Origin of the sequence: Verrucosispora sp. TAA-831 (assembly GCF_050780145.1) — a bacterium.
Classification (GTDB): Bacteria; Actinomycetota; Actinomycetes; order Mycobacteriales; family Micromonosporaceae; genus Micromonospora.
The window spans coordinates 6,584,351-6,642,021 of sequence record NZ_CP192240.1 but is presented as its reverse complement, the minus strand read 5'-3'; the positions used below and the strand labels follow the sequence as shown (position 1 = coordinate 6,642,021).

The window sequence follows — 57,671 nt, the reverse complement described above, 5'->3', positions numbered from 1 at the left end:
CATCAGACCTGACCAGTCCGTGCTCGAAGTCGGTGCAGGCCCCGGGGAGATCACCGCCCACCTGGCACACCTCGTCGGCGACCACGGGATCGTCACCGCCGTCGACACCGACACCAGCCGACTCACCCCGACCAACGTCATCGACGTACAACAGCGTGACCTCGACCGGCACGTCCTGCCCGAGAAATACGACAGATACCACCACGTCGTCGCCCGTCGCAGCACCAAACCGCTACGCGACCCGGTGGACGTGTTGGAACAGATGATCGCCCGACTACGCCCCGGCGGCTGGCTGCTCCTCGCCGACATCCTGCCCTCCACGCCGAGGGTCTACCGGGCACCCGACGCCACCGACGACCACCTGATCGCCGCCGTCATGAACCGGATCCGACACACCATCGCCGGCAGCGACGAGGCAGGCACGTGGACGAGCAACACCGAGACCCTGCTGGTCAACCGCGGCATGACACGGCACTGCGTCCACATCGGCACCGAGACCTGGACCGGTAACCAGCCCGGTTGCCGACTCCTCGCCGACATCGCCACCCACCTACACCCCGAACTGGCCACCGAGTTCACCGACGACGACCTCGACCGCTTCCGTGCCCTCATGGCCGATCCGCGCGTGCTCCTGGCCTCCTACACGCACCGGGTCATCCACGCCCGCAAGACCGACTGACACCAACGCCATGACGAACCGAACCCGCCTGCCCTGCCCCCTGGCCGCGATCGTCAGCGGCGGCGCCGTCCTGCTGGCCACCGCACACCAACCCACACCCGCCGACCACCGACCGGCCGCCAGCGGCGTCCCGGCCACCACCCCACCACCGGCTACTCCGCCCGCCAGAGCCACCGACAACGGCGTCACCTCGACGCAGCGACTGAACAGGCTCGCCGACACCATCGGCAACACCGCCAGCGACACCAGCGCCGACCTGCCCTACACCTACCTGCACCTGCACACCTGGGCACGCGCGACGAACAGGATCATCCGCACCGACGTCCGACGCTGGCGACACGCGGACGGCTCCGGCCGCGAAACCACCCGTCGGGCGCCGGACCTGACCGGTGTGGAACACCAGCCCCTGCCCGACGAGCGGCTCCTGTTCGACCGCGCCGCCGCGACCACACACCGATACCCGCCGGACGGCCTACACCCGTACCTCGCCGAGCCGGTCCCGGCCGACCCGGCACAACTGGCCAAGCTGCTGGTACCCACGGAACTGGTCGACGAGCCCGCCTACCCGAGGCTGCTCGCAGGCGGTGTCATCGGCCTGGCCACCAGCCAACACCTCCACCACGCCCAGCGGGCCACGGCACTACGCGTGTTGGCGCGGATCCCCGGCATCACCTACGGCGGCCCGACCACCGACCTCGCCGGACGCACCGGTCTGGCGTTCCGCGTCACCGCCGAGGGATCCACCACCGTGCTGATCATCGACCCGACCACGGGGGAGTTGCTCGCCGCACACGAACGCGTCAGCGGCATCAGGCCCGGCCTGTTCTCCTACGTCCTCATCCTGGCCCGAGGCCACACCACCGACACGTCGCACCCACCCCACGGCCGGTGACCGGGTGATGACGACCTGGCCAGCCGCCGAACCCTGGACCCGAAAAGGCAGGAGACGGCTGGTCTCCCGGCCGGCGGCAGGGGACCTTCCCCCTTCCTCTGCCGCCGGCCATCCCACCGCTACGCACACCTCTCTGCCTGAAAGGGATCCACCTTCCGTGCTCCAGCACTTCGCGGTCATCGGGATGATCGCGCTGCACCTGCATCTCGTCGGCCCACCCACCACCATCACCGACACCGCTACCGGTGTCGGTGACGTCGTGGCCACAGCCCGGACGGTGGACGTGGTCTGTGTGCGCTGCATCCTGCGGGGCCTTGCACCACCGGTTTCGACGCGCCCGTGACCGTCCCCGTCTGTTCCACGTACCTACTACCCGTTGAGGACCACCGCACGATGCCCACGCCCATGCCGCCAGCCGGAACGCCCTACCACCGGTTGACCAGGCGGATTCCCTGGTGGCGGACGCTGCTGGCGCTGGCTGCCGTGCTGATCGCCACCCAGGTCGCGCCGATCCCCGCCACCCTGCTCAGCCTGCGGCTGCCGCCCGAGGGGCTACCGATCCTCGGCGACCTCACACCACTGGTCCTCTCGCTCGTGGCGATCGCCTGCATCCTGCCGATGACCCTGCTGATCGTCCGGGTGGGGGAAGGCCGACGTATCGGCACACTGGCCGGCGTCACCGGCCGCCTGCCCCGGCGGCTGCTGGCCCTGTACGGCGCACTCGCGGCGATGTGTCTGGCCATGGTGTTGGTCATCGGCACCACCGTCATGATCGCGGTGGCCCTCACCACGGCCGGCCCACCCGAACAGTCAGGGACCCTGACGCTGGACGGCATCGGTGAGCGCCTCACCGTGTTACCGATCCTGCTGTGCCTCATCGTGGTCCAGACCGGCGCGGAGGAGGTCGTCACCCGCGGCGTGATCCTCCAGGCCGCAGGTCGTCTCACCCGCTCCCCGTGGCCGGCCATCGTCGTCCAAGCCGCCGTCTTCACTGCCCTGCACGGCGTCGGTGAGGTGTGGGGAATGGTGGGCGTGCTGGTGGTCGGGGTCGCGCTCGGCTGGATCACCGTCCGCACCGGCGGCCTGGCAGCCGCCCTGGCGTTCCACATCGTTGTCAACAGCCTGGCCGCACTCGTAGCGGTGGTCTACGGGGCTACGAGCCCCACCGACAACGCCGCCACCGGCTCTTGGCCCCAAGCCCTCATCCTCGCCGGGGCTGCCACCGGCTACGCCCTACTCGTCAACCTGCTGATCCGACCATTGGACGTCACCACCACCGTCCCGAACCCGCAGACCACCCTCACCCGCGATCCCGCCCCACGGCAGACCGGCGACACCGCCCAGAGCGTGGCCCTGCCGCATGCCGATCACAGCCATCCCTCTGCTAGCCCCTCGTCCGAGTCCCTCCACGATCAGGAAGCGCACACCCCCTCATGATCGAGTACCTGCGCCTGTCCGGCGCTGCGGTCCAAACCCCGATCTACCGATACCGGCACCCTGACACCGGCCGTCGGGTCACGCTGGTCGCCGCCATGCACGTCGGTATGCCCGCCTACTTCACCGGCCTCCTCGACACGATCGGCGACGCCGAAGAGCGTGGGGCGGTGGTGCACTCCGAGTTCATCCGGTCGCAGCCCATCCCGCCGGACGTGACCGAGGAGGAGAGGCGGGTGTTGGAGACGTTGAAGAGTGGCGGTCCGTGTGAGGATCGCGCCATCGCCACGTTGGGGTGAATGCATCAGCGTGAGGCGTTCGGTGACATCCCGCCGTCCTGGCAGGAACACGACCTCGACCCGCTGCAGATCATCCGCCTCGCAGGACCGACCGTGATCGGCGCCCACGCGCGCCGGGATCATCCTTCAAGAACAGCCGGATGAGGACACCGCTGGCGGCTTCGCTTCCTGGACGTTGTGTCCCGTCGGCGGGCGTCTCTAGGCTGCCACCGTCGGGTGGTAGGCACGAGGCGTTCGAGCGGGGTGATGAGGCGATGTCACTGACCGACACCATCGGCGCCGACTTGCAGGCGATGACCGCGGGTGTAGACCGGTCCCAGCAGGAGACCGCGGCGGTCGACCGCGCCATTGAGCAGATCGCCGCTCGCGCGGTGGCCTCTGGCTTTATCGGTATCACGGCCGGCCTCGGGCGAGTACGACAGGTGCTCGGGCAGGCCCAATCCCGGTTGAACGAGGCATCGGGTGTCCTGAGTGAGGCATCGCGGTCCGTAGGTTCCGTGGCGCAACAACCGTCGCCACAGGAGACCATCGCCGCGCTCACCCCAGTGGTCGCGGCGCTCAATACGGTGGATGGCAGCGTGGCCGCCGCAGCGTCCGCTGTCGACGAGGCGCGGCGGCTCACCATGGCGGCGCTGCAGGGCGGCCAGCCCGGTCCGACGCTGGCGCGTCTGCAGCAGGTGATGCAGATCCTGGCTGCCGTCCGTACTCGCAGGACTGAGGCCCAAGGCCGGGTCGACGCGGCGCTGGCGCAGGCTCGGCAGGTCGGTGAGCTGGGAAACTGACCACGGGCGTTGGTAGCGACCTCAGCCCACCGCCCACCCCACGCGACACCGCCACGAGTGCGACCGAAGACGCCCCATCCGCGCGGCTGCCCGAGTGGCTGACGGACGCCGCCCGGGACCTGCCTCGGCGGCAGGCGAAGGATCCGACCTCCGGTGTGGCCCTGATCAACGGGCAGCGGATACCTATGAAGTCTGGCCGTGACCCGGCTGCCGCCGTCGACCTCAAACCGGCGTATCAGCTCATCGCTACCACGACCGATCATCTGGAGGCCAAGCTCGCGGCCCGGATGCGCCGCGACCACGTCACCCAGGCGGCCGTGGTCACGAACAACCCGCCCTGCGACTACACCCCCTACGGCTGCGAGAAGATCCTCTCCCGGCTACTGCCAGCCGGCGCGCAGATGGACGTGTACGTACGCGACGATGACGGGCAGGTACGCCACTGGCGCACCTACACCGGCAACGGAAAGGCGATCGCATGAAGGTGACCTGGACCTACGACCGGGGCGACCACCGCGACAACCACGAAACCGACCTGACCGACGCCGATGCCCTGGAAGCCCTCCTACGCGAGATCGACCAGGCCGGCGAGCCTGTCGTCGTCACGATCTTCAGCGACATCACCGACGGCCCCGACGACCTGCCCCCCGGCCTGCAGATCGGCCTCGGCCACCGCACCCACGCCTTCGCGGTCTACATCGCCGACGACGGCGGCTACCTCAACGACCCCACCGTGCCACCACCGGACCAGCAACTCCACTTCGACCTCGGAGGTGTACCCACCGAGTACCCCACAGAGCATCTCCGGCTGCGACCAGGCACCGCCATACAGGTAGCAGGCACCTTCCTCAAGACCGGCGGAACACCACCACACCTGCCCTGTCCTGAGTAGCCGCGGCGAGATCGGGTGGGTGGCTCGCGGCAGGGGAACTGCGGGCAGGCCGCTGACGCCGGCCGGGAGATCGACCGTCTCCTGTCTTTCGGATCCAGGGATCTGGTGCCCTTCGGGCACCTTCACGCCTCCGTTCTTCGGAATTCGCGAACTCCTGCGAATGTGGTTGCCGCTCCTGCAAGGAACTGTAGCGAGCCGGAGATCAGCGAATACCAGTCGTCGCCACGAGTGAGAGCCAAAGCCGATCCTGTAAACCAGAGGAGCGCGAGAATCAGAAAGCCGCAGCCGATCAGTCTTCGTCGGTTCCGCATCAGAAGACCACCCTCGCTGTCTGTGAAGTGGACGGCCACGTCCCCCGCGATCGGTGGCGGCCGAACCTCGTCGAGGCCGTCGAGTCACGTCTGCAAGATCCGCGATCTTGTGGAGGCGAAGGCTCCCAGCGTGGTCGACAGTCACCGCTCTCGCTCCACGAGTGCGCGCGCGACCAGAGCAAAGACTCCGGGCAGGACGGCAGGGATGAGCCCCATCAAGCCGGTGGCCAGCAGGATCCACTGGGTCACTCGGTATCGCCCGTGGCTGTAAGCGACCGCCGCCCCTGCGGCTAGCACACTGACCATCAACAACCACACCAGCAAGACTTCGTCGAAACGATGGGGCAGTGCCTGCCCCCGCACCTCGCTGAACTCTTCCAGCGCTCCGATGGTCGCTAATGCTGACAAGCCGGATAAACCAGTCAACGCAATCGTCAATAGCCGACGCGAGGTGTTGACCGCCATTCTCGCCCTCCTCGGCGACGGCTTGAACTCGGCGCTGCCAGTACACCAGCCGGGGCCCGCGTGGATCATCCACCGTCCGCACGAGGATGTCGGCAGATGCCACGCGGACTCTGTCTAACCCGTCACGTGCACCGCCCACAAGCGGCGAGCGCGCTATCCGTCGGGGATCTCGGTGAGTGAGTTTCAGCAGCGGACGGCGCTGCCAATGACCGCGTCACGCGGCGGAACGGCGTCCGCCCGCCGCCTCAAGGTCCCCGCCGCGTGGGCGTCGGCGGGGGATGAGTTTGGTGGTGGCTTCGGCGGTGGAGTGTTTGAGTTCCTGGAGCACGCTGGTGTAGGTGTCGGCGGTCAGTTTGTAGCTGGCGTGTCCGAGCGTGTCTTGGATCTCCTTGATGCCGGCCCCGGCGGCGAGCATCAGGGTGGCGGCGGTGTGCCGCAGGTCGTGGAACCGGATGGGTGGGAGTCCGGCGCGGGTGACGTGCCGGTCGAAGCGGGTCGTGATCAGTTCCGGGTGCCAAGGCCGTCCATCACGGCGGACGAAGAAGACGTCGCTGTGATGCCACCGATCTCCGGCGGAGAGTTTCCACGCGGCGCGCCGGGCGAGGTACTCGCGTAGCCCCGCCACCGTCTCCTTGGCCAGCGGCACCACCCGGTCACCCGCGGCGGATTTCACCGCCTTCTCAATGACCTTGTAGCCGACGCTGGTGCGTTGGTCGACGATGGTCAACTCGTTGGCGGTCAGGTCGACGTCGTAGTCGTGGAGTCCGGCGAGTTCACCGCGGCGGGGTCCGCGGTGCACGGCGAGGTCGAACAGAGCGGACAGTTCCAGGTCGTGGGCGTCGACGTAGTCGAGGAACTCGCCGACCTGCTGCGGGGTCCACACCATCACCGGGCTGGGACGTCGGCCGGTGTGACGCCACCGGTTGACCGCGGAGGCGGTCCAGAGTCTCGGCTTGGGTGGGGCCCCGGAACGCAGGATCACCGACTCCGCCGGGTTGTGGTCGACGAGCCTGTGCCGGTAGAGGCGACGGGCGTCGTTGAGTGCCTTGCGAAGGGTGGCCAGGATGCGGTGCATGCTCGCCGGTCCGACCGTCCGCACTCCCTTGACGCTGTCCCGCACGGACTGCAGCGTGCTTTGGCGGGCGGTGAGGATCTCGGCGTTGCGGGCCTCGATGCCGGCGAACACCGACTGGATGTGTCCGGCGGTGAGGGTGTGCAGCGGTACGTCGCCGAGCTTGGGGACCCAGTACTTGTTGATGTGGTCGCGGTAGCTGCGCAGGGTGGCCGGTGCGAGGCCGGTGACGTCGGTGATCCAGGTGGTGAGGTAGACGCCGAGGGTCAACGGCGTACCGGCACCGGCCGTGGGCGTACCGGCGTGGCCGCTTGCTGGGGTGGTGTGGAGGTCGCGGGCGAGGGTGTCGCGGTCGGGAAGCGGTTCACCGTGCCGGAGACGGTGCAGCAGATCGGCGACGTGACGGCGCAGGAGTCTGTCGGTGCCGCCGAGGTCGAGCAACGCCTGCGCGCGGTCGCGTTCGGTGGCGGCGGCGTCGCGGCTGTCGAACCCGGCCCGCCGTAACTGCCGTCTGGCCCCGGTGGCGTCGGGTGGGAGTTCGAGTTGGTACGCCCACATGCCGTGGTGGGGGTTCCATCCATTGCCGCGGCGCAGCTTGGGGCACTTCACGCCGAGGCGTTTGCCGTTGTGGCGGCAGCCGCAGCGTTTGGTGATGGATCCATCGGCCATCGGAACAAGGTCTCCTTCGTGCCGACGCCGGGCGGGCATCGGATTGTCGGGTGTCGTTGGATGGTGATCAATGCTCGGTCGCGGGGGCGGGTCAAGTCACCTGCGGTGGGCGGTCGAGGTCGGTGGCGGTGAGGACGGCGATGATGGCCGGCACGGACACCCGGTAGCGGGAGCCGATCCTCATGACCGGTATCGGCAGCCTGTTGGACCGGGCCAGCTCGTAGGCGCTGGACCGCGACAGACCGAAGATGGCGCCCGCGGTGGCGACGTCGGTGGTCGTGCCGAGCGCGCGGACCTTGTCGAGGCTCCACGCGCCACTGCCCGACGCCGATGTAGAGGTCGAGGGTCGGTCGGATGACATGACGTACTCCTTGAATGGCGGTGGGGATCGGATCGGGGAACTGGCGCGCCCAGCACGGGGCCAGCCCCGAGGATCGGTAGGTATGCCGGAATCGACGTCGTCGGCGCCGGCCGTGCGCCGCCTCCCGCACGGATGAGTGGAGGCGGGTGGCTAGTCAGGGGCGTGCCACCGTTGGCGGCCGATGTGGGCGGTGCCGTGATCGGTGCGAGGTCGGCTCGGTCGGGACTAGCCCGGTGCCGGTGGGCGGGTGGCGAGGATGCGCCATCCGGCTGCCCGCAGGCTGGCTCCGGACTCGCCGTTAGCGCACCTTGCACGGCGCGAGCCCAACGCATGCGGTCCAGCCGACAATCCCCAGCGTGGCACCCTGGACTGTTCAGCCGGAGCTGAGGTCAGGGGCCAACGTGAATCGTCGACGTCCATAGCAGCGGTGCCTCTGGAAAGCGTGCACGCACCTCCCGGATCGCCGCGTGCAACGCCCAGGCCGGATCCTCAACGCCCCTGACCAGCTCATGGTAGAACCGATCGGATATTGCCCAGGCGATCTTGTCGGGGATCCTCCATGGGTTGGCGATCACGTGTGCGTAGCCGGCGACTTGGAACGCGGTGGCGAGGTTTACTGCCTCGTCGGCGAGAAGGGTGCTGGAAGCGGCGGTTTGGCAGGCGGAGAGGAAGGCGAGTCGCGCGTTCTGAACGTGCACATCCACCAGATCGCGGACGGTGAGCATTCTGTCGTTCAGGCGCAGGCCGCTAGAGGCCGGGTCAGTCGGGTTCGCATAGCCGTGGCAGGCGAAATGCACCACATTGGTATCGGGAAGAGCCGCTAGCACGGCCTCGGTCGTCGCGGCCGAGTCGGTGAGAACCGTGCTTGCCGGGAAGCGATGCGACATTGCGTTCGCCTCTCGTACGGCTAAGGCCAATGGCACCTCGTCCGCTGCCTGCGTGACCCCGATGGCCAAAACGCGGGGGGGGTCGGAAAGTACAGACACTGACCGTGCGCGCGCATTGATCAGGGCACCGACTGTCGGGGTGTAGGAGGATACGACGAGTCCGAAGACGGTTTGCTTTGGATCGTCGTGACGGCCAGCCAGGTGCAGCGGCAGGAAGGCGAGCGGACCCGCTGGGCACCACCACAGGCGAGGTAGCTGTGATTCGACGCCATGCTCGAACCCGAGGTGGTGCAGGACCGGTCCGGCCGTGGTGTCCCATAGCCACGCGAGAAGGTCGCTGATCTGCCCCGCAGATTCGATCACCTGCGCGAACCTGAAGTACCGCTCCTGGACTTCGTCTGGGTCGAGCCCCGGCAGCCGGATCACCTCGATGCCGTTCGTGGTCAGCACGATGGCATCCGAGCGGTAACGGCTCACGTTCAGTAGGACGATCGGACCCGCCGAGGCAGCGGCCAGCAAGGACTCGGCTGACGCGGGACGCAGGAAGTCTTCGAACCCCTGCAGTGCACGGATCTGTTCGATTGTCCGGAGCCATTCGCCGTGCACGCTGCCCCGTCCGGATGCGCGGAGCGCGGCGAAGCGTGCCGCCAAACTCGGCGCGACCATAGCGAGGTTGGCTTGCTCCTTGCTCTCGAGCTCGAGTGAATGCCGGAGCAGGACGCCATGCCCGTACTCCCACAGCTCGGCCGCGCGGGCGATATCACCGGTCTGCAGTGCGCACGCGGCCGCGTCGGAGGCTAGTCCGGCGAAGCGGGCGAGTTGGAACTCGCTGCCATGCCGGACTATCTGGTCGACCGCGCGGAGTGCGGTCGCCAGGGAGTCAGTGGCTAGATTCCAGTCGCCGTGCTGGGCCGCGGCTCGGCCGAGGTGGGTGGCGATGAGTGCACGCTGAGCAGGTGCCTCCTCCGTGAGTCGTAGGGCTTCGCGGAGGACGTGGACGGCTTCCGTAAGCATGGCCCGGTCGTCCAGCGCGTTGGCGCCGGCCAGCAATGACCCGCCAAGGTTGAGGAGTGCGCCGGCTCGCCCCGGATGGCTGGCCGGCAGGATCGCCACGGCCTCACGACCCGTTTCGATGGCCCCGTCGAGGTCGTCGTGGGTACTGTCGCGTTCGTAACGTTCGCGCAGGAGCAGCCCTAAGTTGCCTAGGTGACGGAATAGTTCAGGATGGTCGGATGCGGTGATCATCACCGCTGACCGCGCGATCTCGACGGCCTCGTCGAGATCCGCTGGATTGGCGGTTGACTCGTAACGAAGACGAAGCGCAAGTCCGAGGTTAGACAGGTGCTGGCCGAAGGCCGGGTCTGTCGCCGAGGCGAATGCAATGGCTTGGCGGTGTAGCCCAACGGCCTGATCAAGATCGTTCCTACGGCCGGCGCTCTCGTAACGTGCCTGCAGTGCAAGGCCCAGGTTGGAAAGCCGGGCGGCGCGATCGTGAGCCTTCTCCTCGGATATGGCATCCCGGCCGTAATCGATAGCATGGTCGAGGTCGATGGATCGCCCGGTGACCCGATACCGAACGAGGTACAGTCCGGAGAGCATCGTCGCCCCCACGGCTCGGGGCGTGCCGACCGTGGGATTGGACACCGCCGCCTCGGCGGCGTCGATTCCGTCGTCAAGGTCGCTGAGCGCACCGGTAGAGGCGTAGCGCCGGTACGACGCGAGGGCGCGCCCCAGCAATGCCGACGAACGGTAATCAGCAAAGGCTGCGGTCGATCCTCGCAATCCCTCTGCGGTGTGTAGCTCGTCCTCCGGCCTCAGATAGGCAAGGACGGCGTCTGGCACCAGATCGGGCCGCAATGACACCAATTCGCGGAAGACGGCGACTGCCGTCACCAAGTCCTCCCGGTCCTCCGGATCAGGCAGCAGGAGATAGCGCTGTAGGTGCGCTAGGCCAAGAACGGAGGCGGCCTCGGGGTGGGCGAGCAGTCGCCCGTTCAGCTCCTCGGCGAGGGCGAGCAGATCCGCGAGCGCGGCCGGATGTAGGAGGGTCGCCGGATCATGATCCACCGCGAACTGTTCCAGCCGCGCACGCAATGCGCTCAGCAACCCGTCGACCGTCATTTACATACCGCAGGAGCGCGCCGGTTCAGCCAGGGCGGGCCGCTGCCCGTCGAGCCCAGCCACGACCTCATCGGCCAGTGTGTCAATATCGTGGATCCGCGGCGTCGGAGCTTCCGGGCGCAGCATGGCCTCGAGCTTCAGATCGGTGAGCCGTCGCTTTGCCGTGACGATTGCCTGGACTACAGGGTCGTCATCGTGGTCTGATGCCATCAGTTGTCCTCCCGACCCGGTTCGAGGAGCGGCCGAAGTTGGTCCAGCGACTTTCTGATTTCGGAGTCGACGGTGCGCAGAGATACGCCCAGCTTGTCGGCGATCCACTGGCGCGGCTGCCCTTCGACGAACCGGTAGATGATGATCTGCCGCTGCCGGTTCGTCAGGGTCCGGCGTAACAGGTCGTCCAACAGCGTCCAGTCGTAAGGTTGGCCGGGTGGTGTTGGGCGGGCTGCCAACGTCCGCAGGCGCTCTTCTTCCATGCGCTGCCGCCTGAAGACTTTCCACGCCGCCCGACTGGCCACTCTGTAGAGCCAGGCTTCGTGGTCATCCACCTCGGGCAGCTGGTCTCGGACGCGGTAGGCGATGAACAGGGTCCCCTGCGTGATCTCCTCCGCTCGATGCTTGTCTTGGTCGCAGAGCTTCAGCATCTTACGGAGTAGCGCCGGCCGGTGTCGGAGGTAGAAGGAGTCGAAGTCGGTCGCCGGTACAGGCGCTGCCGGAAGGACCTGTTCAATTGTCGCGCCGTCGCCGTCCCACGCCGCTCGCAATGGTGGCGGAATGTCGACCCGCTCCACGACGGCAGCGGCATCCCGCAGGACGATCGCGGGGTCGGCGAGGGTATCCTCCCCGGGTTGCCCGGTCGCTTCGATTTCGTCGGGGTCTCCGGCATTCCTATCCCGCACTGCCTCACCTCCTGGTCGAGGCCCGCCGCAGCCGACCGGACGACCGGCCACGCTTGTAACAGCAAGCGTGCCGCAAACTGCGGCGGTGCGCCCGCTCGAAACTTAGGAGTGCCGGGCGGGCCGGAACGCGCAATGCCGCCCGGCACTCTTCTACGACGTCCTGTGGCGCCCGGTCAGGTATAGGCCGACCAGAGCGATCTCCAAGGTCAGACACGCCCCGAACGTGGTACCAGCCACCGTGAAGATCTCCATCGCGTCGCCGCTCAACACCACCGTGGTCAGGGCTGCGACCGCCGCGATCAACCCCGCAGCGACGACTCCGCACAGCGTCACGATCAGCCAGACCACCAGTGCTTGAAGCCGATCCTCGCTCATCTCCGCCATCTCCGGTCCTCCTCGCTGCCTTCTCACAGGGAAGGAGCACTCAGGATTTAGGAACGCGAAGCACTACGACAAGGAGGACCGGTAGAGCGACGACCCGGATAACTCGAGCCGGCGTCCTGGACCTGTCCTGACGGCCGCCGGCCCTTCCTCGCGGGCGGGGGATACAACCGGTGCCGCTACCGCGTTCGAGGAGCTGCTCGCCGACCGGTTGCGGGCTCTCGGCCCCGACCACCCCCACACTCTGGCCCCCGCCACGACCTCGCCTACTCGCGAGAACAGGCTGGTAAGGCTGGTCGCCTTCCGTAGCCGTCGCGGCTAGACGGGGGTTGAGCTTGCGCCAGACGAATAGGCGTTTCCATCAGTCCGCGTCGCGGCCTGTGGTGCCGGTGCCAGTCCTGCACGAACGCGCACGCCCGGGCGAACGTGACGGGTGCTGGTAGCGGGTGTTGGCAGGCGGGGTCATCGCCGTGCCGCCTGCCGGTGCCGTAGTCGCGCAGCGACCAGAACGGCGGGCTGGTGACGATGTTGTTGACGCTGGAGTCGGGCATCGCGGCGAGTACTTGGCGGGCATCGCCGAGATACAGCTCGACCGGGCCGAGCCGCCGGTACCGGTCGTGCTCCAAGGGGGGTGGGATCGGTCATGCCGGCACCGCCCACCGGTGTGGGCACAGCAGCAGCCGCAACGCGACGGCCGCCTGTTGAGGGACGACGCCGTTACCGAGGACCCGCAGCGCCGCGGTACGCGGCACCGCGAGCGTCGGGTCGGTCACGTGGCCCGCGTCCAGGCCCATCAGCCATTCCACGAACGACGGCGCGAGGACCGGTTTGCCGTGCCGCCCCAATTGGGTCGGCGCCGGCGCCGGACGGCCGAGCAGCAGCTCCCAGCGGGCCACCGCCGTGGCGTATACACCCCACCGGTCGGCGTCGGGCCGGCCCAGTCCGGCCACGGTGGTGCGCAGGTCCGCTCCACCGTCACCGTGCCTGCCGGGCCCGTGCGCGTCGGAGGCGCGTGGAGTGGGGAGCGTCCGGACCGGAACCCGCACGGCTGCCGAGGGCAGGGTGAGGTCGCCGTGGGACCCGCGTTGCCCGGGGCAGCCCTTGATGCCGTCGGTCGCCCTGGGGGTGGGCAGCAGGACCTGCGACAACGGTGGCCGCCACCCGGTGCCGGCCCGCCGGCCGGGGGTGCCGGTGTCGCTGGCTCTCGGCGTCGGCAGCAGCTTCGAGGCGACGCCGGACAGAGACGGCCGGCGGGTCGCCCCCGCCGAGGGGGACATGTTCGACCCGTAGGCCACCGCGGTCGGGGTTGGTAGCAGGCCGTGGCGTGTGCCGGTCGGCTCCACGAGGTCCGGCAGACCGTAGGGGTGGCCGGGGCCCTTGCCGTCACGGGCGCAGGGTGTCGGCAACGTCGGCACCTCCTCCCCGCGGTGGGGCGGGAGCGGCCAGCAGGAACAGCCGGTCGCGTCGGTGAGCGGCGCCGACGTCGGATGCGCGTAGGCATAGCCAGCTCGTGTCGTACCCGATCGTGGCCAGGTCACGGTGGACGACGTCGAGGCCTCGCCGCAGGAGGGCGGCGACGTTCTCCACGAACAGCAGCCGGGGTCGAAGGACGCGAACGGCGTCGGCGACGTGGTTCCAGACGCTGGAGTGTGCGCCGGTGATGCCGGCTCGGCGGCCGGCGTTGCTGATGTCCTGTCGCTCCAATGTCATTGTGGTGGTGCCGTCTTCGTTGACGGTGGCCGGTGAGGCGGCGGTGGGCTGACTCGTTTCCGTGCTGTCACCGCGACGACAACCGATGACAGGGAGCGACCCGTGTGTTCTTCGAGAATGGGAGGCGCGGTGGCGGGTTGGCTCCTTCCCTCAGGTCGCTTTCGTGGTTGACGTGGTCTTGTCATGTCGCCCGTCGCCGCTTCGCTGAGGGCCGGTGTGACTTCATTGGAGCGTGACCCCGCACTGGGGTTCTTGATTGAGGCATGTCCGCCGGTCGACCCCTGATTCGAGAGGAGAACGGAGATGGATGCGAAGGTCGTGATCGGGCTCGATCCACACAAGGATGTTCTGGTCGCTGTCGCCGTGGATGGCAACGGCCGGCAGCTCGACGTGAAGGATGCGATTGCGAGGCCGCGCGGATACCGGGCGCTGCTGGTCTGGTCGAGGAAGCTAGGACCTCACCGCTGGGCGGTGGAGGACGTGCGTCATGTCGCCGGCGGGCTGGTGCGGTTCTTACTCGCCGAAGACGAGCATGTCGTGTGGGTGCCGACGCATATGAGCGCCGACCACCGGCGTCGGGTGCGTGCGGTTGGGAAGTCCGACCCGATCGACGCCCTCGCCTGCGCCCGCGCCGCGTTGGCTGAGGACCTACCGGTTGCGGTGCCCGAGACGGATGTGCGGGAGATCAAGATGCTCCTTGATCACCGCGAGGACCTGGTGGGTGAGATGGTGCGGATGTGCTGCCGGCTGCGGTGGCATCTGCACGACATCGACCCGGACTTCGCCGCGACGATCCCGGCCCGCAAACTGCACCGGCCGAAGTGGAACGCGCTCGTGACCGCGTTCCTGCGGGAGCGCGAGGGTAGTGTCGCGGTCTCGATCTGTCTGGACCTGATAGAGCGGATCAAGGATCTCGGCGACCGCGCCGGACGCCTGGAACGTGAACTGGAAGAACGGGTCAAGGTTGAGGCCCCGCAACTGCTGGAGCTGCCGGGTTGCGGGCCGATGTCGGCGGCGCGGATCGTTGCTGAGACGGGTGACCCCGCGAGGTTCAAGTCAGCGGCAGCGTTCGCGATGTTCACCGGCTGCGCTCCGATACCGGCGTCCTCGGGAAACAGCCAACGCGTCAGGCTCAACAGAGGTGGCAACCGGCGAATGAACGCCGCGATCCACCGGATCGCGATCACTCAGAAGCGCATGCACCCACCCGCGCAGGACTACCTCGCCGCCCGTCGAACGCTCGGTAACCCGAACACCGAGGCGATCCGCGCACTCAAGCGCCACCTTGCCAGGCGAGTGTTCACCCTGCTACGGAATCGTGACGCAGCCACAACAGCGATCAGGCCAGTCGCTGGCCTTGCTGCCTGAATCATCTGGACGTCCCGACGCGGGCTTGGCCGCAGCTCGGTGGACGGCAGCGTCTCTAGACGACGTCGAACATCAGCGACTCGATCCGTCCGTCACCGGGCGTCGGGCGGAAACTGATCACCTCGAGTAGCTTGTCGAGGTCCGAAGCGACAACTCTGGTCTGCTCGAACTCAGGCTCTTCGCCGTGCACGATTGCGCCATCTCGTCGGACGGCAAGATAGCCGTAGTGCCCTCGGGCCGACAGCAGGATCGGGAAATGTTCGGTCCAGAAGTCGGCGACCGCGGCTCGCTCTTCATCGGTCGACGCTGCATCCAGACTGATCGTCTCGAACTCATTCCACGCGAATTCGTCTGTCGTCGTGCCTGCGTAGTCGTCTGTGGAGAGAAACCACGTTGCTTCGTCAGCGCTCGACAGCCGAGAGAAGGACGAGACCCATGAAGCGACGGAGCTGTGTGCTCGTCCGAGTGCGGCAGGGGCGAGCCATGCTCCCGCAGGCGCCGGGGAGAACAGCCAGCCTGCGGATTGTAGGCTACCGATCGCCGACGCACGCAAATCCATAGCCACCAGGCTAACGAAGTGCATCGAGACACGAACGTGCCGAGCACCCTTGATGTCGGAAGGCGCCCTCGGCCGACATCGCGGCGCTCGAACTTGACATTGAGGCGCTCGAACTTGACATTGAGGCACGGGAACCCGGCGGTGAGGATGTCGACCGCCTCGACCCGGGGCCAGTCGACGGTGCGGATGTCTCCGAGGTTGGGGATGCCGGGCCAGTGGTGGGCGAGGACGGTGCTGGCGTGCCGGTCGGTCTCGGCGTACCAGGTGAGTCGGCCGCCGAGCACCAGCTCGACGGCCAAGTCGAGACCGCCGTACCCGCTGCACAGGGATCCGATTCGTGGGGAGGTGGTCTGCGCACCGCTCACGCCACCTCCCCGAGCCCGTGGCCGGTCGTCGTCGCGTCGTGGGGGCAGGTCCACGGCCCGCAGCCCGGCGTGTCCCCTGGCCGGGTGCGTGGGCGCAGGATTACCTGGTCGAGCGGCACCCGCTGCCGGTGCAGGAAGAACTGCCCGCGCAGCGGATGCCCGTCCGCGTTGGCCCGGGCGGAGCCGTCGCGGATGGCGTGGTCGAAGGCGACCGCGTCGGCCCACTCCTGCGGGCTGTGCTCACGCAGCGCGAACCAGAAGGCGTCGTCGTGAAACGGGCACCCCACACACGACGACTTCGGGGTGTCGGCGAGACCGTGCCGGGCCAGGAAACGCAGGCAGTCGGTTCGTCGCCAGCCCAGGTCGAGCAGCGGGAAGACGTTACGCATGTAGCCGACGTCGGCGTCGCGGGCGCGGTGGACCTCGTCGACCGAGATACCGATGGCCATCTCGGCGACGACTCCGGCGGGCACCCGTCGGGGATGGGGATGACCGAGACGGCGCCGCACTTCTGCCTTGATCGGTTTGATCTTGTATTCGGAGGTGCACTGCCGTCGGGCCATTCCCCGCTCGCCGTTGCGGCCGAGCGTGAACAGGGGCATGCTCGCGAACCGGTGTGCGGGGTCGAGGGCGTCGGCGCGGATGTCGCCGGTGCCGACGCGTACGACGTCGATGCCTGCCTGGGCGGCGATGCTGCTCAGGCGGTGCAGGTGCCGGTAGACCGATCGTGGTTCCCACCGGGTGTCGGCGAAGATCGCCGCGTCGAATCGGGGAATCGTCCCGTGGACGGCCAGCAGCAGGAGCGTGGTGCTCTGCACCCCGGCGCCGAGGGACAGGAAACGGTAGGCGGGTGCGGTCACTGCACCACCCCGGTCCCGTCCTCGGCGGCCTTGGTGAAGATCAGGACGTCTTCGTGGGCGATGAGGTGCATCGGTGTTCCGCCGGCCCTGGCCCTGCGGACCTGTTGGAGTTGGAAGAACGACGGTCGGGCGACGAGGTGCCCGTCGCGGACGGCGGCGAGCAGGGCGACGCACCGTTCGGTCGGGACGAGCCCGGCGCGGATACCGGCGGCGATGACGGCGCTGGGCAGGTCGACCAGCTCGCCGCGTTTACGCCAGGGTCGGGCGGTCACCACGACGACCCCGCCGGGGCGGAGCAGGGTGTGGCAGCCGGCCAGGATGCGGGTGAATCCGTCGGCGAGGCCGGTCAGGTCGCGGTAGGCGAGGTTGCCGCGGTCGTGGCCGTCGTTGTACCGGTCGTCGTACTTGACGACCCCGTGCTCGCCGGGCCGCACGAGGCCGTGCACGGTCGGTCCGTAGGGCGGGGAGGTGACCACGAGCGCCACCTGCCCGGTCAGCGCGGCCGGGACGAGGGCGGTGAGGCGGGTGGCGTCGCCGCGGATGACCGAGGCCCGTCCGGTGGCGCCGTGGTCGTGGGCGTGACGGATGTTGGCGTCGGCGATGTTCGACCAGCGCGGCTCGTACTCGATGCCGAAGGCGTCGCGGCCGGCGTGGACGGCCTCGACGAGGGTGGTGCCGATGCCGCACATGGGGTCCAGGACCAGGTCGCCGGGTCGGGTGTAGGCGTCGACGGCGTGGGCGGCGATCGCGGGCAGCATCCGGGCCGGGTGCTTGACCGACTCCGGCACGTACCGGCCGCGTCGTTGAACGGGGCCGGTGGCCTGGGCGGTGACCCAGACCGACAGGCCGTCCGGGTCGGCGCGGTGGCGTCCCTCGTACTCGCGGTGCCCGCCGTAGTCGTTCCCGCCCACGACGGGGTCGTGCTGGCTGGAGGGCGGCGTGGTGGTGTCAGGCACGGCCGTCACCTCCAACGCGGGCTCGCCGGGATCGCGGTTCGGCGGCACGGTCGGGGTGGGGGGTGAAGACGAGCAGGTCGGCGTGGACCCGCAGGTGCGCGACCTGCCACCGCGCGGTGTCGTGGGCGAGGGTGAGCAGTTCCTCGTCGGTGACGTGGTAGACGAACTGGTCGCCGTCGGTGTCGGCCTCGACCGCGACGATGTGCTGCAGGTAGCCGAGGCCGGCGGCGGCCGCGGCGGCCACCAGCGGACCGAAGTCCTCCGGCGTGGGCTGCGTCCCGGCGGGCACACCGACGACGAGGACGAGGCAGCCCCCGGGGCGCAGCAGCCGCGCGCAGGCCGCGAGGAGCCAGGCGAGGCGGACCCGCGCGGTGGTGTCCGCTGTGTGGAGCGGCCAGCACGCGACCACCAGGCTGGTCGCCGCGTCCCGCCGACCGTCGTCCGGCGGCGTGAGGGAGTCGGTGCCGGGGCGGTCGAGGTCGGTGAGGTCGTCGCCGAACCACGCGCCGAGCTCAGGCGGGTCCTCGCCTCCGTCGGTGTCCGGCATCGGCGTGCCGGTGACCGGGGTGGTCCCCGATGCCGGGGGCGGCTCGGTGGTGGTGGGGCCGATGATCAGGCTGGAGCTGTCGGTGAACCAGGCCCGGTGGTGGCGGCGACCGCCTGTGGCGCAGATCGCGGTGAGGGCGTGGTCGTTGGTGAGGTCGACGACCGCCTCGCCGGGCCGGCTGTAGGCGGCGACGAGGCGGTACGCGAGACGGGTGGGCAGGCTGGTGTGGGCGTCGGCGTCGGTTCGGGCCGTGCGCCAGACCGTGATCGGGACCGGCGGGTCGCCGGCGATCAGGTCGATGAGGGTGGGGTCGACCGGCGGCTGGTGGCCGGTCTGAGGGTGCGGCGGGTGCTGGCTCATGTGGATGTCGGCTCCGCGCCGCGCCGTGAAGCGCTGACACCCCCGAACCGCGCCTTGTGAGCCGTGACGAACACTTGCTCCGCTCGCAGGCACTCACAGCCGCCGACCGGACGTCGGGCATGCCCCGGGTGGGGTTGGCGCCCGTCGTCGACGCCACGCCGAACGCCCGCCCGATGCATACCGTCGGGCACCGCGAGGTCGTGACCGCATGCGGGGACCAGCCGGCCCGCTCACAGCGCCGCCACGGTGAGACCGCTCGTGGGCGACGTGGCCGACGGGGGCTCACGGCGGTGGCCAGCGCGGTGAGACACCTCGTGCTGTCAGAGGGCGGTCCGCAGTAACTTGATCTGATCTATGCGTTGCGTCCGGTTGGTGGCCTTTTGGCAGGTGTGCTATGGATAGCGACAGGTCGATCTGTGGGATGTGAGTCTTGGTCGTGACTGCGGGGCGGCTACGGCGTTAGCCCGGTCATGGGTGATCGAAAGCCGTATCCCAGTGATGTCAGCGACGAGCAGTGGGAGCTGATCGGGCCGTTTCTGCGGGCGTGGAAGGCCAAGCGGGTCGCGGTGTCGGTGTCGGGCCAGCCAGGCGGCTACGACCTGCGGGAGATCGTGAACGCGATCTTCTACCAGAACCGGACGGGTTGTCAGTGGGCGTACCTGCCGCATGATCTGCCGCCGAAGTCGGCCACCTACTACTACTTCGCACTGTGGCGTGACGACGGCACTGACCAGGTGATCCACGATCTGCTGCGCTGCCAGGCGAGGGAGAAGGTGGGTCGTCGGGAGGATCCGAGCGCGGTGGTGTTGGACACCCAGTCGATCCGGGCGGCGAACCACGTCCCGGCCGCGACGACCGGCAAAGACGTCGCGAAGAAGGTATCGGGGCGTAAGCGGGGTCTGGCGGTGGACGCGTTGGGGCTGGTCATCGCGGTCGTGGTGGCCGCGGCGTCGGTCACCGACAACGCCATTGGTATCCGGCTGCTCGACAAGGTCGTCGCACACACCCCGACGGTGAGCCGCGCGTGGGTCGACGCCGGGTTCAAACAGGACCTCGCGCTGCACGGCGCCGTCCTCGGGGTCGACGTGGAGGTCGTCAAACGCACCGACACCCGGCCCGGATTCGTGCCGATTCGTAAGCGGTGGATCGTCGAACAGGTCAACGGCACGTTGATGCTGCACCGCCGCCTCGTGCGCGAGTACGAGAGCCGACCCGAATCGGCGGTGTCACGAACCCTTTGGGCCTCGACGGCGAACATCGTGCGCCGGCTGACCGGAACCAGCACACCCACCTGGCGGCACCGGTGAACCTCCCCACCGTCCTCGACCTGATCACCGACCGGGAGACCACCGCACGCCGGCACGCCGACCAACTCCGCGAGCAGATCACCGCCCTGACCAGCGAACTCGCCCGCCTCGATGGTGAACTGGCCGACCTGGCGACGACCCGCACCACTCTGCGCACCCTCGCCGCCGCCGAGTTCACCGCCGACGATCCGACGATTGCCAGCGGGCCCTACCAGCAGATCCTGCATGTCCTCGGCGCCGCGCCCGCCGGCATGCGCGCCAAAGGCATCTGCCTCGCACTCGGCGTCGAGCCCTCACCGAAGAACGTCGAAGGCACCCGCGCGAAGCTGAAACGCATGGTCAACCGCCAAGTCCTCACCGAAGACGAACCCGGCGTATTCACCCTCGCCCCGAAACGGACCTAACACTCCGAACTGCCCTCTCAGATCCATGCCCAAGGACGGATCGCTTTCCGCACGCGTCCGCGCCAGCGTGCACGTTGCGGGTGGAGGAAGACCTCTATGTCCTCTAGGGCGTTGGCGGCGGTAGCGCTGATGTGTGGAACCGACCGGGCTCGGTGTAGCGCGGCGACTACTCGGCCTTCGTCCAGCTGACGATAGACCCTCGCCAGATGTCCTAGACATGTTGCGGCAAGGGCGCTGACTTGGCGGTCGTCGTGCCTGAGCAACTGGAGATGCAGTTCCTGCAACTCTTCCCAGTCTCCGTCGCTGTACAGCGCGGTGCCGACCATGGCATCCAGGGCGCCAGAGAGGTCACCGCGATCGAGCGCTATGCGTACCTCGGCCGGCGTCGCTGACGGCGGGTTGTGGAAGACATGATGCTCGTGGCGCACAGTTACATCCTTGCTCACGCACGGAACGGTCAGGTACCCCTGGTCGAGGCAGATCCGGATGCTGTGAGGTGGCCGGGCTCCCGTCGTTCGCGGCTGTGGCGAGGCAGAATCGTAGGGTTATTCCCACGTACCCGAATCCGGCTGTCCTCTATCAATAGGGCGTGTGTGCCGCCGACATAGATGGTTCACCGCTCACGATGGTGGGCGATCACCAGTCGCGCCACTCGCCGGCCGCTTCATCGACGCCACGGCGCTCCAGCAACGCCTCGACGTCGATGCCTGCCTCGGCGAGTACTTCCTCGATGTACTCGCTCAACTCCTCTCGGGTGATGGTCTCGATGTGCTGGCCGAGATCCAGGTCGACGCCGTTGAGGGTGCGCACGACCCGTTCCACCGCAACCCACACGGCCTTGTCTGTCGGGGAGTCCAGACTTGCGATCTCCTGCTCGTACGCCTTCAGGGCCGCGTCTACCGCGTCGACGAAAGCCGGCGGGAATGCCTTCAGCGCGTACGCCTCGTCCGGCGACAGCGTTCCTGCGGCGATCGCCGCCCCCTGCTCCGCCATCTCTCGCTGCCACCGATAGGTCAGCCGTTCGATCACGGCTACAGCGTAGGCGGTTCCGGAAGGGGTACGGACGCCTGAAGCCGCGCCGTGGTGATACTCAGGGCGGTTGGGCCGCTCCTCGACTTGCAGCAGACGCGGACGGAGCCCGGCAGAAGAGGGTGGCCACAGGGCCCAGCTACGGCTGGCGTACAAGTAGACGGTCACCGCGTCGGTGGGCATCAAGGTTGAACAGGACAGCTCGGCGCACCCTGGGGGCATCACTCTCCATGCAGCGCGGTGCGCGGCATGTCAATGAAATGCGATCGAGCTCAGAGCGTCACGTGGATCCCGACCGGCGTCCTCGCACCGGCACCGCTATTCATCCTCAGGCAACGATGGCGGTGGTCACCGCAGTGATCCCGACGGGAGGTAGCGGCGACGGCCAGGGCATCGAGCCACCTCCGATAGTGGCCGGGGCGGCTGTGCCGATCGCGCCGGCTGTGCAGGTCTGATGTCCGGACGAGGCGTTCGAGTTCGATGGTCGAGGTCATGGGTGTCAAGCTATGAACCGGCCGCCGCCGGCCGCCTGAGCCGCCGTACTCAAGCGCACTTGAGCATCCTGCGCCAGGTCTACAGTGTTGTGGTGAGCGGACAGAGGGTACGGGATGCCTATTCGTCGAGGTCAGAGCAGTACATCGCTCTGTTCGACGGCGGCTGGCAGGCCCACGTGGATGACACGGCCCTCGTCGGGGGCCACCTCGCCGGCCTGGAAGGCGCGGTGCTCGATCTCGGTTGCGGCCCCGGCCACTGGACCGCCTACCTGCATTCGCTCGGCGCCGACGTGACCGGCATCGACCTGGTCCGTGAGTTCATCGACCACGCCCGAGCGAACTTTCCCGGGCCGGAGTTCCGGCTCGGCTCGATGACCGAACTGGACGTCCCCGACCACTCGGTGGCCGGCATCCTCTCCTGGTATTCGACAATTCATCTGCCGCCCCAGGAACTGGACCACGTGCTCACCGAGTTCCGCCGAATGCTGACCCCCTACGGGAGGTTGGTGATCGGGTTCTTCGACAGCGACGACGAGGTGGCCGAGTTCGACCACAAGGTCCTCACTGCGTACCGCTGGCCGGTGGACGAGTTCTCCGCACGCCTGACGAAGGCCGGCTTCACCGAACTTCAGCGCCTGCGGCAGCAGTTACCGGACCGCCCGGACCGCAGGTAGCGCGGCCATCGCCGCAAGCGCCGCCTGAGCCCGCTGCGCAGAATCCACCATCCGAAGGACACATTCGGCCTGACCGGTCTCGATCATGGTTAAGGCCGAGACACGAGTCGAACCGACGGGATAACCGGCAGTCACGGGCGACAGGCCAACGCGAGATTCGCGACCGGCATCACGTGCACTCAACTCGGCACGGCTGAGCGTTCGATCTACCCAGCCGCCGATCACGTAGCGTGACGATCGGTTTGCGGCAACGAGGACGCCGTGGCGCTACAAGTCAGAGATCGACACGCCGCTCGATCGCCGCAGGATCATCCACTTCGCCGAAGCGGAGAACGGCATGGGCTGGCCTCGCGGGAAAAGCTCGCAGATACGGCTCCATCGCGGCGAAAAGTGCAGTCGCGTCAGGACCGTATGTGTAGAGCACCGCTTCGCCGCCGCCGAACTCGTCGCCATCGACTTCCCCGAGGCCGGCGGATTCGATGACAGCGGCCAGACGCTTCTTGAGCGCGCGCACCGCTTCGCGGTCCTGCTCCTCCCCGAAGCCGCCGCCGGACAGGGAGTAGCACACGATGACCGCGTCCTCTGGTGAATCCATGGATACTCCCTGCCCAGTCATTCGGGGCAGCATGCTCGCTGCTTGCACGGCGACGTCGCCGCCGCATTCCCGTCTGCCTATCCCGCAGGGATGCTAGCGCGCCCGCGCGGCGCGGGGTCTGGGCATGACGGGACGCCAGCGAACAACGACTGCCGTCACCCTAGGTGACGACCGAATCGCGGCAGATTAGTGAGCGAGGTCGAACCCGTTGCTGACCGTTGGCGTACCGGCATCACGATGTGCCTACCTGTGGAAGCGCCGGGCGGCGGTCCCGATTCCTGAGGTTCTCCGTGGCCGTTGAGCTACCAGCCTCTACAACAGACGCCGAGCATCCGACCACGTGCCCAGTCACGAGCAGATCCGGGCGGTCCGCGAGGTGGTCGGCGGACTGGTATCCGGGCCGGACGAGTTCGGGAGACATGTGCAGGCAGTAGCAGCGAGGTTTCGATCTCCCCGGCGTGCATGTCGTCGTGGCGGGTGCTGCACGGCTCGGCGTGCTGGCGGGCCGTCTCCCAGTCCTGTTGTCTCGGATACAGGGCCATGCGGCGTCCGGCGACGTTGGCTTCCTGTGCACAACATTGGATTTACCACTCAACAACGCCATCGAAGTGCCCTGAACTGCGCCAGCAGCGTTTCCAATCTAAACGCTGCGCGGCAAGGCCAGGAGGCAGCCCGGAATATGCGCTTATACTTCCATGCCCCCAGGAACGCGGCGCTTGACATCTTCAACAGAATCTGACGAAAGCACTCGTGAAAGCACGTGTCCGCGGATACGTCACAGACATATCGGAGGGCTCGGAGACAGCTCCGGCTCGAGCTGCTACCAGAGGGGCATGGGCGACTTTTCGACCAAAGCAGACAAGCGACAGTACGCTCTGTTGTCACGCAAACACGCTGTGGTAGCCTCGTCGCAAGATCCAACCAGAGGGTGTTGGGCGACTGCTGGATGGGGAGATGATGTCGAGCAAAACACGCGGCGTGGGTAGAATTCGTGCACTCGCGTCCGGGATCTTCGCGGGCGCAGCACTGGCCCTTATGGCATTCCCGGCACCAGCAATCGCCGCATATCGGGTGTCGGTCAGCGGCGACACCTGGAGCGATTCGAGCGTTTGGTATACGTCGGCGACCTGGCGAACCGTGTCACACGCAGACGGACCGTACATCAGCATCAACATTAGCTCAGCGCCAAAGCTGGGTAACAACACCGCCGACTACATTAAGTGGCGAATCAGGACCGATGCCGACGGCCCCACCTACGCCATCAATCAAACGCCGTCAACGTTCACGGACCTTGGCTACTACGGCCCTCCGGGGACTCAGTTCAGAAACAAATTCGCCCGAGGGACCACATGCCCCAACTGCAATCACTCCTTCTCCGGCAGGATGACCTACTAGGATCCTGATCCTCCCGCGCGGGTCGCATATCCCCTTGGGCTCACATGCGACCCGCGCGGGTTGGCGCGGACGACACGAGACATGATTGGCCAAGGCATGTTCTGGTTCCTTCGATTGGAGTGGCCCGCGCGGGCGGCAGTGGCCTGTTCGCTTCTGGCCGCTTTACTGGCAAGCGGCGCGTGTGGCGCCTCCCCGGCGGCGTCACAGTACGGAAGTGCGCAGGACGCCGCCAATGAGTATCGGGATGAGGCCAGGCGTCTGCAGTTGGCGCCAGGTTGGACGTGGCCTGCGGGCCCCGAGTATGCAGAGCGAGCAGAGGATGGTGCCTTGCAGATGTATCAAACGAACCTAGGGAGGGTAGATGCCGCGTGGTATTGGCATTGCTCCTGGGGTCGAACCTTCCTCTCCGCCTCGGATACGATGGAACGGCAGTCCGCAATGAAGGAAGTGTTGGCGTTACGTGAGTCAGCGTTCTACAGATGGGGTCTCGATGACCTGGAGCGAAGCCGGAGGAACGATATTCTAAATAGTGTCACTGAGGGGAAGAATGATGAGTTCCGGCAGATTATCGAGCTCAACTGCCCGACGACTAACCAATGACTACCTCCATATCGCCGAAATTCCGGGCATCTGATCGTCTAGCTTTTGCGCCCTTGGCATTGGGTATCGGGATAGGCGTGGCAGCATTTGTGCCGGACACGCTGGAGGGCTCGACTTCCGAACTCCTGCTTCCCGTTGTTAGCTCAGGGTTTGCTTGGGGGCTGGTTGCACTTTTGTCCGCGATGTTCGCCGACAAGCGATCAACGGCCATCCTCTTCGGGGTTGGCACCCTCTGGCTTGCGACCATTACATACTACTCGCTAATATTATTTGTCAGTCGTCGCTGGTATCATGCAGCGGATTCCTTTGAAGGCAGCCGGTTTGGCCAATGGGCCGGGCTCATGTCGGTGGCCAGGTCGGCAGGCGTATGGCTTGCAGCGTCGGTCTGCGCGGGCGCGCTGATGGGAGTCCTGGCGCACGTCATGAGGCACGGAACCGCGCGAAGTAGCACAATCTCGATGGGAATTTCTTTTGGGTTACTGGCTGGACGAGGAGTTTTTCACCTCTTCCACATAACCGTACTTTGGGTTGGCCCGTACGATTCTTTCGCATTGAGCAAGCTTCATTCGGCGCTAATTGAGGTTCTGCTGGTTGTCGCATCGCTCGCTATCGCGGTCTGGATTCGGCGAAGAACAGTACACTTGCCCGTTCTTGCGCTAACCTTGGTGCCCGCCATTGTTGCGAGCGCCGCTCTTTGGTATGCGATAGAGATGATCAGACCCGCACTGTGACCGGCGCATCGGGCCTGAGCGGCGTCAGCGGACTGCCCTCGCTTCCCATGCCGCCAACCACCCCACCCCATCTTGCGACTGCCGCAATGCGATCTTCGAGCCGGGGAGTGTGAAGAGCTTCTTGCGGTCCGTGAGCCGAGCTCAGACACGCTGACATCTGCAGTTCGGAGGTCGGCCGGACCGAAGTCCAGCCACACAGCTAGAGGCAGCGGCCGGCAGGTAGCGCGTCCGCTCGGCGGCCGCGTGAGAGTGTGCGGGCGAGTATGAGCGCGCCTCTGCGGGCCGAGCGCGTACCGGCCAGAGGGCCGGGCAGCGCGATCCTGGCCGGGGCTGCGGGGGCAGGACTGTTCAGACGATGCGGATCTGAATCCGTGGTGTCGCTATGCGATCAACAACGGCGACGGTGAGGCCCTGGCGGTGTGGCGGGCGCTGACCTGGGAGCTGACCGCGGGCCGGAGCCGGTTCGCCATTCCCGCCTACTACCGCGACGAGGCAGCTCAGCTGCGGAGTGTGGGCCGGGAGGCGGTGCGGCTGGTCCGCTGGGAGTACGAGGTCGACGTCGAGCAGTCCGAGTGGCTCAGCGCGGATGTCGGGTTCGTCCCGGCCCGCGCCTGCGTTCCGCTGCGGCCGGCGCCGGGCTTGTGGCAACGAGAACACGCCGGCTTCGCCGGCCTGTTTACCTTGGCCAGCTTCCGGCACCTCACCGACCTTGCCCTGGCCGTGGGAGGCGACGCTACCTCGGAGATTACGCTGTTCGCCCTCCACGATCCGGGCCGGACCCGCCTGCTGGCCTCGACGCTGAATCAGGCGCACCGTCCTGACCTGGCCGAGATTCTGCAGCCCGGTGACATCTTCGTCGGCCTGTCCGTGGTCCAGGATCTGGGTGCCGGCGCTGCCAGCTATCTCACCGTTAAGACACCCGAAGCCACCGACAAGGTCGAACATCTGGCCTGGCACTTCAGTGAGGCATTTCGCCGTTACGCGAACGCGGCCAGCCAGATCCGTACCTTCGACGAGTTCCGCAGCGCGATCGATGATCTGCTCGCCCAACCCGCAGCATCGGAACCATCTGACGTCGCCCCCTCAACCGCACGCTGCCACGCTCACCCAGCGGCAGGTCCGTGCCTCGGATCAACGTCCCGCCGGCTCACTCGCTCGCCAGCCTCAAGGTCGTGCTCGATCCGGGATCAAGTGGTTACGGAAGCCCTGGGATGCCACTCGATCCCGGATCGAGCGTGACCTTGGCACGGAGAGCACGACGCACGCTCATCGGCAGATCCGGACGCTACATGGGGCAGTGCTGTCATTACGTGAAGTGATCATTGGGTCTTCTGCAACCGATGTCGGGTGGCCCGGCAGGTCAGGCCGGAAACACCCTTAGATCCACAGGCCCGTCGACCGGCCTGGGCTCGGCCGTCGTCGAGTCTGTCGCCGTGTTGGATCGACGTCTACTTATCGGGTATGCGCTACGTGGGCGAAGCTGCGCTGGGCCAGGTCAGGCGTGTTTGTCCGGCGTGGTGCTGAGTGGAAGGTCGGGTGTGAGGTCGGCGGTGGTGAGTCGGCGCATGTAGCGGTCGGACAGATCGGCGGCAGCCGCATGCTCGCCCAGGTGGCTGAGGATGTCCACGGCTCGTTGGTGTAGGTCGGCGTTGTATGGGTCGACACGGATGCCGGCCTGTAGATGGGCGAGCGCCGTGCGGGGGTCGGGTGCGGTATCGGCGAGAGCGGCGTAGGCGTCGAGCACTCTGCGTCGGGCGGCCTCTCGGTGGGGTTCGAGCCAGGGCCATGTGTGTCCGGTGGCGAGGTCGCCGGTGTAGGCGGTGATGACCGCCTGCCAGGCCGTGGTGGTGCCGGTGAGGGCGGCCGACGCGTGGTCGGCGGTGGTGTGCAGGTGCCACAGGTCGACGTCGACGTGGTGGGGGTGGAGGCGGTAGCGGTCGCCGGTGCGGTCGAGAACTGTCACGCCGGTGGCGGTGCGGGCGGTGGTGCGGAGTTCGCTGAGGGTGGTGTAGAGGCGTCCGGTGAGCCGGTGTGCGGGTAGGCCGGGCCAGAGCGCTTCGGCCATGAGGTGGCTGTCGGCTCCGTCGGCGTGCACGGCGAGGAAGACCAGTGCCTGCCACGCCGCGGACCGTCGCAGGACCACTCGGGAGCCGTCGATGAGCAGCTCCGGTTCGCCCAGCACGCGTAACCGCATACCCGGCGGCGGGTTGCCGCGTCGTGGGCGGGCCTGGCGGGGTATTCGCGTTGCCGGTGTGGTGGAGGTGTCTGGGGTTGGTGGGTTGAGGTGGCCGGTGACGGTGAGCAGATCCGCTGCGGCCACCTCGTCGAGCACACACATCCGGTGTGCCGCCGTGGCGTCGGAGGTGCGGCCGTCGGCGTCGATGTGCCATGCCGGCGCGTCCGGCCACGACCCGAGCACGACAGGCGTGGCCGCGCCGGTGACGAGCGTGTCGGTAGGGGGAGCATCGAGGATCAGCACCGCCGGCAGCCGCCCACCCGATCCCCGCGCTCCTGTCGCCGGCTTCGACGGGGCCAGCAGGGTGGTGGAGTGCGCGACGGTGTCGACGATCGTCAGTCCCGACCCGGGCCGTAGCCGCTCGGCCGCGGGCCCGAGCAACATTTCGCCCGCGCGGCGGGTGATCACCACCTGCGCGTCCGGTTGTCGCATCGCGGTGAGGAGGACGCTGACCAGCAGGCCCCGCGCGGCGTCGAATGCGCCGGGTCCGACCAACCCCACTCCCGTAGGCGGCAACCCCACCGGCAGCACCGCCGCCGGTACGGATACAGGGCGGTCGGCGGTGGCGGCGGTGATGGCCGCCACGGTGGCCGGCAGAGGCGTCAGATCCGCCCCGTCGTTGTCGGCGGGGCGTGAGTGGGGGCGGTAGCCGCGGCGGCGGCGTAGCCACATCAGCCCGACCGCGACCGTCACCTGGTCGGCGACCTCGCGGGGCAGCCACCCACCGGCCACAGCGACACCGCCATCAAGCCCGGCCCGCTCACCCTCCACCGGCGTGGGAAGACCTGTGCTTCCCGTCGGTGGCACCGCGTCGACGCCGACAGCTGGTGTGGCGGGGGTGGGGATGGTGAGCGCGGCGGCGCCGGCGATCCCGGTCGCGGTGGCCTGCCACGGAGTGGGTAACGGCAGGCGACGCAGCCACCGCACGCCCGCCCACATCCGCACCGCGACGCGGACGGTGATGATGTAGGCGACGAACGCCCACAGCAGCCACGCCAGCACGACCGCCATCAGCATCAGGTTCTGGCCGGTCAGCGGGTCACGGATCCACTGCCACACCACCAGCCGCACCCCACCGCCCGGCGACGGCCACCCCACCACCATGACGAGCAGCAGCGGCGGACCGGCCAGCACCACCACGAGCACGACGAGCGACACGACCTGCCGCGGCCAACGCATCGTCACCCACCTCCTACCGGACCGCGTCCCAGCACGGCGACGGTGGCGGGGACACCCTCGTCACCGGGCGACCGCCACCGGAGCGGGGTGGATGATGCGGGTCCACAGACGACCCAGCCACCACACCCCGACCGCGACCGCGTAGATGACCGCCAAGATCCCCGTCGTGCCCGGACCCGCCAGCGCCGCGATCAGGATCGCCGCCGGCGCGCCGAGGACCAGCCGCAGGACCAGCCGCGACACCAACGCCGTGACCACCCCGACCCCGATGAGCAGACCACCGAACCGGCCGCCGAAGTCGATCCACACCAACATGTGCGGCCACCGCTCCGCCGTTACCGACCACTGCAGCACCAGCATCCCCACCGTCGCCGTCACCACCGACGACACCGGAAACGCCAGGAACCGCGACCACCCACCCACCGGCGTACGCCACCCGCGCACGGCGATCACCGCGAGAACCGCCGCCACCACCACGATCGGCACGATCGGCACCACCGACCAGCGCAGGAACGGACCCAGCTCCATACCGATGTACTGGCTACCCACCACCGCGTACATACACGCCACGGCGACACCGAGCCAGGAAGCGGTGAGGATGCCGGTGGCGACCTGCGCCCCCGGCGACAACGGCAACCCAGTGTCGGTACGCGACGCCAACGCCGCACCCAGAACCGTGCCCACGCCGAGACAGGCGAGCATCGCGAAGACGGACGCCATCGCGAGCTCGCCCCAGTTCAGCGTCGCCCATTTCCCCATCGCCGCGCTGTTCCACACCGGGGTGAACAGCATGTGCGACACCAACGCCAACGACGCGAACCCCGACACCGCCACCGCCAGCGCCCGCCCCACCGACGGCAACGGCTCCACCACCACCTCCGGGCCCTCGCCCGGACTCCGCGCGCCGGCGTCCGCAGCCCCATGCGCGGCCGCGAGCGGCGGATCCCGCACCAGGAACGGCGTGAGACCTGTGTCGGTGGCCAGCACCTCCGCGACCAGTCGCATCTGCGCCGTTCCACCCGCACACCACAACCCCGCCACCGTCGCCGGGTCGACCTCCGCCGCGTCCACCGCATCACGGACCAGACCGGCCGCACGTTCCAGGACCGGACGTGCCGCCTGCGTCAACACCAGGTCGTTGACCACCACCGCCGGACCCGACGGCACCGCAACCGTCACCGCCGCATGCGCGAACAGGGCATGCTTCGCCGTCCGCACACTCGCCGTCAACGCCACCCCCTCACCGGTCCCCGCAGCGACCGGGACGGGAGAGAGGGCGACAGCCATCGCCGCGTCGACGGCGTCACCACCGGCATCCGGGTCGGCGAGGGTGGAGAGGATCTCGAAGCCGACCGCAGTACGGCGGACCACGCTCACCTCGGCGCCGCCACCCAGGTCACACACCACGATGACCGAACCCACCGGCAGAGGCACACCCCCGGCGCGCAGATGCGAGGCCACCGCCACCGGCGCCTCCACCAGACGCGGCTGCGGCAACCCTGCCCGATGCGCCACGTGACGAAGCCAGGTCCGGCGCCGCGGTCCCCACCCCGCCGGCACCACCAACCGCACATCCTCAACGTCTCCGCCGACGATCCGTCGGGCCTCGTCAGCGGCACGCCGCAACGTTGCCGCCACCAGATCTGCCGGCGCCACTTCCGCGCCCGCCACGCTCACCTGCTCTTCGGCAGGTCGACGGGGGACAGGAACGAACCTTTGCGGCTGCGCCACCGCCGCCCGCCACGCCTGCTGTCCCGTCACCACCGACCCGTCGTCGGAGACCAGCACCGCACTGGGCAACCCCGGTTCACCGTCGAACACCAGCGGCGACCACGACCCGTCCGACCACGCCACCACCCCGGTTGTGCTGGCACTCCCACAATCGATCGCCAGCCGTACCTGCCCCGATCGCATGCGCCATAGTCAAACATGAATCATGTCATCACGTGAGGGCATAACTACACACAGCGGCAGCCATCGGGTTCAGAACGCGAGCCGAGCCCACACCGACGAAGCGGCGCCGCACCCTAGGCGTCGGCACGCCGCTTCGTTCCCAGCACCCTTGGGCGGCACGGCACTTCGCCGCTTCGCGTTACCAAATCCGGGCGGGCATCGGCGGCGCCGGCAGCGCCATGCCTGCCGGGGAGACCGCCGGCCTGGACGGCGGGACGGAGGGGGTCAATCCCAATCCGTCTGCAGAGGGTCAGTCTCGCGGACGTACGACTACACCCCCTCGCGGAAGAGGGCGACCACGACCTTGATGCGACTGGTCTGCCGACTGAGAGCGATCCAACCTGACAAGCGCTCGAATCGTGTCCTGTCGTATGAACCGCGGCCATCGGTCCGGGTGAGGACAATGTCCGCCGTGACAGAGATCGAGTGGAGAGCGGCTCTCGCCGAGTTCGTGCGCAGCCGTGCAGCCGGTGACGCACCCGACGAGATCACTGCCCTGGCGATCACGGAACGAATCATCGAGTCGTTCCCCGAACCCACACCCGCGCACGCCGTGCGATGGAAGCTCGCCGCTTGGCGGCGCCGACCAGTGGACCCGGCCGTTGCCGACGCTGTCGAACGAGTCGCGCACGTCCTCGTTCACACCGACACAAACGCCACCATCAGTCGTCAGCAGGTGGGCTCCCACGCCGGACGTCCGCTCGATCTCTTCGTGGCAACGATGGCATGGGGATTCGGCGAGCAGGCGTACGGATGGCACCGCACGCGCCGGATCCTTGATCGAGACGCACAACAACGCCTACCCGCGCTCGTGGACGCTCTCCGCAGCAACGCGGACCGCCCGGCGCAGACGTGGCACATGCTGATGGGCCCGCAGGGCTTACGCGGACTGGGCCCTGCCTTCGGCACGAAGCTTGCCTACTTTGCCAGCTACAGCAACGAGCGCGGCGATGGCCCGTTGATCGCGGACCAATGGACAGCGTGGGCGTTCTGGGCTTTCGCGGGACCGTGGGACATCCGATCGTCGCCGCACACCTATGCCGAGTACGTGCACCACTGCCACGCATGGGCGACCCGGTTACACCGCCGGCCAGACGACGTGGAGCGGGCGTTTTTCCTCGCTGGCCCATACATTCGGCAGGTCTGGCGCCAAGCGATGCAGTAAGCCTTCAGGCTGGCAGTGCCCACCGCAGGGTTGAGCATGATGCCTTCCGGCCCTGAGCGACCTCTCCGTCAGGACCGGACCCAGCCTGTTACCGGCTGACGCGCGCCCGGTGCCGCATCAGCGAGGTACGCAGCGACCCGGGCGATGAGTATCCCCAGGGCCCATTCCACAGATTTCTAATCCGCTCCGGCTTGCCGGGCGGCTGCCTCCAGGGCTACGAGCTCCGCCTCATCGAATACCGCCTCCATCGACGTAACCAACGTAGCCTTCGGGCGGGTACCGCTTTGCGGCCTCCGTGAGGGGATGTACACGGTCCAGACCGGCGAAAACCCTCTTCCCGTCGTGCCTATACCGACAGCTGCCGCTACCTGATATCGATGTTCGATCACGGCCTGACGCACCTTGTCGATGTCATCGGTATCTCCAGCCGGCTGCTGCCACCGGCGCTTCACCTCAACGAACAGCCGGTTGTTCTCGCTACCCCGCAGACCTCGTCGGTGGACGACAAGGTCCGGCTGCATACGCGTCCTCCTGGCCCTGTCCCGAACCTTCATGGCCCCATCGGTGCCTTGTCGGTCGTACTCGGCGTCTACGTGCCACATGGGATCGACGTGCGACACAAGGTGATGGGCGAGGCGAGCGGTCAGCGCTCGCTCGCCGACTCGGTGACGAAGCAGGGCCCAGTCGTGCACGTACAAGTCGGCGAGGGCGCGCCTTAGCCACACAAGAGCTACGCGCTCCGCGTCGAGGAGTTCGTTAGCTCCCATCGGCTACGCCTCGTCGAATCCCTGGTACGAGTACACCTGAACACCGTCCCAGCGGTCGCTCTGGGCGTACAGATGCTCCACCACCGGCGCGGCAGACTCGGATGCACCGACGTACATGCCAGCTTGCGGCATCCTCACCACCGCCGGGAGGGTGCCCGCTGCGGTCGTCTCCACCGGCATTATTCGTCCGTCTACCGGTCCGCCGATGAACCAGGCTTCCACCACCGCCACACAAAAATACTGCCCGCCGGCATCTGCCCCGGCCATCGTCCGCTCGGATCTACGTACCACGCCCGACCTCACATCGGGCCGTTGGGCTTGTGTCCGACTCGCCTGCCCATCACCTCGAGTCGGCACCTCTCGCTGCCCGGCACGGACTACTCGCCATCCACGCCGACCCAGCCCTCGTTCACTCGGTTTGAGCATGGGCTCTTGTAGGGCGGCGACGATCCGTGAGGCGCGGAGGTGCGAGGGCTACTGCTGTCCGCCGAGGCCAGAGCCGGGGAGCGGGACCTGGTGGGGTCACGTCCGCGCTGGTGGTGTAGGAGACGGCCATCGCGGGATCCGGTTGTATGTTATGCGGCGATCGGGGTTGGGTTGGGCTGGCAGTCGGTGTCGTGTCGGTCGGTGTCGAGCGTGAGCATGCGAGCTTTCGCGAGGAGTTCCAGGCCCATGTAACGCCGGCCCTCGGTCCACTCGTCGGTCTGCTCGGCCAGCACCGCACCGACGAGGCGGATGATCGACGGCCGGTTGGGGAAGATCCCGACGACGTCGGTGCGTCGGCGGATCTCCTTGTTCAACCGCTCCTGCGGGTTGTTCGACCAGATCTGACGCCAGATCTCGCGGGGAAAGCTGGTGAAGGCCAAGAGATCGTCGCGAGCCTGATCGAGATGCTCGGCGGCGGCCGGGAACTTCGCCTCGATCGTGCCCACGACCCTGTCGAACTGTGCTCGGACGGCGTCGGCGTCGGGCTGGTCGAAGATCGTCCGGACGAGGGTGCCGATCCACGGCTGTGCCGACTTCGGCACCTTCGTCAGCAGGTTGCGCAGGTAATGGGTCCGGCACCGCTGCCACGAGGCCCCGGGCAGGGCCGCCCCGATCGCGGCCACGAGTCCGGCGTGGGCGTCCGAAATGACCAGACGGACACCGGACAGGCCGCGGGCGGTCAGCGACCGCAGGAACGCCAGCCAGCCGGCGCCGTCCTCGTCCGAGGCGACGTCGAGGCCAAGGACTTCGCGCCCTCCGTCGGCGTTGACCCCGACCGCGACCAGGGCGTGAACGTTGACCGTGCGACCGTGCTCTCGGACTTTCATCGTCAGCGCGTCCATCCACACGAACGTGTAATGCTCACTGTCGAGGGGCCGATTGCGGAACGCCTCGACCTGCGCGTCCAGGTGGGCGGCCATCTCCGAGACCTGCGACTTCGACAACTGCCGGACGCCGAGCTGCTCGACGAGCTTCTCCACCCGTCGGGTCGACACCCCGAGCAGATAGGACGTGGCCACCACCGAGACGAGGGCTTGCTCGGCCCGCCGGCGGTGCGTCAGCAGCCAGTCCGGAAAGTAGGAGCCCTGCCGCAGCTTCGGGATCGCCAGATCGATCGTCCCGGCCCGGGTGTCCCACTCCCGAGACCGGTATCCGTTGCGGGAGTTCACCCGCTCGTCGCTGCGCTGCCCCCAGGCGGCGCCGCAGATCGCGCTACGGATCAGAAGGTTAGGGGTTCGAGTCCCTTCGGGCGCACAAGATCAAGAGGGGTCCGGGCTGCGGGAACGCGGTCCGGGCCTTTTCTGTTGTTCGCCTGTTGTGGACGGTGGGTGTCACGTGGGTGCCACTCGGGTGTCATCACGCTTCGTGACGACGAGTTCCGTCGGGGGGTGTTGACCTGCGGCTTCTTGTGCTTGGCGGATGCCCTGCGGGCCGGAGTATGTGCCGCCGGTCGCGGCTGGGGTCGGTTGCGGCGGCCGTTCTTGCGGATCTTCGCGCGGGTGCGGTGGGCGGCAGCGAGGACGAGGTGGGCGGTGGCGTCGGCGCAGCGGCGTTGGGCGTGGGGGAGGACGCTGGTGTAGGTATCGGCGGTGACGACGATGCTGGAGTGTCCGAGCATGTCCTGCAGAGTTTTGAGGTCAGCGCCGGCCTCGTGCGCGAGGGACGCGGCGCCGTGGCGCAGGTCGTGTAGTCGGACCGGCGGTATGCCGGCGCGTTTGACCAGGAGCCGGAATCGGCCGCTGGCGTAGCCGGGGTGCAGGGGGTTGCCGTCTTTGCGGATGAACACGTACCCGGAGTCGACCCACGTTTTCCCCGCTGCGACCCGGCGGGCTTTCTGGTCTCGTTGGCGCTCCCGGTGATCGCGCAGCACATGGATGGTGCGCTTGTCCAGGGCGACCGGGCGGCGGCCGGCGGCGGTTTTGGGGTCGCCTTCGATGACCTGGTAGCCGGCGGTGGTGCGGTTGCGTTCGACGTAGAGGACGCCGCGGTCGAGGTCGATCTCGGTCCAGCGCAGGCCGCACATCTCGCCGCGGCGCAGGCCACGTAGAGCGGTGAGCCACCAGAACGCGAACAGCGGGTCGTCGGTGACGGTGTCGAGGAACGCGCCGAGCTGCTGCGCGGTCCATACCGCGACGGCGGGGTGTTCGCCGGTGGTGTGCCAGGCGTGGACGCGGTCGTCGGTCCAGACCTGGGCGTGGGGTTTGCGGTAGCCGGCGACGGTGATGTGCCGGGCGGGGTTGCTCTCGATGAGGCCGTGTTTGACGGCGAGGTTGAGCGCGGCGCGCAGGGTGGTGCGTAGGTGCTGCATCGCCGACGCCGATTGGGGCAGTCCTTTGGTGTTGGTGGTCTGGGCGATCTGGTCGAAGACGGTGCGCAGCAGTCGGGCGTCGAGGTCGGCGAGGCGGTACGGGCCGAGATGGGGGATCAGGACCCGTTCGACATCGCGGGTGTAGTGCAGGCGGGTGGTCGGCCGAATCCGGGTGTGCTGGTCGAGCCAGTGCCGCAGCCACCGCTGCACGGTCCAACCGCTGGCGGTGCGCTGCGCCTGGCTCGCGGCCAACCACTCACCCCGCGCCCGACCGGCGGCCGCCTGCGATGGGTAGCCGCCGCGGCGGACGCGTTCGGACCGACCGAGCAGGTTGGTGGCGGAGCAGTGGAAGTACCAGGTGCCATGGTTCCGTTCACCTAAATCCGGGCAGCGCTGCTCGCGTCGCCGGCCGTTGTCGTCGCGGCACCCGCACCGTTTGAAGATCACACCTGACGTCGCCATGACGGCACCCTTCTCGTGGAGGTCATCGTTTCCATCGGCGTCGGCCTTCCTGCTGACACGGGCCCGTCAACCGATACTCGCCAGCCGCGTCTTCCGACCATCAGCGCGCACCGTCAGGGGCGATAGGCCTGGCTTCCTTCGTGCCGTCATGAACACGCAGAGCCAGCGGGAAGCCCAGTTCCCGAACTGCCGACGAGGGTGCGTCGCTATGTCCAGGTTGGTTGCGGTGTCGCGCCTCAGGCACGTGTTCGCGTGCGTGCCGTGGATATGGTCGAACCCGTACCGGTGCGTGTCACGTGGAGTGGACGGGGACGGTCGGGGCGATGGTCGTGGTCGAGCGGGGAGACGAACTCGGCGCGGGATACCGGCGCCGCATCACCGAGGTCTACGTGCGCAGCTTCGCGGCGGACTTCGTCGCGTTCTCGCGCGACACCGGCAAGTTGGCCGACGCGTTCGAGCACATGCTGCTGCTCGAACGGTTCTACATCGCGCTCGTGGACGGGGAGCCCGCCGGCCTCGCCTCGTTCACCGAGGGCGACCAGACGCTGTTCGCGCCGCGCTGGCGAGAGTTCCGGCGTCATCTCGGGCTGGCGCGCGGGCTGCTCGGCTACCTGGTGATCCGGAGATGGTTCATGCGCCACTCCGACGACGCCCGGCCCGGGCTCGCCGAGATCGGGTTCGTCGCCACCGAGCCGGCTTATCAGGGACGCGGCGTCGCGACCGCGTTGCTGCGTCACCTGCTGACGTTGCCGGGATATCGCGAGTACGTCCTCGAGGACATAAAGGACACCAACGCTCCCGCCCTCGGCCTGTACGCCAAGCTCGGCTTCACGGTGTACAAGCGTCGGAAAGTGCGCTTCGCGCGACGCGCCGGCTTCACCGAACTCGTGTCGATGAAGCTCGTGCGGGACTCCACCTCGCAGCCGACCGCCGACCGATGACCCGGAGCCGCCTGACCGGACACCGAGGTGCTCCCGCTGCCCGAGATCAAGGTCTAACTGGGCGTTCGATTGCTTCGAAGCCGTTACCGTCCGACGGTCATGAACGTGAAGGCTTGGTTCACGTAGGCGGTCATGGCGGATCGGGTCGCGGGTTCGTCGGGGGCGGTCGGCGCGTGGATCGTGACGGTCACCCAGACCTTCGCGGTGGAGTGGACGGCGGCGATGCGGTCGATGCGGGTGGTGATCTGGCCGCCGAGGTGTTCGTTCGGGCCGGTGACCGGTTGCCCGTGTTGGATCTGTGCCTGGTCTCCCAGGCCGGCGACGGGTTGGGCGGATCCGGGCAGGGTGGCCTGACCGTCCGCAGGTGTCGACGTGTCGATCTGCACCTGGATCAAGGTGCGTTGTTCCTTGCTGAACACCGTCGCGAAACACCGCCGGTGGTCTTGGCCCTCAGGTAGCGATGGGATGTACCTGAACCTGGGGGATGTGCCGGCGAGATCGGTCATCCATTGGTGGTCGAGGCGCTCGCACAGGTCGTCTACCAGCTCGTAGGACGGGGGCGTCGGCTCGGCTCGCACCGGCGTAGCCGGGTCTGCGCAGCCGGCGAGAGAGAGCGAGAGCACGAGCGCGGCGACGTGCCGCCGGGCAACCGGTTGGATCACCGGCGAATCATGGCATGACGAAGCCCGATCGGTGGCCCCGTTCCGTAGGCCGTGGGCAGCGCTGCGTCGCCCGATCCGGTGACTCCCGCGCCAGCGGCGGCTCTGGCAGCAACTACGCAGTCGGACTCGCCCGGTCTGCGTATGTCAGCTGGAGCTGCCGCTCCAACAAACCATTCTTCACCCTCAGTGAGGCCCGCGTGTGTAACGGGTGACGATGTCTGGTTTGTGGTTGCAGCTTGTGACCGACCTTTACATCGATCGTTCGGCATCCTTACAGTTCGCGCATCGACTGGCTTGATCACGGGGGTGGCCGGGTGGTTGGCGTCTGCATGGTTACGGCGCGGCGTTGGTGGATAGCGGCATTGGTGTCGATGTTGGTGACGTCGACGCTGGTCGCCCCCACCCGGGCCGAGGCGGCCGCGCCGAAGCCGGCGGTGGCCTGTGAGGACGAGCAGCCGGACGCCGACTCCGCAGGGCGGATGGTCGAGACGTGTGGTCGGCGGGTGGAGATCCTCGCCGAACGTACCGAGTGGTCGCAGACGTTCGTGAACGTCGACGGTTCGCGCACGTTGGAGCAGAGCATCGAGCCGACACGGGTGCGCAAGGGGAAGTCCTGGGCGCCGGTGGACACCACGCTCAAGGTCTCCGCGGAGGGGGTCACTCCCCGTGCGACGGTGTTGCCGATGGTCTTCTCACCCGGTGGTGACGCGCCGCTGGCACGGCTTCGCGACGGTGAGCGGGAACTGGCGATGACCTGGCCGGGTCGTCTACCGACGCCGGTGTTGGAGGGTGCGACCGCGGTCTACCGCGGCGTCCTGCCGGATGTGGACCTGCGGGTCACCGCGCAACCGATGGGCTTCTCCGAGGTGTTGGTGGTGCGGACTCGTCAGGCGGCGGCGAGCCCTCAACTGGCGTCACTCAAGTTCGGGTTGGAGACCAAGGGCGTCACGGTCGGTACTACCGGCTGGGGTGGACTCGCGGCACGCGACGGTGAGGGCGCTACCGTTTTCGCCGCGCCGGCACCGATGATGTGGGACTCCTCAGATGCGCCGGAGGTCGATTCGCCGGCCGGAGCGGCGCAAAAGCGTACGAGCGAGATGAGCCCGCAGCGCAAACCGAGTACCTCAGAGCAGCAACGGAATCTGGATGAGGAAGCCTCGGCGCAGGCAGAGTCGCTCCGGCCGGGCGCGGGTGAGTTCGTGCGACGGGCGGTGATGCCGGTACGGGTCGATGGTCCGGCGATGACGCTGGTCCCCGACAAGGCGATGCTGTCCGATCCCCGAACGAAGCTGCCGATCTACATCGACCCGTCCTGGACGGGTGGGGTCGCCAGTAACGCGTGGACATCGGTGTGGAGCAAACACAAGTCGAGTTCGTTCTGGAAGAACTCGTCCGCGCTGAACAACGGCTCGACGTACGGGGCTGCCGGTGCAGGCCGGACGGAGGACTGCTCCGGCTGTGCCGATCACATCATCCGGTCCTTGTTTCGGATGAACATCGCGCGAGTGAAGGGCACGGAAGTCAGCAAGGCCGAGTTTCGAATCGAACAGAAGCACGCGTGGACGTGTAGTCCCGTGAGTAACGCGAAGTTGTGGAAGACCGGGGCGATCTCGTCGAGTACGACCTGGAACAACCAACCGACCTGGGACAGCAGTCGCACGGCGCAGGTGCGTGGCGACCGCAAGCACGGGGCAGCGCACGGCTGCCGCGGCTCCGGCGCGATCGAGTTCAACGTCACCACGATGGTCAAGGAAGCGGCCAAGAGCGGCAAGTCGGACCTGACGGTAGGTCTGCGTGCAGTCGACGAGGGCACCAAGAACCACTGGAAGCGGTTCAACCACTCCTCCCCGAAGCTCGCCATCACGTTCAACACGGAGGCCAACGCGCCGGCGGAACGGAAATCCGACGGCAAGGCATGCGTGACCGGTGCGTCGCGGCCGTACGTGCTCACGACCACGCCGGAGTTGTCCGTCAAGCACTCGGACCCGGACGAGGACCAGCAGTCACTGACGACCTACTTCCACTGGTGGCCGGTCGGTGGTTCGCGCAACGACACCGACCGGGTGTCCTTCGCCGCCGGTAACCCGTCGATCGCCTCAAGGGCCATCCCCTCCGGCAGGTTGACCGACGGGCGTAGCTACGTGTGGCAGGCCCGCACCTGGGACGGTTCGCATCACGGCAAGTGGTCCGGCACCTGCGAGTTCACCGTCGACGCGACACCACCCCCGCCGCCGGCCTCGGTGACCTCGACCACCTACACCTCGGACGGAGTTCCGCGAGGCGGCGTCGGCGTGCCCGGCACGTTCACCGTAACCGCGCCGTCGACCCGCCCACACGAGGTGAAGGAGTACGCCTACAGCCTGGACTCCGGTGTGTTGACCGCGGCGAAGACGGTGCCGGCGCGGACCACGGACTACGGCGCGTCGATCAGCGTGCCGCCTCGGCACGACGGTGTGAACATCCTCTACGTGTGGTCGAAGGACCACGCCGGGCGCTTCTCCACCCCGGTGACGTACACCTTCACGGTCCGGGCCGGTTCCGGCCCGGCCGGAGAGTGGACGTTCGAAGACACGGGAACCACGGCCGCTGACGACTCGGGCCACGGTAACGCGTTGACCGCCGGTGCGTCGGCGACGCGCATCGCCGGCCGCGCCGGGGTGGGTACGGCGCTGTCGCTACCGGGCACGACCGCGGCGAGCCGGACCGGCACGATCAACAGTCCTCATCCCGATACCGGCACCTCCACGCCGGTGAGAACCGACGCGAGCTTCACCATCGCGGCCTGGGTCAAGGTCAGCTCGGTGTCCGGATCTGGCGTGCAGACGGTGGTGAGTGCGAACGGCTCCCGCATGCCGGCCTATCACCTCGGCTACGCGGGCAGCACCCAACGGTGGCGGTTCACCATGGCGACGGCGGACACCGACAACGCCACCTCTGCCAGCGTGCATTCGAACGCCGCGCCAACGGCAGGGAAGTGGACCCACCTGGCCGCCACGTACGACGGTGCGACCAAGAGGCTGACCCTGTACATCAATGGGACAGCGCAGACCGAAACCGTCACGTTGACCGGCGGATTCAACGCGACCAGCGACTTCTCCGTCGGCCGACGTAAGTGGAACGGAAGTTTCGACAGCTTCTTCACCGGCGTCGTAGACGATGTGCGGTTCTACAGCTTCGTCGAGACCTCGGCCAACATCGCGAAGCTCGCTGTGCCGCTGCCGCCGATTGTCACCTTTCCCAACGGCAGCGCAGCCACCGCCGGCGGGCAGCTCACGGTCAAGTTCGACGCCGGCGGAGACACCAACGTCACCAAATTCCGATACAGCATCGACGGCACCGGCCTGAGCAACACGGTCAACGCCACCACCGCCGGTGGCACGGCCACCGCCACTCTCCACATCGGCGGCACCGTCGGTCCGCGCCCCGTCTACGCGGTCGCGGTGGACGACGGAAACCGGAACAGCGACATGAGCCACGGCGAGTTCACCGTGGCACCGGCGGCCAGCCTGTCCGGCACGGTGTGGAACGAGTACTTCCTGCCGCTGGCCGGAGCGGTGATCCAGTTACAACCGGGCGGTCACCAGGCCACCTCCGCCGCAGACGGCAGCTACTCCATGACCGGCTTCGTACCGGGCACCTACACCGTCACCGCCACCTTCGGCGGTCGGTGCGGCCTCTCCTTCAGCACACCCTTGGAGATCGACGGCCAGGGCACGACATTCGACATCTTCCTGGCAGCCTTCCGTGACGACCTCGGCCACACCTGCTCCGAACAGAGCACCGCGTTCACGACGGCTTCCACCACCTTGGCGCTGACCGGCGACGACGCCGTCACCACGGTGTCACTGCCGTTCGCGTTCCCCTTCTATGGCGGCGCATACCGCAGCGCCTGGGTGGACACCAACGGCCTGCTCTCATTCACCGACCCCGGCGGCTCGCACCCCTACACCGGCCAGCAGCCGACCCCGGTTTCCCCGGCCGCAGCGGTGGCCCCGTACTGGGACGACCTTGTCGTCGACGCCTCGGCCAGCGTGCGTACCGCGACTACCGGCTCTGGCGCCGGGCAGCGGTTTGTCGTGGAGTGGCGCAACGTGCACCGCAAGGGCAACACCGGGCAGCGGGTGTCCTTCGCGACGGTCCTCGCTCCCGACGGCACGGTGACGACCAACTACGACCAGCTCGACAACGCCGCCGAGCGAGGTGGCCATGCGATCGTCGGTATCGAGGCGGAGGACGGTCAGGACCGGCTGCGCTACTCGTCCGCCGAGCCAGTGCTGGCGAACGGCCAGGCGATCACCTTCGTTCGCCCCGACTCCGAGGGTGAGCTGGAGTTGCACGACCTGTCCGGCACGCTCACCAACGCCGCCGGTGCCGCGGTGGCCGGCGCGACGGTCACCCTCGACCCGAGCGGGGTGAGCACCACGACCGGCGCGGGCGGCACGTACAGCTTCACCGGCTTGGTCGCGGACAGCTACACGGTCAGCGTGCAGGTGGCGGGTCGCTGCGGCATGGTGGCCCGCAGCCAGGTCGAGCTGTTCGCCGACGTGGTGCGTGACCTCAGGCTCGGGCCGGATTACGGCGGTATGGGATACGCCTGCAGCACTGGGACCTCCGCGTTCGTCTCGGCCTCGACCACTCTGGCGTTGACCGGTGACGACGCGGCGACCATGGTCTCGCTGCCGTTCCCGGTGCGTTTCCACGGGGAGTCGTATACCTCCGGGCGGGTGCACACGAACGGTCTGGTGAGTTTCGGTTCGGCGTCGGGGGAGCCGGACACCTGGGTCAACCCCACGATGCCGACGGTCGCGGCACCCAACGCGGTGGTCGCGCCGTTCTGGGACGACTTCGAGGTGGACGCCGCAGCGAGTGTTCGTACGCAGACGCAGGGGACGGCACCGAACCGGTCGTTCGTGGTGGAGTGGCGCAACGTCGGTTTCCGGCCGACCAACGCGCAGCGGGTCACCTTCGAGGTGATCTTCCACGAGGACGGGCGGATCGCGTTCCACTACGGAGCCATGTCCACCCCCGTCCAGCAGGGCGCGGCCGCGACCATCGGTCTGGAGAACGCGTCCGGAACGGTGGCGGCGCTGTACTCCTACCACGAGGCGGCGCTGACGCCCAACAGCTCGATCACCTACACCCCGGCACCGCAAGGAAGTGTCGAGGGGGTACTGACCACGGCGGTGACCGGGGAACCAGTGGCCGGGGCGACGGTGACGTTGAACCCCGGCAACCGCAGCACCACCACCGCTGCCGACGGCAGCTACCAGCTCACCGCAGTCCCGGTCGGCGAATACAAGCTCACCGCGTCCACCAGCGACAACCGGTGCGCCGGCCAGTACGCCCGCGAGATCATCAACCACCCAGGCGGCGTATCCGACGTGGACCTGTCGGTCATGGTCGACGGCGACGAGTTCGGCTACAAGTGCACCACCGGCCCGCAGACCTTCGTCCCAGGCGACACCGTAGAAGCATGGCAGGGCGACGAGACGGTGTGGCAGAAGAACCCGCCGTTCCCGGTCAAACTCTATGGCGAGTCGTACACCACGGCGTGGATCAGCGCCAACGGGCTGATCAGCTTCAAGGATCCGGCCTACTTCGGGTGGATCGGCTCCTGGCCGGGCACCATCCCGTCGCCGGCCGCCGAAGGCTCACCGAACGCCGCGGTCTACGTCCTGTGGGACGACTGGGTGGTCGACTCCCAGGCCAGGATCGCCACCAGGATCAGCGGCACCGCCCCGAACCGGCAGTGGGTCGTGGAGTGGCGCAACGTGCACATCTACGGCGACACCAACACCCGCGCCAGCTTCGAGGCCATCTTCAAGGAGAACGGCGAGATCACCCTCGCCTACGCCGACATCGACCCGACCAAGCCGATCGAGCGTGGCGGTGAGGGCACCGTGGGCATCGAGAACGGCGACGGGTCCATCGGCTTCCAGTACCTCTTCCGCGAGCCCTGGCTCGCCACCGGCCAAGGCGTCACGTTCACCCCGAACCCACCCGGGCAGGGCAGCGTCGCCGGCACCGTCACCTGCCAAGGCACCCCGGTAGCTGGAGCGACGATCGCAGTGGCGGACAAGACGACCACCACCGCCGCCAACGGCACCTACCAGATCACCGCCGTGCCCGCCGGCACCTGGGCCGTCATCGCCACGGTTCCCAACGGAACATGCCGAGGCTCCGACGTGCGTCAGATAGTGGTCGGCACCAACACCCAGATCAGCGCCGACTATGCCCTGGCCGCCACCCCCGCCGGAGGCGGATACCGGCTGACGGAGCAACCCGTCACCTACACCCCCGCCAACGGCACAGTCCTCCCACTCACCGGAGACGACGCCTACACCTCCGTCACCCTGCCCTTCCCCGTGACGCTGTACGGGCAGGCCTACACCACCGGTTACGTGGACACCAACGGGCTGGTCAGCTTCACCGACCCCGGCGAACCGGCACCTGATGCCTGGCCCATCCCGTCACCGCCCAGCCCGCAGGAACCCGACGCCGCGCTCTACCCCTTCTGGCACGACTGGGTCGTCGACGCCACCGCCAGCATCCGCACCGCCGTGCGCGGCAGCGCACCCAACCGGCAGTTCGTCATCGAGTGGCGCAACGTGCACTCCCACGAGGACCCCCGTACCCGCGTCACCTTCCAAGCCATCCTCGACGAATCCGGCGGATACAGCTTCGCCTACACCGACAACGACGGCACCTTCCTCGAACGCGGCGGCAGCGCCACCATCGGCATCGAGAACGCCGACGGCACCGCCGCGATCCAGTACACCCATCGGCAACCCGTCCTCCGGCCCGGACTGGGCCTGCGGTTCACCGCTCCCACCCCCTGAGCCGCAGACACACCGGCTCACACCATCTGCCCTGTCGTCCCTCGGACACTTCCGGAGGTCACCCGGTGACGCCGAACCGCCCCACCGTCGCGCCCACCCACTCCCGAGCCTTCCGGCGGGTCATCGCCGCCGCGGCCGCCGTCGTGATGGCTGCCGGCCTGCTGCAGGTACCGGAGCAGGCCGCAGGCGCCGCCGCCTTCACCAAGCCACCCATCACACCGGTACCCGCCGTGCCCGTCACGGAGGTCGCACCGGTGGACACCGCTGCGGCGCGGCTGAATCGGGCCGGTGAGAAACCCGCACCGGTCTGGCCATCCGCCGGCACCGCCCGCATCGCGGTGGCCGCCGAAGGCGGAGCAGTCCTCGGCAAACCCGGCGGCCTTCCCGTCCGGGCGGCAACCGCGAACGGCTCCACCATGCGACGACTCGGCGCGCCACCCCGACACATCGACCTCGAGGTCCTGGACCGAGCGACCACGGCCAGGAGCAGAGTCACGGGTGTCCTGCTACGGGCCGCCGCCAGCGACGCGAGCACCGGAAAGTTGAACCTCAGCATCGACTACGGGTCGTTCGCCACCGCCTACGGCGCCGACTGGGCCTCCCGGCTCCGAATCGCCGCCGTGCCCGAATGCGCACTGGTCACCCCGGAAAGGAAACAGTGCGCGACGACCCCGCTGCCGTCCACGAACAACCTGAGGACACGCACGGTCGCCGCTGACGTGCCCGTCGGCGCGGAGACGTCACTGTTCGCCGTGTCGGCGGGAGCATCCGGCCCCGCCGGCGACTACAGCGCCACCCCGCTACAGGGCTCGTCGACCTGGTCTGCGGGCGGCAACAGTGGAGACTTCACCTGGTCCTACCCCATGAGGGTGCCCCCGGCACCAGGGGACCTCACTCCGCAGCTCGCACTGGGCTACTCCGCCCAATCGGTCGACGGCCGGCACGCCGCGAGCAACAACCAGCCGTCCTGGATGGGCGAGGGCTTCGAAGCCTGGCCCGGCGGATACATCGAACGACGCTACCGCGCCTGCGCCAAGGACATGGACGGCGGCGCCAACAACACCACCAAGACCGGCGACCTGTGCTGGGCGACCGACAACGCCGTGCTGTCACTGGGCGGGCACTCCGGCGAACTCATCTACAACGCCAGCGAGCAGCGGTGGCACCTGCGATCCGACGACGGCACCCACATCCGACGCGAGACCGGCGCCACCAACGGCGACAACAACGGCGAACACTGGGTAGTCACCACCACCAACGGCATCGAATACTGGTTCGGCCGGAACCGCCTCCCCGGCTGGACGTCCGACAAACCGGTGACCAACTCGACGTGGACTGCCCCCGTCTTCGGCAACCACCCGAACGAACCCTGCCACGCCACCACCTTCGCCGCCTCACACTGCGGCGGCGATAACCAGGCATGGCGCTGGAACCTCGACTACGTCGTCGACCTGAACGGCAACTCGATCTCCTACTGGTACAGCAAGGAAACCAACCGCTACGGCCGCAACCTGACCGCCAGCGACGCCGCCCGCTACGACCGAGGCGGCTGGCTCAACAAGATCGAGTACGGCACCCGCAACACCAACAACGTCGACTCGATCTTCGCCACACCAGCTCCGATGCGAGTCGAATTCACCGTCGCCGACCGATGCAAGAGCAACTGCACCACCCACAACGCAACCACCTGGCCCGACACCCCATGGGACAGCGAATGCACCGCAGCACCCTGCACCGACAACCACTCGATCACCTTCTGGTCGACCAAGCGACTGGCCAGCATCACCACCCAGGTCCGCAACGGCAGCGGCTACGACAACGTCGAGCGGTGGACCTTCACCCACAGCTTCCCGGACCCCGGCGACGGCACCCGAGCCGGCCTCTGGCTGGAGAAGATCTCCCACGCGGGGCTCGTCGGCACCACCAGCACCGTGCCGGACATCGAGTTCACCGAAGTGCAGAAGGCCAACCGGGTCGACGCGACCGGTGACCACTCGCCGGCGATGAACTGGCTGCGGATCGCCCGCATCCGCACCGAGACCGGCGGCACCATCAGCGTCACCTACTCCGAACCCGACTGCGCCGCCGGCCAGCCCAAACCCACTCCGGCGACCAACAAACGCCGCTGCTACCCGGTCATCTGGGAACCCGAAGGCGAAGGCTCGCCGGTCACCGACTGGTTCCACAAGTACGTCGTCACCACGATCTACGAAGCGGACAACACCGGTGGCGCCCCGCCTCAAGGCAGCCCTCGCGTCATCTACTCCTACAAGTACTTCGACGCCGCCTGGCACTACAACGACGACGACGGCATCATCGACAAGAAGAGCAAGACCTGGTCCGACTGGCGCGGCTACGGCCGAGTCGAAGTCACTGTCGGAGACCCTGGCGAGCAGTCCACCACCGAGACCCGCTACTTCCAGGGCATGCACGGGGACAGAGCGTCCACCACTCCTACCGACCGTCGCACCGTCACGATCGACGGCATCACCGACCACGACTACTACGCCGGCATGGTCCGGGAACAGAAGAACCTCAACGGCCCCGGCGGCCAGGTCGTGTCCAGGGTGACCAACGAACCCTGGGCCTCCGGTGCCACCGCCACCCGCACCATCAACGGCGACACCGTCACCGCTCGATTTACCAGGATCGCCACCGTCCGCTCCCACACCACCCTCGATGCCGGGCGCGGTGAGCGCGCCACCCGCACGACCACCAGCTACGACGCCTACGGCATGGCCACCGCCGTCGACGACCACGGCCACGACGGCGTCGACGGCGACGAACAATGCACCAAGATCAGCTATGCGCCCCGCAACGACACCGACTGGCTCATGGACCGCCCCCACCGAACGCAGACCTACGCCGTCAAATGCGCCGACACCGGGGGCACTCTCACCGAGAGTCAGGTCATCGGGGAGACCCGCACCTCCTACGACGGCAACGCCTTCGGTACCGCCCCCACCCGTGGGCTGGCCACCCGGACGGAGGAGATGGCTACCTGGAACGGCGGCACCCCCACGTTCACCACCACCGGCCAGGCCGGCTACGACGCCCACGGCCGCATCACCTCGTCGCGGGACGCGATGAACTACGAGACCCGGACCGACTACACCCCCGTCACCGGCGGACCGGTCACCTCCGTCAAGATCACCAACGCGATGCAACACGCGACCACCACGACGGTCTCACCGGCTTGGGGCTCGGTCACCAGCAGTGTCGACGCCAACGACAAGCGCACCGATCTGGCCTTCGACGGCCTGGGCCGGATCACCAAGGTATGGCTCCCCGACCGCATCAAGAACACCGACCCGGCCAGCGTGGCCATGGACTACCGCATCCAGAACACCGCCGTCAGCTACGTCGCCACCTCCCGGCTCAACGCCACCGGCGGCTACGTGACCTCCTACGCCCTCTACGACGGTCTGCTGCGCCCCCGTCAAACTCAAGCACCGTCCCCGTCCGGAGGGCGACTGCTGACCGAGGCGTTCTACGACTCGGCCGGCCGAGAAAAGAAGGTCTTCGGCGCTTACCACACGACCGGAAGCGCCGGCGGATCACTGGTCACGGCCACCGAACGGGCCCTCGTGCCCACGCAGACGCGGACCGACTACGACGGCGCGGGCAGGGTCATCGCCTCCGTGTTCCAGCCATATGACGTGGAGCGTTGGCGGACCAGGACCTACTACGCCGGCGACCGCACCGACGTCACTCCACCCACCGACACCACCGCGGCCAGCGGCGGGACCGCGACCTCCACCGTCACCGACGCCCGCGACCGCGTCACGCAGCTACGGCAGTACCACGGCGCCACGCCCACCCCCAACACCCCTGGCAGCTGGGACACCACCACTTACGCCTACAACCGCAAGGGTCAGGCCGAGAGCATCACGGACCCGGCCGGCAACAGGTGGAGATACACCTACGACCTGCGCGGACGCCAGACAACGACGGAGGACCCCGACCGAGGCACCACCACCCTCACCTACGACAACGCAGGCCGGGTGACCACCACCACCGACGCCCGGCAGAAGAAGATCGCCTATGTGTACGACGGACTCAACCGCAAACGCTTCGCCTTCGACAACCAGGCCGGCGGCACCGTGCGCGCCCAGTGGGTCTACGACACCCTCGCCAAGGGCCACCTGACCGAGTCCATTCGGGTCCTCCCCGGCGGGGCCAACTACCACCTGAAGGTCACCGGCTACACCGACACGTACCAGCCGACCGGCACGCAGTACGTCATCCCCGCCTCCGAGACTGGCCTCGCGGGCACCTACAACTACACCAACACCTGGAATCCGGACGGCTCGCTCGCCTCTGTCGGCCTGCCCTCCACCCGGTCCGACCTCGGGGCCGAGACGCTCCTGTACAGCTACACCGACCTGGGCCTGCCCACGACACTGCAGACGCAGACCGACAGCACCACCACCAGCTATGTCGACGAGACCATCTACAACGCCCTCGGCCAACTCGACGAGTACGACCTGCACACCGGTAGTGGCGGTCACGTCTGGCAGCGCTTCACCCGCGAACTCGAGACCGGGCGACTCACCGGCCTGCAAACCGTCCGCGACAGCGTCGCCCCCCACACCCTCGCCGACACCCGCTACACCTACGACCCCGCCGGCAACATCACCAAGATCGCCGACAGGGCACCCGACCCGGTGGACGACACCCAGTGCTTCACCTACGACCACCTGCGTCGACTCACCCACGCCTGGACTCCGGCGTCAGGCGACTGCAACGCCACTCGCAATGCTGCCAACCTCGGCGGACCTGCACCCTACTGGCACTCGTGGACCTTCGACGCCGTCGGTAACCGGAAGAAGCACAACGTCCACACCATCACCGGCGTCAGCACCACCGACTACCAGTACCCGGCCGCCGGCTCGCCCCGGCCCCACGCGCTGACCTCCACCACCGGGGCGATGACCGGCACCTACACCTACAACGCGACCGGTGACACCCTCACCCGACCCGCCGCATCCGGGACCCAAACCCTGACCTGGGACGAGGAAGGGCTTCTCGAGACCGCCACCGATACCACAGGCCAAACCCGGTACATCTACGACGCCGACGGCAACCGCATCATCCGCCGTGATCCCACTGGCGCCACCCTTTACCTCCCCGGCCAGGAGATCCGCTACACCAACGCCACCAGCGCCAACACCTGTACCCGCTACTACACGCACGCAGGCCGAACCATCGCCTCCCGCACGGCCAGCGGTCTCACCTGGCTCGCCGAGGACCACCAGGGCACCCAGAGCCACGCCATCGACGCCGTAACCCAGGTCTCCACCACGCGCCGCCAAACTCCCTACGGCGAACCACGTGGCACCCAACCGACCTGGCCGAACCTCAAAGGCTTCGTCAACGGCGACTCCGAACCCACCGGACTGACCCGACTCGGCGCACGCCACTACGATCCCGCCGTTGGCCGGTTCATATCCGTCGACCCTATCCAGGACATGGCCCAGCCACAGCAATGGCACGGCTACTCCTACGCCAACAACAACCCCATCACCTTCAGCGACCCCAGCGGCCTCTACGCCATCGGCGACAACGAAGGCCATGTCCGCGATATGAGCCCCAAACGGGGCGTCCACAAGGTCGTCGACTACACCCCGAAGACCAGAAACACAACCGCCCCGCGCCCGCCCATCGTCGTGGTGAATACCCCGAACTACAAGGTGACCATCGAAGACGACGGAAAGGTGTACGTCAACACCTACCCGGTGCCGCCTGGCATAAGTGGCACAAAGGTTGCCAAGTTGCTCGGCGAATGGTGTGGCGCCAGCGGATCACAGTGTGACCAGAACTTCTACTGCGGGACTGTCCTGGTTTGCGACGACTTATCGTCTGACCAAGAGGCAGTAAATGCCCTATACAGCATCTGCAGCAGCGGAGAATGTGGTCACTCAGTCCGGATCGCGATCACCAATGACAACATTCTCATCAACATGCTGGCCGAAGGACTATTCGATAGCGGCGGTGGAGCAGCGCCGGGCGCACGAGGCAGCATGGCTGGGGCGGGCGGCCGGGCCGGATACAAGGCGAAACTATCCGGCTGCCAGGGCTCCAACAGCTTCATAGGTGGCACCCACGTCCTGATGGCGGACGGCTCCACGAAGCCGATCGAGGACGTGAGGGTGGGCGATCTCGTGCTCGCTGCTGATCCTGAAAGCGGGGAGACAGGAAAACGACTGGTAACGCACGTCATCAACAGCCAAGGACCGAAGGAACTTGTCGAGATCTCTGTCGCCGTCGGCCCGCAAGCAGAAAATACTGACGAAATCGTCGCTACCGGTAACCATCCGTTCTGGGTCGAGAAGCTCCGGAGGTGGGTCGACGCCAAAGACCTACGCCCAAGCGACCTACTAAAGACTTCTGATGGCACCTTTGTCCAGATCGCCGGCCTACGCATTTGGAACCAGCACGATTCTGTCCACAACCTAACCGTCGAGGGCGTCCACACGTACTACGTGCTTGCAGGCGACAGGCCGGTCCTGGTGCACAACGCCCAAACTGGCTGCAAGGTGGGTTCTGATGGATGGCCGGTGCCGACCATGGATAATTGCCATGCATGCGCCAAGAAGATCAAGGAACAGATCGGTGGAGATATTCACCGCATCGAAGATGCCTACGGCGCTCCTTCGCTTGGCCCTTCGAAGCATGACCCTAATGGCAGGTGGACCCACCACTACGCGGTGGTCAAAGACGGTAGGGTATATGATGGCTTTACGGGCCGAGGCGGAATGTCTATTGATTCCTATCGAGCGCAGTGGCGGTATGGCGAGTTTTTGAAGTTCACGCGGACGGGGTGATTGAACCATGAACATGCGGGATCTGTGCTTTCACCTCAGGGTGCGGCGCCGAATGTATCTGCAAGACGACCGTTTCGCTACGGCTGTCGCCTTTGTGGAGGGCTACAACGCTGCCTTCGACCACGTACCTCTAGCAGGATTCCGCGAGTACGTGTCGGCGCGGCTTATAAGTCGCGAGTCAAGTCTTCACTGGTCCTATATAATCGCGTCGACAAAGGTGCCTGAAGTGCTCAGTGGAAGTATCGGTCTCGGCCAACTGCCTGCCGAATTTGAGGTTGAGCTCACTGACCTGCTAATTGATCTGATGGAAAGCTATCGGGTGAGCGCCACTTAAGCCTGAACCGCACGTGAGAGGTGGAGTCCTGACTGGACGTTTGCTTCATCTTCGGGCCGGTAAGAGCTGATTCGCGCCTCGACTTCGGTAGCGCGAGATGTCCGACCCGATCCATAAAGAGGCCATATCGACGGACACGGACCTGACCGAGTTCAGCGGATTTCACCCCAGGATCGTGTCTGGTTCACTTTCGACCCCGCATCGACGGACATGACGTCCGCCGCACCGGGGCCCTGACACCGTACGCCTGCTACATGACCGAACGGCGCCCCTACCCGTCCGACCTGTCCGACGCCCGCTGGGCCCTGATCGCACCCCGCCTGACCGCGTGGCGACAGGCCCGCACCGACGCCGGCGTCAGCGGACGCACCGCCACCCACGACCTGCGCGACATCTTCAACGCCATCCTCTACGTCAACCGCACCGGCATCGCCTGGCGCTACCTACCCCACGACTTCCCACCCCACGCCACCGTCTACGGCTACTTCGCCGCCTGGAGCAAAGAAGGCATCTTCACCGAACTCAACTACCACCTCACCGGCCTCGTCCGCGACCACCACGGCCGCCCCACCGCACCCACCGCCTTTATCATGGACAGCCAGAGCGTGAAGACCTCCACCAACGTGCCACTGTCCACACAGGGCACCGACGCCGGGAAGTAGATCGTCGGCCGCAAACGCGGCATCATCACCGACACCCTCGGCCTGCTCCTCGCCGTCATCGTCACCGCCGCCAGCGCCAGCGACAACACCATCGGCATGAACCTGCTCGACCAGGCCACCACCACCTACCCCACCCTGACCAAGACCTGGGTCGACGCCGGCTTCAAGAACCGCGTCGTCGAACACGGCGCCCACCTCGGCGTCGACGTCGAGACCGTCACCAAAGACCCACAGATCAAAGGCTTCAGCGTGGTCAAACGCAGATGGGTCGTCGAACGCACCATCGGCTGGCTCATGCACCATCGCCGACTCGTCCGCGACTACGAAACCCGACCCGACAACTCCGCCAGCATGATCACCCTCGCCATGATCGACAACCTCGCCAAACGCCTCACCACCGAAACCACCCCAACCTGGTGAGAACCCTAAAACCACAACACACACAAATACGTGGATCAAACGTCCTCTTAGGACTCTGATCTCAGCTGTGAGAGAGGTGGTGCTACTGGGACGAACTTCGGCTATCGGTGGCTGTTCGGTGGCTGCTCGGACGTCGGGGAACTGACGCGGAGGAACCGCTACCCGTGCGGACCCGACCCGAGGCTAGGGACCTGCCCTTTAATCGACAAGCATGAATTGACTGGGTCGCCACCACCTATACCTGCAAGAACTCAACCGGACGGGGCGGACTCTCGGGCTCGTGGCCGGACGAGTTTCGGTTGGGTGCTGGTCGTGAAGGTATGTGCTCGTGGCTTTGCACTACGGATCAGAAGGTTAGGGGTTCGAGTCCCTTCGGGCGCACAAGATCGACAAGGCTCTGACCTGCCATTACGGCGGTCAGGGCCTTGTCTGTTTCTGTCCATGAGGGACGGTTGGCTGCTCGGTGGCTGCTCGTACGACGAGCATCCCCTGCGTGTCGGACTGTCCGGGGGCGTCCGGTCGGGTCCGCGCGAGCTTGACGATGCCGAACTTTCACCTTCCTCAATCAATCCACGAAAATTTCATCGAATGCGTGGAGGATGGGGTGGGGTGAGGGCGTGGTTTCGCATTGTGGTGCGAGGTGGTGGGCCGGGGGCCGTCACCAACGACGATGATCTCGTCGAGCCCTGGTGACATCCGGATCTGCCGAGTTGGTCACCGTCCGGGCTGCGGAGCCGCGGCCGGAAAGGAATTCGGTGGCGCTGGGGAGTTTGCGACGGTACGAACAGGGCGAGCAGGGGCGGCGTCGTTCTGTCCCCGCCGCCGTGGGGACGGCGGGATGGCACGGCGGGACCTGCTCTTTCGGCTTGCTGTAGAGGGGCGATGTGGTGACGCGGCGGGCGGCGTCGGGCGGGCGGCCGATTGTTCTGGTCACGGGTGCGGCTGGGGGCGTTGCTCGTTTGCTGCTGTCGGGTCTGGGGGCTGCGTACACCCTTCGCCTGACTGACCGGAGGCCTTTTCCGGGGGCGGTCGTGGGGGACCTGTGTGACGCCGGCTTTGCCCGTCGGGTCTGCGCGGGGGTCGACGCGGTCGTCCATCTCGCGGCCGATGCGGATCCCGATCAGCCGTGGCAGCAGTTGTGTGATCCGAATGCCACGGCGGTGGTGAACGTCCTGGACGCCGCCGTTGCGGCGGGCGTACCGCGCGTGGTGCTTGCCAGCTCGTTGCACGCCATGGGTGGTCACGTCGATGCCGGCCAGACCGAGATCGGCGAGGACATGCCGCCGTATCCCTGCTGCACCTACGGTGCGTTGAAGGTGCTCGCCGAGAACGTCGGCCGGCTGTACGCCGACGTGCATCGCCTGCGCGTCGTGTGCCTGCGCCTCGGTGGTGTGCTGGACCAGCCGCCGGCACGCAGTTGGCTACCGGGCTGGCTCAGCGGACCGGACCTGGTTCGCCTCGTCACCGCAGCCCTGACCGCCGAGGTGCGGTATGGCATCTACCACGGTGTCTCCGCAAACTCCTTCCCGACCTGGCGCAACGACCGCGCCCGAACAGAGCTGGGCTACGAGCCGCTCGACGACGCCGCCACCTATGCCGGCCAGGTACCGGACGACCTCACCGAAACATCCTCACATCCTGCTCGGATACGCCAAAGGATCCTCCACATGACCTGAACAGCCCTGAAGCCCATCCAGGCATGATTCAAGGGTGCACTCTCATGCCGATGAGCGTGCATCTGATCTTGGATGCGTCGGGGCGTTAATGATGGTGAATCCAGCCGATCGGTTTGCTACGGCGGCTTTGCCGACAGTGATGGCCGCCTGTGAGGAGGGCGAGCGTGGACCGCTTGTGACCTTGTAGAACGCCGCTTGGCGGAGTAAACCGTCGCCAGCCGGCGACGGTTGGCAGTGTCGGTAGAACCGGCTGTAGCAGGCGCGCTGCGCCTCCGAAGCCGAGGAGACACTATGAACGTCAAGATCAAGCCAGCCGGCCGCACGAGGCGGCCTGTGCGGCGGGTCGGCTCGATGCTCGTCGCCGCAGCCCTTGGCACGGCTATCGGCGCCGTAGGCCTCGCCGCCCCGGCCCTCGCGGTCGACCCCACGCAGTGCACCAAGGGCTACAACAACGCGAACACGGCGTGGGGTACCTGCACCGGCAGCGGCGACTGGCGCGTCGTGACCTGGTGCTGGGCCACGGGCTCGACCAACTCGGGTTGGTGGAGCTGGCCGAGCGGGACGCACACCCAGTACTCATCCTGCCCGGGCTGGAGTCACGTCACCAACATCATCATCGAGGCTCGCTGATCGGTGCGTGGTGGCCGCGCGGTTCCAGTGCGGCCACCATGCGATCGTCACAGACCGAAGCGTCCGGCGAGGTCTCGCGCGACGATCAGGGCGAGCCGACTCACGACGCGGATGTCGGAGTCAAGGACCTCGTCGGCACGAGCGTGGTACGCGTCGAGGTACGCGTCCACTGACAACGAGGCCTTTGCGAGCGTCGCGCCGGCAAGCTCGACGGCGTTGGCGTCGTCGGCCAGCGCAATGGCGATCCGATGTGCTTCACCAGTCGTCAATCCTGGAGCGCCCGCCTGCAGCGTGGTGACCGCACGATCTCGTTGGAGCAGGACTGGCGGTAGCTCGATGTGCTCGTCCCCGGCGTCGTCAACAGCGAAGCGGCTCTTGGCTTCGATGGTGGAACAGCGGTCGAAGGCGGCCCAGATCTGTGCCTGCCGCTCGGGAGGCATCTCACAGATCTGCTCGTCGAGCTTACGGATCAGATGCCGGTCGGAGCGGTGGACGAAGCCATCGAGCATGCGGCGTAGGACTGGGTCCATCGCTCCGCCCGGATCACGGGAGATCCACAGCCGCAGGTTGTCGCGGAGCCGTTCCACTTGGACCGCCAGTTCGTGATACCAGGCACTGGCGCTGGCGGTTTGATACCACCCCTTCGCGGATAGGTCGACGTGGCTGGCAATCCGGCGGGCCAGGCGGCTGACCGCAAAGACGTTGAACGCGAGCACACCCTCGCGGAAGACTGGATCAGTGAACTCCTCGCCGATCAGCGCCGGGTTCAGCCCTTCGTACGGGCTGCTGGTCCGTCTGGCCCGACGCAGTCGTGGACGCCCTGTGGGGTCCATGGCAGTAGGGCTGAGCTGGCTACCCTGCAGGAGCTCCTCCACGGCGACGATCGCTTCGTGATGGGCGAACGTCAGGGACGGATCCAGCGGTAGGTCGCCCCGCAGGGCGTGGCCACCGCGGGCCGGTCCCGTGCCTGCGTCGAAGACGTGACCACGTTTGGTCCCCGGGTGCGGATCGTCCAGGGCCGCTGAGTAGAAGACGTAGTGGCCGGTGAATCGCACGCCCGGGTGCAGTGCGGCCAGCATTTCCTGGATGCTGCCCTTGTAGCCGGTGTCCACGATGACGACCGGCCCGGGAGCCGACTCCACCTGCAAGTCGCTGGCTTGCAGGTACCCCTGCAGGCGCTGCCACGCCCTGCTGCTGGGTGTGCCTGGTCGGCGCTTGCGGAATGTCTCGATCTCCGCGAACGATTGACCCTGCCGCTCCAGGTCGGCCAGCGCATCGTCCACGATTGCCCGGGTAAGGTACAGGCTGCGACAATGGGCGGCGCTGAAGTGCGGGTCGATCGCGCTGACGACATAGCCGAGACTGAACGAGTCTCGCCCGGCGAATATGATTCGGGTTCGCGGATCCCGATTTACGGTGTCCTGCAGGTAGGGCAGGATGTCGATGGCGGCCTTGACCATCAGCGGAGCGAGCAGGTCGCGGCCCACATCGAACGTCGCCGAGATGGCCCCAAGCTTGGCGCGGGTGTCGATGCCGAACGCACCAAAGAACACACCGAGGAACAGCGGTTGCACCTCGAACCGCGAGATGTCAACGGTCAGCAGCGGATCGAACAGCGAATCGGGGTCCGTCATGGCTGCCTCAGCAGGACGACGCGAGCCAGTAGCACGGCACCCACGAGGGCAAGCACCAGGTGAACGATCACCCAGAGATGATGTAGCCGCAGCCGGTACACCCGCGGATAACGGGCCGCATGCTCGGTGCGGGAACTGATCCATGTGGTTTCGATACGCAGGTGTGGACGCAGCTGGTCGAGCTGCTGGCGGAGCCGGCGTGCCTCGTTCATATGCATCTGATGCCGCTCGTAGTACTTGTGGCTACTCATCGCTCCGACGAACGCGAGCGTCACAACGACAAGGGCGAGCGACACCTGCACCGGTACGGGTCCCACGCCGACGCTGGCGAAACCCGTGACGGCACAGATCAGTGCGATCGTGATGCTGAGGATCGCGCGATGGTTCTCACTCTG

Annotated in this window: 45 protein-coding genes and 3 pseudogenes (2 of these 48 running past the window's edge); 23 read left to right on the top strand and 25 right to left on the bottom strand. The window is 67.3% G+C overall.

Translation table 11 applies throughout. The annotated features are described in order from the left end of the window. The 9 genes from ACQVFL_RS29515 to ACQVFL_RS29475 all read left to right on the top strand — a co-directional run. Positions 1–679, top strand: partial view of a class I SAM-dependent methyltransferase gene (locus ACQVFL_RS29515; protein WP_431728087.1) — the 3' portion only. 86 nt of this gene lie to the left of the window's left edge; the window shows 679 of its 765 coding nt (coding positions 87–765); its start codon lies beyond the left edge, outside the window; it ends in the stop codon at positions 677–679. A gap of 10 nt (positions 680–689) precedes the next feature. Then, positions 690–1,571, top strand: a complete 882-nt coding sequence (locus ACQVFL_RS29510; protein ID WP_431728086.1) for a hypothetical protein — start codon at positions 690–692, stop codon at positions 1,569–1,571. A 157-nt stretch (positions 1,572–1,728) separates the two neighbouring features. Next, positions 1,729–1,914: a hypothetical protein gene (locus ACQVFL_RS29505; RefSeq protein WP_431728085.1), complete on the top strand. Its 186-nt coding sequence runs from the start codon at positions 1,729–1,731 to the stop codon at positions 1,912–1,914. Between the two features lie 50 nt (positions 1,915–1,964). Further along, positions 1,965–3,008 carry a CPBP family intramembrane glutamic endopeptidase gene (locus ACQVFL_RS29500; protein ID WP_431728084.1) on the top strand — a complete coding sequence of 348 codons (1,044 nt, stop codon included), beginning with the start codon at positions 1,965–1,967 and terminating at the stop codon, positions 3,006–3,008. Next, positions 3,005–3,304: a hypothetical protein gene (locus ACQVFL_RS29495; protein WP_431728083.1), complete on the top strand. Its 300-nt coding sequence runs from the start codon at positions 3,005–3,007 to the stop codon at positions 3,302–3,304. Before ACQVFL_RS29500 ends, ACQVFL_RS29495 begins: the two co-directional genes overlap by 4 nt. Then, a complete protein-coding gene (locus ACQVFL_RS29490) occupies positions 3,305–3,448 on the top strand; it encodes a hypothetical protein (protein WP_431728082.1) in 144 nt (47 codons plus the stop codon). It begins immediately after the preceding gene. Between the two features lie 110 nt (positions 3,449–3,558). Then, positions 3,559–4,086, top strand: coding sequence for a DUF6244 family protein (locus ACQVFL_RS29485; RefSeq protein WP_431728081.1), 528 nt, complete (start codon positions 3,559–3,561; stop codon positions 4,084–4,086). Then, entirely contained in the window at positions 4,083–4,568 is a 486-nt protein-coding gene (locus ACQVFL_RS29480; RefSeq protein WP_431729909.1) for a DddA-like double-stranded DNA deaminase toxin, read from the top strand. Before ACQVFL_RS29485 ends, ACQVFL_RS29480 begins: the two co-directional genes overlap by 4 nt. Then, entirely contained in the window at positions 4,565–4,978 is a 414-nt protein-coding gene (locus tag ACQVFL_RS29475) for an Imm1 family immunity protein (protein WP_431728080.1), read from the top strand. The genes ACQVFL_RS29480 and ACQVFL_RS29475 overlap by 4 nt, the downstream gene beginning before the upstream one ends. 452 nt (positions 4,979–5,430) lie before the next feature. On the opposite strand, the gene ACQVFL_RS29470 is transcribed toward ACQVFL_RS29475, so the two are convergent. The 9 genes from ACQVFL_RS29470 to ACQVFL_RS29430 all read right to left on the bottom strand — a co-directional run bounded on the left by ACQVFL_RS29470 (position 5,431) and on the right by ACQVFL_RS29430 (position 13,845). Next, positions 5,431–5,754 (bottom strand): hypothetical protein, encoded by a 324-nt coding sequence (locus ACQVFL_RS29470; protein WP_431728079.1) that lies wholly within the window; start codon positions 5,752–5,754, stop codon positions 5,431–5,433. A 214-nt stretch (positions 5,755–5,968) separates the two neighbouring features. Continuing rightward, complete coding sequence (locus ACQVFL_RS29465) at positions 5,969–7,495, bottom strand: tyrosine-type recombinase/integrase (protein WP_431728078.1); 1,527 nt, start codon at positions 7,493–7,495, stop codon at positions 5,969–5,971. Between the two features lie 91 nt (positions 7,496–7,586). Beyond that, positions 7,587–7,856, bottom strand: a complete 270-nt coding sequence (locus tag ACQVFL_RS29460) for a helix-turn-helix domain-containing protein (RefSeq protein ID WP_431728077.1) — start codon at positions 7,854–7,856, stop codon at positions 7,587–7,589. 389 nt (positions 7,857–8,245) lie between these two features. Continuing rightward, complete coding sequence (locus ACQVFL_RS29455) at positions 8,246–10,864, bottom strand: CHAT domain-containing protein (RefSeq protein WP_431728076.1); 2,619 nt, start codon at positions 10,862–10,864, stop codon at positions 8,246–8,248. Continuing rightward, on the bottom strand, positions 10,865–11,074 hold the full coding sequence (locus tag ACQVFL_RS29450) for a hypothetical protein (protein ID WP_431728075.1): 210 nt from the start codon (positions 11,072–11,074) through the stop codon (positions 10,865–10,867). Continuing rightward, a complete protein-coding gene (locus ACQVFL_RS29445; protein WP_431728074.1) occupies positions 11,074–11,760 on the bottom strand; it encodes an RNA polymerase sigma factor in 687 nt (228 codons plus the stop codon). The genes ACQVFL_RS29450 and ACQVFL_RS29445 overlap by 1 nt, the downstream gene beginning before the upstream one ends. Positions 11,761–11,910: 150 nt before the next feature. Beyond that, positions 11,911–12,144, bottom strand: a complete 234-nt coding sequence (locus tag ACQVFL_RS29440; RefSeq protein ID WP_431728073.1) for a hypothetical protein — start codon at positions 12,142–12,144, stop codon at positions 11,911–11,913. A 638-nt stretch (positions 12,145–12,782) separates the two neighbouring features. Further along, positions 12,783–13,418: a hypothetical protein gene (locus ACQVFL_RS29435; RefSeq protein ID WP_431728072.1), complete on the bottom strand. Its 636-nt coding sequence runs from the start codon at positions 13,416–13,418 to the stop codon at positions 12,783–12,785. Between the two features lie 106 nt (positions 13,419–13,524). Next, positions 13,525–13,845, bottom strand: coding sequence for a DNA cytosine methyltransferase (locus ACQVFL_RS29430; RefSeq protein WP_431728071.1), 321 nt, complete (start codon positions 13,843–13,845; stop codon positions 13,525–13,527). A gap of 309 nt (positions 13,846–14,154) precedes the next feature. On the opposite strand from ACQVFL_RS29430, the gene ACQVFL_RS29425 reads away from it, so the two are divergent. After that, positions 14,155–15,219, top strand: a complete 1,065-nt coding sequence (locus ACQVFL_RS29425; protein WP_396697246.1) for an IS110 family transposase — start codon at positions 14,155–14,157, stop codon at positions 15,217–15,219. A 55-nt stretch (positions 15,220–15,274) separates the two neighbouring features. Here ACQVFL_RS29425 and ACQVFL_RS29420 read toward each other — a convergent pair whose 3' ends face one another. From ACQVFL_RS29420 to ACQVFL_RS29400, 5 genes and pseudogenes are all read right to left on the bottom strand, one after another. Continuing rightward, entirely contained in the window at positions 15,275–15,778 is a 504-nt protein-coding gene (locus tag ACQVFL_RS29420; protein WP_396697532.1) for a hypothetical protein, read from the bottom strand. Between the two features lie 137 nt (positions 15,779–15,915). Continuing rightward, positions 15,916–16,143 (bottom strand): annotated as a pseudogene (locus tag ACQVFL_RS29415) (DNA cytosine methyltransferase); the annotation flags it as partial. Beyond that, positions 16,140–17,003: a hypothetical protein gene (locus ACQVFL_RS29410; protein WP_396697244.1), complete on the bottom strand. Its 864-nt coding sequence runs from the start codon at positions 17,001–17,003 to the stop codon at positions 16,140–16,142. The pseudogene ACQVFL_RS29415 and the gene ACQVFL_RS29410, both read right to left, overlap by 4 nt. Further along, the gene (locus ACQVFL_RS29405) at positions 17,000–17,914 is read right to left on the bottom strand and encodes a TRM11 family SAM-dependent methyltransferase (protein WP_396697504.1); all 915 of its coding nucleotides are present in this window, start codon (positions 17,912–17,914) and stop codon (positions 17,000–17,002) included. The genes ACQVFL_RS29410 and ACQVFL_RS29405 overlap by 4 nt, the downstream gene beginning before the upstream one ends. A 37-nt stretch (positions 17,915–17,951) precedes the next feature. Further along, positions 17,952–18,866, bottom strand: a complete 915-nt coding sequence (locus ACQVFL_RS29400) for a hypothetical protein (protein ID WP_396697242.1) — start codon at positions 18,864–18,866, stop codon at positions 17,952–17,954. A gap of 470 nt (positions 18,867–19,336) precedes the next feature. Between ACQVFL_RS29400 and ACQVFL_RS29395 the strand changes: the two genes are divergently transcribed. Then, on the top strand, positions 19,337–20,173 hold the full coding sequence (locus tag ACQVFL_RS29395) for an IS5 family transposase (protein ID WP_431728070.1): 837 nt from the start codon (positions 19,337–19,339) through the stop codon (positions 20,171–20,173). Continuing rightward, positions 20,170–20,577 (top strand): hypothetical protein, encoded by a 408-nt coding sequence (locus ACQVFL_RS29390; RefSeq protein WP_431728069.1) that lies wholly within the window; start codon positions 20,170–20,172, stop codon positions 20,575–20,577. Before ACQVFL_RS29395 ends, ACQVFL_RS29390 begins: the two co-directional genes overlap by 4 nt. Positions 20,578–20,594: 17 nt before the next feature. Here the strand turns inward: ACQVFL_RS29390 and ACQVFL_RS29385 are convergent, their stop codons facing one another. Further along, the gene (locus ACQVFL_RS29385; RefSeq protein WP_431728068.1) at positions 20,595–21,023 is read right to left on the bottom strand and encodes a hypothetical protein; all 429 of its coding nucleotides are present in this window, start codon (positions 21,021–21,023) and stop codon (positions 20,595–20,597) included. A gap of 190 nt (positions 21,024–21,213) precedes the next feature. Further along, positions 21,214–21,606: a hypothetical protein gene (locus ACQVFL_RS29380; protein ID WP_431728067.1), complete on the bottom strand. Its 393-nt coding sequence runs from the start codon at positions 21,604–21,606 to the stop codon at positions 21,214–21,216. 586 nt (positions 21,607–22,192) lie between these two features. Between ACQVFL_RS29380 and ACQVFL_RS29375 the strand changes: the two genes are divergently transcribed. After that, on the top strand, positions 22,193–22,774 hold the full coding sequence (locus ACQVFL_RS29375) for a class I SAM-dependent methyltransferase (protein WP_431728066.1): 582 nt from the start codon (positions 22,193–22,195) through the stop codon (positions 22,772–22,774). Between the two features lie 274 nt (positions 22,775–23,048). Here the strand turns inward: ACQVFL_RS29375 and ACQVFL_RS29370 are convergent, their stop codons facing one another. Then, on the bottom strand, positions 23,049–23,369 hold the full coding sequence (locus ACQVFL_RS29370) for a hypothetical protein (protein WP_431728065.1): 321 nt from the start codon (positions 23,367–23,369) through the stop codon (positions 23,049–23,051). 2,072 nt (positions 23,370–25,441) lie between these two features. Here ACQVFL_RS29370 and ACQVFL_RS29365 point away from each other — a divergent pair. Both ACQVFL_RS29365 and ACQVFL_RS29360 read left to right on the top strand, forming a co-directional pair. Further along, on the top strand, positions 25,442–26,095 hold the full coding sequence (locus ACQVFL_RS29365; protein ID WP_431728064.1) for a hypothetical protein: 654 nt from the start codon (positions 25,442–25,444) through the stop codon (positions 26,093–26,095). Between the two features lie 417 nt (positions 26,096–26,512). Continuing rightward, entirely contained in the window at positions 26,513–27,334 is an 822-nt protein-coding gene (locus tag ACQVFL_RS29360) for a hypothetical protein (RefSeq protein ID WP_431728063.1), read from the top strand. Positions 27,335–27,590: 256 nt separating this feature from the next. Here ACQVFL_RS29360 and ACQVFL_RS29355 read toward each other — a convergent pair whose 3' ends face one another. After that, complete coding sequence (locus tag ACQVFL_RS29355; RefSeq protein WP_396748871.1) at positions 27,591–29,510, bottom strand: hypothetical protein; 1,920 nt, start codon at positions 29,508–29,510, stop codon at positions 27,591–27,593. A gap of 60 nt (positions 29,511–29,570) precedes the next feature. Then, positions 29,571–31,424 carry an Hsp70 family protein gene (locus ACQVFL_RS29350; RefSeq protein ID WP_431728062.1) on the bottom strand — a complete coding sequence of 618 codons (1,854 nt, stop codon included), beginning with the start codon at positions 31,422–31,424 and terminating at the stop codon, positions 29,571–29,573. Positions 31,425–31,875: 451 nt separating this feature from the next. Between ACQVFL_RS29350 and ACQVFL_RS29345 the strand changes: the two genes are divergently transcribed. Together ACQVFL_RS29345 and ACQVFL_RS29340 are read left to right on the top strand one after the other, a co-directional pair. Beyond that, on the top strand, positions 31,876–32,628 hold the full coding sequence (locus ACQVFL_RS29345) for a hypothetical protein (RefSeq protein ID WP_431728061.1): 753 nt from the start codon (positions 31,876–31,878) through the stop codon (positions 32,626–32,628). A gap of 377 nt (positions 32,629–33,005) precedes the next feature. Further along, positions 33,006–33,347 (top strand): hypothetical protein, encoded by a 342-nt coding sequence (locus ACQVFL_RS29340; protein WP_431728060.1) that lies wholly within the window; start codon positions 33,006–33,008, stop codon positions 33,345–33,347. A gap of 51 nt (positions 33,348–33,398) precedes the next feature. On the opposite strand, the gene ACQVFL_RS29335 is transcribed toward ACQVFL_RS29340, so the two are convergent. The 3 genes and pseudogenes from ACQVFL_RS29335 to ACQVFL_RS29325 form a co-directional block, all read right to left on the bottom strand. Continuing rightward, the gene (locus ACQVFL_RS29335; protein ID WP_431728059.1) at positions 33,399–33,626 is read right to left on the bottom strand and encodes a hypothetical protein; all 228 of its coding nucleotides are present in this window, start codon (positions 33,624–33,626) and stop codon (positions 33,399–33,401) included. A gap of 344 nt (positions 33,627–33,970) precedes the next feature. Further along, positions 33,971–35,092, bottom strand: a pseudogene (locus ACQVFL_RS29330) (IS256 family transposase); the annotation flags it as partial. A gap of 8 nt (positions 35,093–35,100) precedes the next feature. Next, positions 35,101–36,651, bottom strand: coding sequence for a tyrosine-type recombinase/integrase (locus ACQVFL_RS29325; RefSeq protein WP_431728058.1), 1,551 nt, complete (start codon positions 36,649–36,651; stop codon positions 35,101–35,103). Positions 36,652–36,974: 323 nt separating this feature from the next. On the opposite strand from ACQVFL_RS29325, the gene ACQVFL_RS29320 reads away from it, so the two are divergent. Then, on the top strand, positions 36,975–37,592 hold the full coding sequence (locus ACQVFL_RS29320; RefSeq protein ID WP_431728057.1) for a GNAT family N-acetyltransferase: 618 nt from the start codon (positions 36,975–36,977) through the stop codon (positions 37,590–37,592). An 83-nt stretch (positions 37,593–37,675) separates the two neighbouring features. On the opposite strand, the gene ACQVFL_RS29315 is transcribed toward ACQVFL_RS29320, so the two are convergent. Beyond that, positions 37,676–38,170, bottom strand: a complete 495-nt coding sequence (locus tag ACQVFL_RS29315; protein WP_431728056.1) for a hypothetical protein — start codon at positions 38,168–38,170, stop codon at positions 37,676–37,678. A gap of 455 nt (positions 38,171–38,625) precedes the next feature. Here ACQVFL_RS29315 and ACQVFL_RS29310 point away from each other — a divergent pair, with 455 nt between their 5' ends. The 5 genes and pseudogenes from ACQVFL_RS29310 (at position 38,626) to ACQVFL_RS29290 (ending at position 55,642) form a co-directional block, all read left to right on the top strand. Further along, complete coding sequence (locus ACQVFL_RS29310; RefSeq protein WP_431729908.1) at positions 38,626–45,093, top strand: carboxypeptidase regulatory-like domain-containing protein; 6,468 nt, start codon at positions 38,626–38,628, stop codon at positions 45,091–45,093. A 65-nt stretch (positions 45,094–45,158) separates the two neighbouring features. Next, complete coding sequence (locus ACQVFL_RS29305) at positions 45,159–51,920, top strand: polymorphic toxin-type HINT domain-containing protein (protein ID WP_431728055.1); 6,762 nt, start codon at positions 45,159–45,161, stop codon at positions 51,918–51,920. Positions 51,921–52,508: 588 nt separating this feature from the next. Continuing rightward, positions 52,509–53,336 (top strand): annotated as a pseudogene (locus ACQVFL_RS29300) (IS5 family transposase). Between the two features lie 887 nt (positions 53,337–54,223). Beyond that, complete coding sequence (locus ACQVFL_RS29295; RefSeq protein ID WP_431728054.1) at positions 54,224–55,012, top strand: NAD-dependent epimerase/dehydratase family protein; 789 nt, start codon at positions 54,224–54,226, stop codon at positions 55,010–55,012. A gap of 291 nt (positions 55,013–55,303) precedes the next feature. After that, positions 55,304–55,642 carry a hypothetical protein gene (locus ACQVFL_RS29290; protein ID WP_387264367.1) on the top strand — a complete coding sequence of 113 codons (339 nt, stop codon included), beginning with the start codon at positions 55,304–55,306 and terminating at the stop codon, positions 55,640–55,642. Positions 55,643–55,689: 47 nt separating this feature from the next. Here ACQVFL_RS29290 and ACQVFL_RS29285 read toward each other — a convergent pair whose 3' ends face one another. Together ACQVFL_RS29285 and ACQVFL_RS29280 are read right to left on the bottom strand one after the other, a co-directional pair. After that, a complete protein-coding gene (locus ACQVFL_RS29285) occupies positions 55,690–57,276 on the bottom strand; it encodes a hypothetical protein (protein ID WP_431728053.1) in 1,587 nt (528 codons plus the stop codon). After that, positions 57,273–57,671 carry the 3' portion of a helix-turn-helix domain-containing protein gene (locus ACQVFL_RS29280; protein WP_431728052.1) on the bottom strand. Its footprint extends 390 nt past the window's final position, so 399 of the gene's 789 nt are visible here — the last part of the coding sequence; its start codon lies off the right edge, out of view; the stop codon is at positions 57,273–57,275. Before ACQVFL_RS29280 ends, ACQVFL_RS29285 begins: the two co-directional genes overlap by 4 nt.

Excerpts from the sequence above, each read along its gene's own strand:
- ACQVFL_RS29435 (WP_431728072.1), bottom strand. The coding sequence starts at position 13,418 with ATGTCCCCCTCGGCGGGGGCGACCCGCCGGCCGTCTCTGTCCGGCGTC.
- ACQVFL_RS29340 (WP_431728060.1), top strand. The coding sequence starts at position 33,006 with ATGTTCGATCACGGCCTGACGCACCTTGTCGATGTCATCGGTATCTCC.
- ACQVFL_RS29350 (WP_431728062.1), bottom strand. The coding sequence starts at position 31,424 with ATGCGATCGGGGCAGGTACGGCTGGCGATCGATTGTGGGAGTGCCAGC.
- ACQVFL_RS29395 (WP_431728070.1), top strand. The coding sequence starts at position 19,337 with ATGGGTGATCGAAAGCCGTATCCCAGTGATGTCAGCGACGAGCAGTGG.
- ACQVFL_RS29355 (WP_396748871.1), bottom strand. The coding sequence starts at position 29,510 with ATGCGTTGGCCGCGGCAGGTCGTGTCGCTCGTCGTGCTCGTGGTGGTG.
- ACQVFL_RS29370 (WP_431728065.1), bottom strand. The coding sequence starts at position 23,369 with ATGGATTCACCAGAGGACGCGGTCATCGTGTGCTACTCCCTGTCCGGC.
- ACQVFL_RS29400 (WP_396697242.1), bottom strand. The coding sequence starts at position 18,866 with ATGAGCCAGCACCCGCCGCACCCTCAGACCGGCCACCAGCCGCCGGTC.
- ACQVFL_RS29510 (WP_431728086.1), top strand. The coding sequence starts at position 690 with ATGACGAACCGAACCCGCCTGCCCTGCCCCCTGGCCGCGATCGTCAGC.
- ACQVFL_RS29470 (WP_431728079.1), bottom strand. The coding sequence starts at position 5,754 with ATGGCGGTCAACACCTCGCGTCGGCTATTGACGATTGCGTTGACTGGT.
- ACQVFL_RS29450 (WP_431728075.1), bottom strand. The coding sequence starts at position 11,074 with ATGGCATCAGACCACGATGACGACCCTGTAGTCCAGGCAATCGTCACG.
- ACQVFL_RS29465 (WP_431728078.1), bottom strand. The coding sequence starts at position 7,495 with ATGGCCGATGGATCCATCACCAAACGCTGCGGCTGCCGCCACAACGGC.
- ACQVFL_RS29485 (WP_431728081.1), top strand. The coding sequence starts at position 3,559 with ATGTCACTGACCGACACCATCGGCGCCGACTTGCAGGCGATGACCGCG.
- ACQVFL_RS29425 (WP_396697246.1), top strand. The coding sequence starts at position 14,155 with ATGGATGCGAAGGTCGTGATCGGGCTCGATCCACACAAGGATGTTCTG.
- ACQVFL_RS29440 (WP_431728073.1), bottom strand. The coding sequence starts at position 12,144 with ATGGCGGAGATGAGCGAGGATCGGCTTCAAGCACTGGTGGTCTGGCTG.
- ACQVFL_RS29310 (WP_431729908.1), top strand. The coding sequence starts at position 38,626 with ATGTTGGTGACGTCGACGCTGGTCGCCCCCACCCGGGCCGAGGCGGCC.
- ACQVFL_RS29475 (WP_431728080.1), top strand. The coding sequence starts at position 4,565 with ATGAAGGTGACCTGGACCTACGACCGGGGCGACCACCGCGACAACCAC.
- ACQVFL_RS29500 (WP_431728084.1), top strand. The coding sequence starts at position 1,965 with ATGCCCACGCCCATGCCGCCAGCCGGAACGCCCTACCACCGGTTGACC.
- ACQVFL_RS29420 (WP_396697532.1), bottom strand. The coding sequence starts at position 15,778 with ATGGATTTGCGTGCGTCGGCGATCGGTAGCCTACAATCCGCAGGCTGG.
- ACQVFL_RS29325 (WP_431728058.1), bottom strand. The coding sequence starts at position 36,651 with ATGGCGACGTCAGGTGTGATCTTCAAACGGTGCGGGTGCCGCGACGAC.
- ACQVFL_RS29285 (WP_431728053.1), bottom strand. The coding sequence starts at position 57,276 with ATGACGGACCCCGATTCGCTGTTCGATCCGCTGCTGACCGTTGACATC.
- ACQVFL_RS29490 (WP_431728082.1), top strand. The coding sequence starts at position 3,305 with ATGCATCAGCGTGAGGCGTTCGGTGACATCCCGCCGTCCTGGCAGGAA.
- ACQVFL_RS29455 (WP_431728076.1), bottom strand. The coding sequence starts at position 10,864 with ATGACGGTCGACGGGTTGCTGAGCGCATTGCGTGCGCGGCTGGAACAG.
- ACQVFL_RS29320 (WP_431728057.1), top strand. The coding sequence starts at position 36,975 with ATGGTCGTGGTCGAGCGGGGAGACGAACTCGGCGCGGGATACCGGCGC.
- ACQVFL_RS29460 (WP_431728077.1), bottom strand. The coding sequence starts at position 7,856 with ATGTCATCCGACCGACCCTCGACCTCTACATCGGCGTCGGGCAGTGGC.
- ACQVFL_RS29495 (WP_431728083.1), top strand. The coding sequence starts at position 3,005 with ATGATCGAGTACCTGCGCCTGTCCGGCGCTGCGGTCCAAACCCCGATC.
- ACQVFL_RS29290 (WP_387264367.1), top strand. The coding sequence starts at position 55,304 with ATGAACGTCAAGATCAAGCCAGCCGGCCGCACGAGGCGGCCTGTGCGG.